The 57,671-nt window shown below is 71.5% G+C and carries 45 protein-coding genes, 3 tRNA genes and 1 pseudogene (2 of these 49 cut by a window edge); 23 read left to right on the top strand and 26 right to left on the bottom strand.

All coding sequences use genetic code 11. The features are described 5' to 3' along the window. Together ACWIGU_RS27260 and ACWIGU_RS27255 are read right to left on the bottom strand one after the other, a co-directional pair. A protein-coding gene (locus ACWIGU_RS27260; protein ID WP_454404307.1) for an amylo-alpha-1,6-glucosidase crosses the window boundary here: on the bottom strand, positions 1 to 785 show its beginning. It extends 1,177 nt beyond the left edge of the window; the window shows 785 of its 1,962 coding nt (coding positions 1-785); the start codon lies at positions 783 to 785; the stop codon falls past the left edge of the window. Next, positions 782 to 2,254: an MGH1-like glycoside hydrolase domain-containing protein gene (locus ACWIGU_RS27255; RefSeq protein WP_454404306.1), complete on the bottom strand. Its 1,473-nt coding sequence runs from the start codon at positions 2,252 to 2,254 to the stop codon at positions 782 to 784. Before ACWIGU_RS27255 ends, ACWIGU_RS27260 begins: the two co-directional genes overlap by 4 nt. Before the next feature lie 125 nt (positions 2,255 to 2,379). On the opposite strand from ACWIGU_RS27255, the gene ACWIGU_RS27250 reads away from it, so the two are divergent. Next, complete coding sequence (locus ACWIGU_RS27250; RefSeq protein ID WP_454404305.1) at positions 2,380 to 3,642, top strand: ROK family protein; 1,263 nt, start codon at positions 2,380 to 2,382, stop codon at positions 3,640 to 3,642. A 394-nt stretch (positions 3,643 to 4,036) separates the two neighbouring features. Next, the gene (gene ppdK, locus ACWIGU_RS27245) at positions 4,037 to 6,754 is read left to right on the top strand and encodes a pyruvate, phosphate dikinase (protein ID WP_454404304.1); all 2,718 of its coding nucleotides are present in this window, start codon (positions 4,037 to 4,039) and stop codon (positions 6,752 to 6,754) included. 240 nt (positions 6,755 to 6,994) lie between these two features. Here ppdK and ACWIGU_RS27240 read toward each other — a convergent pair whose 3' ends face one another. After that, positions 6,995 to 7,186: an Arc family DNA-binding protein gene (locus tag ACWIGU_RS27240; RefSeq protein WP_454404303.1), complete on the bottom strand. Its 192-nt coding sequence runs from the start codon at positions 7,184 to 7,186 to the stop codon at positions 6,995 to 6,997. A 28-nt stretch (positions 7,187 to 7,214) separates the two neighbouring features. Here ACWIGU_RS27240 and ACWIGU_RS27235 point away from each other — a divergent pair, with 28 nt between their 5' ends. After that, a complete protein-coding gene (locus ACWIGU_RS27235) occupies positions 7,215 to 8,078 on the top strand; it encodes an RNA-guided endonuclease InsQ/TnpB family protein (protein WP_454404302.1) in 864 nt (287 codons plus the stop codon). A 10-nt stretch (positions 8,079 to 8,088) separates the two neighbouring features. On the opposite strand, the pseudogene ACWIGU_RS27230 reads toward ACWIGU_RS27235, so the two are convergent. After that, positions 8,089 to 8,364, bottom strand: a pseudogene (locus tag ACWIGU_RS27230) (discoidin domain-containing protein); the annotation flags it as partial. 171 nt (positions 8,365 to 8,535) lie between these two features. Here ACWIGU_RS27230 and ACWIGU_RS27225 point away from each other — a divergent pair. Beyond that, a complete protein-coding gene (locus ACWIGU_RS27225) occupies positions 8,536 to 9,450 on the top strand; it encodes an oxidoreductase (protein WP_454404301.1) in 915 nt (304 codons plus the stop codon). Positions 9,451 to 9,483: 33 nt separating this feature from the next. On the opposite strand, the gene ACWIGU_RS27220 is transcribed toward ACWIGU_RS27225, so the two are convergent. After that, a complete protein-coding gene (locus ACWIGU_RS27220; RefSeq protein ID WP_454404300.1) occupies positions 9,484 to 10,041 on the bottom strand; it encodes a hypothetical protein in 558 nt (185 codons plus the stop codon). Positions 10,042 to 10,261: 220 nt separating this feature from the next. Here ACWIGU_RS27220 and ACWIGU_RS27215 point away from each other — a divergent pair, with 220 nt between their 5' ends. The 3 genes from ACWIGU_RS27215 to ACWIGU_RS27205 all read left to right on the top strand — a co-directional run bounded on the left by ACWIGU_RS27215 (position 10,262) and on the right by ACWIGU_RS27205 (position 13,325). Further along, the gene (locus tag ACWIGU_RS27215; RefSeq protein ID WP_454404299.1) at positions 10,262 to 11,509 is read left to right on the top strand and encodes an ABC transporter substrate-binding protein; all 1,248 of its coding nucleotides are present in this window, start codon (positions 10,262 to 10,264) and stop codon (positions 11,507 to 11,509) included. A 110-nt stretch (positions 11,510 to 11,619) separates the two neighbouring features. After that, positions 11,620 to 12,489, top strand: coding sequence for a carbohydrate ABC transporter permease (locus ACWIGU_RS27210; RefSeq protein ID WP_454404337.1), 870 nt, complete (start codon positions 11,620 to 11,622; stop codon positions 12,487 to 12,489). Continuing rightward, positions 12,486 to 13,325, top strand: a complete 840-nt coding sequence (locus tag ACWIGU_RS27205) for a carbohydrate ABC transporter permease (protein WP_454404298.1) — start codon at positions 12,486 to 12,488, stop codon at positions 13,323 to 13,325. The genes ACWIGU_RS27210 and ACWIGU_RS27205 overlap by 4 nt, the downstream gene beginning before the upstream one ends. Before the next feature lie 28 nt (positions 13,326 to 13,353). Here ACWIGU_RS27205 and nirD read toward each other — a convergent pair whose 3' ends face one another. From nirD to ACWIGU_RS27180, 5 genes are all read right to left on the bottom strand, one after another. Further along, positions 13,354 to 13,716 (bottom strand): nitrite reductase small subunit NirD, encoded by a 363-nt coding sequence (nirD, locus tag ACWIGU_RS27200; RefSeq protein ID WP_454404297.1) that lies wholly within the window; start codon positions 13,714 to 13,716, stop codon positions 13,354 to 13,356. Continuing rightward, positions 13,713 to 16,259, bottom strand: coding sequence for a nitrite reductase large subunit NirB (gene nirB, locus ACWIGU_RS27195; protein ID WP_454404296.1), 2,547 nt, complete (start codon positions 16,257 to 16,259; stop codon positions 13,713 to 13,715). The genes nirD and nirB overlap by 4 nt, the downstream gene beginning before the upstream one ends. A 1-nt stretch (position 16,260) precedes the next feature. Beyond that, complete coding sequence (locus tag ACWIGU_RS27190; protein ID WP_454404295.1) at positions 16,261 to 17,484, bottom strand: NAD(P)/FAD-dependent oxidoreductase; 1,224 nt, start codon at positions 17,482 to 17,484, stop codon at positions 16,261 to 16,263. A gap of 98 nt (positions 17,485 to 17,582) precedes the next feature. Continuing rightward, positions 17,583 to 18,227 carry a class F sortase gene (locus ACWIGU_RS27185; RefSeq protein WP_454404294.1) on the bottom strand — a complete coding sequence of 215 codons (645 nt, stop codon included), beginning with the start codon at positions 18,225 to 18,227 and terminating at the stop codon, positions 17,583 to 17,585. 133 nt (positions 18,228 to 18,360) lie between these two features. Next, positions 18,361 to 18,882, bottom strand: a complete 522-nt coding sequence (locus ACWIGU_RS27180; RefSeq protein ID WP_454404293.1) for a hypothetical protein — start codon at positions 18,880 to 18,882, stop codon at positions 18,361 to 18,363. Positions 18,883 to 19,172: 290 nt separating this feature from the next. On the opposite strand from ACWIGU_RS27180, the gene ACWIGU_RS27175 reads away from it, so the two are divergent. After that, positions 19,173 to 19,811 carry an NADPH-dependent FMN reductase gene (locus ACWIGU_RS27175; RefSeq protein WP_454404292.1) on the top strand — a complete coding sequence of 213 codons (639 nt, stop codon included), beginning with the start codon at positions 19,173 to 19,175 and terminating at the stop codon, positions 19,809 to 19,811. A 64-nt stretch (positions 19,812 to 19,875) separates the two neighbouring features. On the opposite strand, the gene ACWIGU_RS27170 is transcribed toward ACWIGU_RS27175, so the two are convergent. Continuing rightward, complete coding sequence (locus ACWIGU_RS27170; protein ID WP_454404291.1) at positions 19,876 to 21,516, bottom strand: M4 family metallopeptidase; 1,641 nt, start codon at positions 21,514 to 21,516, stop codon at positions 19,876 to 19,878. Between the two features lie 166 nt (positions 21,517 to 21,682). Here ACWIGU_RS27170 and cutA point away from each other — a divergent pair, with 166 nt between their 5' ends. After that, positions 21,683 to 22,012 (top strand): divalent-cation tolerance protein CutA, encoded by a 330-nt coding sequence (cutA, locus tag ACWIGU_RS27165; RefSeq protein ID WP_454404290.1) that lies wholly within the window; start codon positions 21,683 to 21,685, stop codon positions 22,010 to 22,012. Positions 22,013 to 22,195: 183 nt separating this feature from the next. Here the strand turns inward: cutA and ACWIGU_RS27160 are convergent, their stop codons facing one another. From ACWIGU_RS27160 to ACWIGU_RS27150, 3 genes are all read right to left on the bottom strand, one after another. Continuing rightward, positions 22,196 to 22,747, bottom strand: coding sequence for a DoxX family protein (locus ACWIGU_RS27160; RefSeq protein WP_454404289.1), 552 nt, complete (start codon positions 22,745 to 22,747; stop codon positions 22,196 to 22,198). A gap of 81 nt (positions 22,748 to 22,828) precedes the next feature. Next, positions 22,829 to 24,943, bottom strand: a complete 2,115-nt coding sequence (locus ACWIGU_RS27155; protein ID WP_454404288.1) for a molybdopterin oxidoreductase family protein — start codon at positions 24,941 to 24,943, stop codon at positions 22,829 to 22,831. Positions 24,944 to 25,293: 350 nt separating this feature from the next. Further along, positions 25,294 to 26,004 carry a SanA/YdcF family protein gene (locus tag ACWIGU_RS27150; RefSeq protein ID WP_454404287.1) on the bottom strand — a complete coding sequence of 237 codons (711 nt, stop codon included), beginning with the start codon at positions 26,002 to 26,004 and terminating at the stop codon, positions 25,294 to 25,296. Positions 26,005 to 26,153: 149 nt separating this feature from the next. Between ACWIGU_RS27150 and ACWIGU_RS27145 the strand changes: the two genes are divergently transcribed. The 5 genes from ACWIGU_RS27145 to ACWIGU_RS27125 all read left to right on the top strand — a co-directional run bounded on the left by ACWIGU_RS27145 (position 26,154) and on the right by ACWIGU_RS27125 (position 33,422). Further along, positions 26,154 to 27,068, top strand: coding sequence for a sirohydrochlorin chelatase (locus tag ACWIGU_RS27145; RefSeq protein WP_454404286.1), 915 nt, complete (start codon positions 26,154 to 26,156; stop codon positions 27,066 to 27,068). Positions 27,069 to 27,101: 33 nt separating this feature from the next. After that, positions 27,102 to 28,463: a deoxyguanosinetriphosphate triphosphohydrolase gene (locus ACWIGU_RS27140; RefSeq protein WP_454404285.1), complete on the top strand. Its 1,362-nt coding sequence runs from the start codon at positions 27,102 to 27,104 to the stop codon at positions 28,461 to 28,463. 162 nt (positions 28,464 to 28,625) lie between these two features. Further along, positions 28,626 to 29,900 carry an NAD(P)/FAD-dependent oxidoreductase gene (locus ACWIGU_RS27135; protein ID WP_454404284.1) on the top strand — a complete coding sequence of 425 codons (1,275 nt, stop codon included), beginning with the start codon at positions 28,626 to 28,628 and terminating at the stop codon, positions 29,898 to 29,900. Between the two features lie 34 nt (positions 29,901 to 29,934). Beyond that, positions 29,935 to 31,833 carry a DNA primase gene (dnaG, locus tag ACWIGU_RS27130; protein ID WP_356272632.1) on the top strand — a complete coding sequence of 633 codons (1,899 nt, stop codon included), beginning with the start codon at positions 29,935 to 29,937 and terminating at the stop codon, positions 31,831 to 31,833. Positions 31,834 to 32,018: 185 nt separating this feature from the next. Next, positions 32,019 to 33,422: an RNA polymerase sigma factor gene (locus ACWIGU_RS27125; protein ID WP_454404283.1), complete on the top strand. Its 1,404-nt coding sequence runs from the start codon at positions 32,019 to 32,021 to the stop codon at positions 33,420 to 33,422. Between the two features lie 145 nt (positions 33,423 to 33,567). Here the strand turns inward: ACWIGU_RS27125 and ACWIGU_RS27120 are convergent, their stop codons facing one another. The 4 genes from ACWIGU_RS27120 to ACWIGU_RS27105 all read right to left on the bottom strand — a co-directional run bounded on the left by ACWIGU_RS27120 (position 33,568) and on the right by ACWIGU_RS27105 (position 39,200). After that, a complete protein-coding gene (locus ACWIGU_RS27120) occupies positions 33,568 to 35,496 on the bottom strand; it encodes an ABC transporter ATP-binding protein (protein ID WP_454404282.1) in 1,929 nt (642 codons plus the stop codon). Beyond that, positions 35,496 to 37,229, bottom strand: a complete 1,734-nt coding sequence (locus ACWIGU_RS27115; protein ID WP_454404281.1) for an ABC transporter ATP-binding protein — start codon at positions 37,227 to 37,229, stop codon at positions 35,496 to 35,498. The genes ACWIGU_RS27120 and ACWIGU_RS27115 overlap by 1 nt, the downstream gene beginning before the upstream one ends. 137 nt (positions 37,230 to 37,366) lie before the next feature. Further along, positions 37,367 to 38,806: an FGGY family carbohydrate kinase gene (locus tag ACWIGU_RS27110; protein WP_454404280.1), complete on the bottom strand. Its 1,440-nt coding sequence runs from the start codon at positions 38,804 to 38,806 to the stop codon at positions 37,367 to 37,369. Between the two features lie 85 nt (positions 38,807 to 38,891). Then, positions 38,892 to 39,200, bottom strand: a complete 309-nt coding sequence (locus tag ACWIGU_RS27105) for a YtxH domain-containing protein (protein ID WP_454404279.1) — start codon at positions 39,198 to 39,200, stop codon at positions 38,892 to 38,894. A gap of 137 nt (positions 39,201 to 39,337) precedes the next feature. On the opposite strand from ACWIGU_RS27105, the gene ACWIGU_RS27100 reads away from it, so the two are divergent. From ACWIGU_RS27100 to ACWIGU_RS27080, 5 genes are all read left to right on the top strand, one after another. Beyond that, positions 39,338 to 39,410: transfer RNA gene (locus ACWIGU_RS27100), tRNA-Asn, on the top strand. Between the two features lie 5 nt (positions 39,411 to 39,415). Further along, a tRNA-Asn gene (locus ACWIGU_RS27095) sits at positions 39,416 to 39,488 on the top strand. 187 nt (positions 39,489 to 39,675) lie between these two features. Beyond that, positions 39,676 to 39,752: transfer RNA gene (locus tag ACWIGU_RS27090), tRNA-Ile, on the top strand. Positions 39,753 to 40,609: 857 nt separating this feature from the next. Beyond that, positions 40,610 to 41,164, top strand: coding sequence for a hypothetical protein (locus ACWIGU_RS27085; protein ID WP_454404278.1), 555 nt, complete (start codon positions 40,610 to 40,612; stop codon positions 41,162 to 41,164). Positions 41,165 to 41,598: 434 nt separating this feature from the next. Beyond that, complete coding sequence (locus tag ACWIGU_RS27080; RefSeq protein ID WP_454404277.1) at positions 41,599 to 42,519, top strand: hypothetical protein; 921 nt, start codon at positions 41,599 to 41,601, stop codon at positions 42,517 to 42,519. A gap of 890 nt (positions 42,520 to 43,409) precedes the next feature. Here the strand turns inward: ACWIGU_RS27080 and mreB are convergent. Beyond that, positions 43,410 to 44,447 (bottom strand): rod shape-determining protein MreB, encoded by a 1,038-nt coding sequence (gene mreB / locus ACWIGU_RS27075; protein WP_454404276.1) that lies wholly within the window; start codon positions 44,445 to 44,447, stop codon positions 43,410 to 43,412. A 224-nt stretch (positions 44,448 to 44,671) separates the two neighbouring features. Between mreB and ACWIGU_RS27070 the strand changes: the two genes are divergently transcribed. Further along, positions 44,672 to 45,931 carry an MFS transporter gene (locus ACWIGU_RS27070; protein ID WP_454404336.1) on the top strand — a complete coding sequence of 420 codons (1,260 nt, stop codon included), beginning with the start codon at positions 44,672 to 44,674 and terminating at the stop codon, positions 45,929 to 45,931. Between the two features lie 121 nt (positions 45,932 to 46,052). On the opposite strand, the gene ACWIGU_RS27065 is transcribed toward ACWIGU_RS27070, so the two are convergent. Further along, on the bottom strand, positions 46,053 to 46,391 hold the full coding sequence (locus tag ACWIGU_RS27065; protein ID WP_454404275.1) for a CU044_2847 family protein: 339 nt from the start codon (positions 46,389 to 46,391) through the stop codon (positions 46,053 to 46,055). A 268-nt stretch (positions 46,392 to 46,659) separates the two neighbouring features. Between ACWIGU_RS27065 and ACWIGU_RS27060 the strand changes: the two genes are divergently transcribed. Further along, on the top strand, positions 46,660 to 50,334 hold the full coding sequence (locus ACWIGU_RS27060; protein ID WP_454404274.1) for a S8 family serine peptidase: 3,675 nt from the start codon (positions 46,660 to 46,662) through the stop codon (positions 50,332 to 50,334). Positions 50,335 to 50,789: 455 nt separating this feature from the next. Next, positions 50,790 to 51,662 carry an LLM class flavin-dependent oxidoreductase gene (locus ACWIGU_RS27055; RefSeq protein WP_454404273.1) on the top strand — a complete coding sequence of 291 codons (873 nt, stop codon included), beginning with the start codon at positions 50,790 to 50,792 and terminating at the stop codon, positions 51,660 to 51,662. A 401-nt stretch (positions 51,663 to 52,063) separates the two neighbouring features. On the opposite strand, the gene ACWIGU_RS27050 is transcribed toward ACWIGU_RS27055, so the two are convergent. Continuing rightward, positions 52,064 to 53,416, bottom strand: coding sequence for a carboxyl transferase domain-containing protein (locus ACWIGU_RS27050; RefSeq protein ID WP_454404272.1), 1,353 nt, complete (start codon positions 53,414 to 53,416; stop codon positions 52,064 to 52,066). Further along, a complete protein-coding gene (locus ACWIGU_RS27045) occupies positions 53,409 to 54,857 on the bottom strand; it encodes an acyl-CoA synthetase (protein WP_454404271.1) in 1,449 nt (482 codons plus the stop codon). Before ACWIGU_RS27045 ends, ACWIGU_RS27050 begins: the two co-directional genes overlap by 8 nt. A 168-nt stretch (positions 54,858 to 55,025) precedes the next feature. Between ACWIGU_RS27045 and ACWIGU_RS27040 the strand changes: the two genes are divergently transcribed. Further along, a complete protein-coding gene (locus ACWIGU_RS27040) occupies positions 55,026 to 55,736 on the top strand; it encodes a FadR/GntR family transcriptional regulator (protein WP_454404270.1) in 711 nt (236 codons plus the stop codon). 74 nt (positions 55,737 to 55,810) lie between these two features. On the opposite strand, the gene ACWIGU_RS27035 is transcribed toward ACWIGU_RS27040, so the two are convergent. The 4 genes in view from ACWIGU_RS27035 to ACWIGU_RS27020 are tightly spaced (at most 32 nt apart) and all read right to left on the bottom strand, a layout consistent with a single transcriptional unit that may run on beyond the window. Beyond that, positions 55,811 to 56,410, bottom strand: a complete 600-nt coding sequence (locus ACWIGU_RS27035; protein WP_454404269.1) for a hypothetical protein — start codon at positions 56,408 to 56,410, stop codon at positions 55,811 to 55,813. 32 nt (positions 56,411 to 56,442) lie between these two features. After that, positions 56,443 to 56,673, bottom strand: coding sequence for a Trm112 family protein (locus ACWIGU_RS27030; protein WP_454404268.1), 231 nt, complete (start codon positions 56,671 to 56,673; stop codon positions 56,443 to 56,445). Then, positions 56,660 to 57,589: a hypothetical protein gene (locus ACWIGU_RS27025; RefSeq protein ID WP_454404335.1), complete on the bottom strand. Its 930-nt coding sequence runs from the start codon at positions 57,587 to 57,589 to the stop codon at positions 56,660 to 56,662. The genes ACWIGU_RS27030 and ACWIGU_RS27025 overlap by 14 nt, the downstream gene beginning before the upstream one ends. Positions 57,590 to 57,603: 14 nt before the next feature. Beyond that, positions 57,604 to 57,671 carry the 3' portion of a class I SAM-dependent methyltransferase gene (locus ACWIGU_RS27020; protein WP_454404267.1) on the bottom strand. The gene runs 664 nt beyond the window's last position, so 68 of the gene's 732 nt are visible here — the last part of the coding sequence; its start codon lies off the right edge, out of view — the gene reads right to left on this strand; the stop codon is at positions 57,604 to 57,606.

Genomic DNA, 57,671 nt, shown 5'->3' with positions numbered 1-57,671 from the left:
GTGCACGCCGCCGCGAGTCCGGGCCAGGCGGCGGGCAGGGTGACGTCCCGGGTGAACTCCTCGGTGCGCGCGGCGAGTTCGGCCGCCGCGTCGGCGGGGGACGCGGGCACCGGGGTGCGGGGGGTGCCGTGCGGGCGGGCCGCGACGCGCAGGTTCAGGTCGGCCGTGCCGTGCCCGGCCAGTTCGAGGGACCAGACGAGGCGGCGGGCGCCGGTGCCGGTCTCCTCGACGGCGTCGGGCGCGGGCTCCGCGGTCACCGTGGTCGACGAGCGCCACTCGCCCCGCCGGTAGCCGAACCGGACGCCGTCCTCCAGGACCGACCGGGAGCGGACCGCGCCGGTCTTCGTGTACGTGCGGTGGTCGGCGCGCAGCTCGAACTGGTCGGTGAAGTCGGCGTCGACGGTCAACGCGAGCCGTACCGTCGTCGGCGCCGCGCGGTTGGAGACGACCCGCAAGGTCTCGACGAACGCGCTGTCCGCCACGGCCTGTTCGCGGAAGAGCGTGTACGCGGGCGGCTCCAGGCGGCCGCCGCGCGGCACCAGCACACAGCGCGCCACACCCTCGCCGGACCGCCCGCCCGCGTCCCCGCCAGGCTGTCCGGCGGGCGTGAGCACCTCGGGTGCGGCGCCGTCCGCCGTGAGCTGCCAGCGGCTGAGGTGCCGGCCGTCGCGCACGAACATGCCGTCGGGCGAGCCGGATCCGCGTACGCCGCTGATGTCGCCGCCGGGGCCGATCGCCGCGAACGTGGCGCCCCGCACGAGCAGTTGATGCTGTCGGTCCGTCATCCCCAGGTCCCTCCCTCGTGCCGCTCCCGCGGCTCCTGCAGCAGATCCAGGGCGAGCGCGGCGCTCCAGGCGAAGCCGCGCGCGCCGCAGCCGCGTCCCGTGTACGGATCCACGTACTCGGCGAAGGCCGTGTCGAGCGCCGTGCCGAGCAGCGCGGTGCGCAGGCGTTCGGCCTCCGCGTGCTCGCCGTGGAGGCGCAGGCCGCACTCGATCAGCCAGTTCGTGTTGAACCAGGCCGGTCCGCGCCAGTAGCGGTGCGGGTCGAAGGCCGGTCCCGTCAGGTCGTAACTCGGCACGAGCCGCACCGCGGTGCCGAGGCCGAAGCGGGGGCCGCGGGCGGTGCGCAGCAGTCCGGCACTCACGTGCCGGGGGAGCGTCGGCAGGATGAGCGGGATCAGGCCCGAGACGCCGTACTCGGGGATCAGGGCGGGGGGTGAGGACCGGCCGGCGGTCCGGGGTGTGTCGTGTCCCGGTGCGCGGGGCGCGTGGTGGCCGCCGGTCGCGCCGCCGCGCAGGTCGCGGCAGAAGAACATGCCCGTCGCCGGGTCCCACAGGCGCTCGACCAGCGCTGCCGTGAGGCGTTCGGCGCGGGCGTGGCGGGCCGTGCCCGCGGCGCCGAGTTCGCAGGCGATGCGGGCGAGGGCGTGTTCGGAGGCGATCAGGAGGGCGTTGAAGGAGGGATCCTCTACGGCGAACTCGCCCTGCCCGTCGGCGTATTGGCCGTTCCGGTAGTCCGTGGCCAGGCGCACGTACCGGCCGTAGTCGAGGTCGGTGGGGCGGTCGTCGGGCGCGCCGTGCTCCAGGTCGGCGCGGCGGAACGCGCGCGCGGGCGCCGGGGCGATCCGGCTCAGCGGGGCGTCCCAGCACGGGCTGTTGTCCATGCCCTGCTCCCAGGGATGGATCACGCTGGCGAGGCCGCCGCCGCCCAGGTCCCTGCGGTGCAGGAGGTAGCGGTGCCAGGCCGCGAGCTTCGGATAGACGCGGGCCAGGAACGAGCGGGACCGGGACAGGCCCGGGTCGGCCCGGTGCACGAGCCAGGCCGCCAGCGCGTGCACCGGCGGCTGCACGATGCCGGAGGTCTGCACGGAGCGCGGCGCTCCGGCCGCCCGGCCCGACGTGGAGGAGCGCCAGAAGTCGGGGCTGGGAAAGTAGGCGTCGAGAGGGACGGAGGGGTTGAACACGATGTGCGGCACCCGGCCGTCGCCCCACTGCGCGTCGAGCAGCGTCTCCAGCTCCAACTGGGCGCGCAGCGGCGACACATGACGTGACCCGATGGCGACGAACGCGGAGTCCCATGACCACTGGTGCGGATAGAGGGTGCGGGAGGGGACCGTGGACGTGCCCGTCCAGTTCGTCTCCAGGACCCGTGCCGCCCGCTCGCGCAGCGCGGCCCGCTCGAGCGAGGGCGCGGCGACGGCATCGGAGGCGCGGCGCACAGCCGCACCGGTCCGCCGGGTTGTGCGGTCCACACGAACTCCCACGGTCTGTCAGTTACGCCGTATCCAGCATAGAGTTACGTCTACTTAACCAGCAAAACCCAATATGTAACGCGCAGTTGATGAACGCAAGAGATGGATGAACGCAAGGAGTGCGGATGGCCGGGGACCGGACGAGAGAGCGGCCGCGGAGCCAGGCGAGCGCCGGGGATCTGCTGCACCTCGTGCGCAGCGGCCGGGCGACCACGCGCGGCGCGCTCCAGGAGGCCACCGGGCTCTCCAGGGCCACCGTCGGCCAGCGCCTCGACCGGCTCTTCCGGGCGGGCTGGCTGCGTGAGGGCGCGGGAGGTCCGGCCGGGTCGCCCACGGGCGGGCGGCCCTCCCTGCGCCTGGAGTTCGACGACGCCCACGCGGTCGTGCTCGCCGTCTCCCTCGACACCCGGCACGCGCGCGCCGCCGTCCTCACCCTCACCGGCGAGCTGCTCGCCGAGCGCTCCGGCGCCCTGTCCGTCGACGAGGGGCCGGAGCGGGTGCTCGGCGCGCTCGGCGGCTGGTTCGCCGGGCTGCTGATGGAGGCGGGGCGGAGCGCGGACGCGGTGTGCGGCATCGGGCTCGGGGTCCCGGGTCCCGTGGACAGCGCCACGGGCCGCGTCGTACAGCCGCCGATCATGCCGGGCTGGGACGGCTACGACATCAGGGGCCGCCTGGGCCGCGCCTTCGCCGAGGAGACGGGCGGCGGGGGCGATGTACGTGATGCGGGTGACGCAGACGGCGCAGGCGGCGTCCCCGTTCTCGTGGACAACGACGCCAACCTGATGGCCTACGGCGAGCAGCGCACCGGACACCCGGACTGCGCGGCCTTCGCCCTCGTCAAGGTGTCCACCGGCATCGGCGCCGGCGTCGTCGTCGGCGGCCGGATCTACCGGGGCGTCGACGGGGGAGCGGGCGACATAGGGCATATCCGGGTGCCCGAGGGCGCGGGCGCCCTGTGCCGGTGCGGCTCGTACGGGTGCCTGGCCGCGGTGGCCAGCGGGCGCGCCCTTGCGCGGCGGCTCACGGAGGCCGGGGTGCCGGCGGAGTCGGGATCGGATGTGCGGGAGCTGCTCGCCGAGGGGCACCCCGAAGCGGTGCGCCTGGCACGGGAGGCCGGGCGCAGCGTGGGAGAGGTCCTGGCGACGGTGGTGACCCTGCTCAACCCGGGGGTCCTGATGATCGCGGGGGATCTGGCCGGAACCCCCTTCCTCACGGGCGTACGCGAACTGCTCTACCAGCGGGCCCTGCCGCGCTCCACCGCTCATCTGGACGTGGTCACCGCGCGGCTCGGCGAGCGGTCTGCCCTGGTGGGGGCGGGTGCGCTGGTCGTGGAGCACCTCTACGCGCCGGACCGGGCGGAGGAACGGCTCGCGGCGCTCGGCCTGTGAACGCCCGCTTTGCGTCCGGATGCTGACATCGTGGGGCCCCGAAACGGCGTGATTCTCGCCACCCCTGATAGGGGTGACGCTCAGATGAGCAACTTGAAGGCGGCTGTACGTTTCTAAGGCATGGCACTGAGTGCCACCGTTCGATCATTTACAACTTGAACTCATATGAGTGCTTAGTGCGCTCACATGAGCGATATTCGGGATCTACGGGGGTTGTGTCTTCAGGAAGTGAAGGCAAGGTCGGAAGTGTCGCCCCCCGTTAGTTACTTTCGATCTAGCGGCGGACGGGTGGTTACGGCCGTATGACGCGCAAGTGGACGTACCCAGATGCCTTCGATCTGGGTATGTTCCTCGCCGTCAGGGCAGCCACCGAGTCATCGAGGAGTCGAGACCCGTGTCGGAAAACAAAGATCCCCACGTAGCGAAGTTCGTTTACGACTTCACCGAGGGAAACAAGGACCTCAAGGACCTCCTCGGCGGGAAGGGGGCGAACCTCGCGGAGATGACCAACCTCGGTCTGCCGGTTCCTCCCGGCTTCGTCATCACCACTGAGGCCTGCAAGGTCTACCTCGACAGTGGCGATGAGCCGGTGGCACTGCGTGACGAGGTGAGTGCGCACCTCGACGCCCTTGAGCAGAAGATGGGCAAGAAGCTCGGCCAGGCCGACAACCCCCTTCTGGTGTCGGTCCGTTCGGGCGCGAAGTTCTCCATGCCCGGCATGATGGACACCGTCCTCAACATCGGACTCTCCGACAAGTCCGTCCTCGGCCTGGTCAAGCAGTCCGGCGACGAGCGGTTCGCGTGGGACTCCTACCGCCGCCTGATCCAGATGTTCGGCAAGACCGTCCTGGACGTCGACGGAGAGCTCTTCGAGGACGCCCTCGACAAGGCCAAGGCCGCCAAGAAGGTCACGGTCGACACCGACCTCGACGCCTCCGACCTCAAGAAGCTGGTCACCCGCTTCAAGAAGATCGTGAAGACCGAGGCCGGCCGGGACTTCCCGCAGGACCCGCGCGAGCAGATGGACCTCGCCATCCACGCGGTCTTCGACTCCTGGAACACCGACCGCGCCAAGCTCTACCGCCGCCAGGAGCGCATCCCCGGCAACCTCGGCACCGCGGTCAACATCTGTTCCATGGTCTTCGGCAACCTCGGCCCCGACTCGGGCACCGGCGTCGCCTTCACCCGCGACCCCGCCTCCGGTCACCAGGGTGTGTACGGCGACTACCTCCAGAACGCGCAGGGCGAGGACGTCGTCGCGGGTATCCGCAACACCGTGCCGCTCGCCGAGCTCGAGTCGATCGACAAGAAGTCGTACGACCAGCTCATGCAGATCATGGAGACGCTCGAGACCCACTACAGGGATCTCTGCGACATCGAGTTCACGATCGAGCGCGGCCAGCTGTGGATGCTGCAGACCCGCGTCGGCAAGCGCACCGCCGGTGCCGCCTTCCGCATCGCGACGCAGCTCGTCGACCAGGGCCTCATCGACGAGGCCGAGGCGCTCCAGCGCGTCACGGGCGCCCAGCTCGCGCAGCTGATGTTCCCGCGCTTCGACGAGAACGCGAAGGTGGAGAGGATCGGCCGCGGTATCGCCGCCTCGCCGGGTGCCGCCGTCGGCAAGGCCGTCTTCGACTCGTACACCGCCGTCAAGTGGTCGCGTTCGGGCGAGAAGGTCATCCTGATCCGCCGCGAGACCAACCCCGACGACCTCGACGGCATGATCGCCGCCGAAGGCATCCTCACCTCGCGCGGCGGCAAGACGTCGCACGCCGCCGTCGTCGCCCGCGGCATGGGCAAGACCTGTGTCTGCGGCGCCGAGGACCTCGAGGTCGACACCAAGCGCCGCCGGATGACGGTCGGCGGGCAGGTCATCGAGGAGGGCGACGTCGTCTCCATCGACGGCTCCACCGGCAAGGTCTACCTCGGTGAGGTGCCGGTCGTCCCGTCCCCGGTCGTCGAGTACTTCGAGGGCCGCATGCACGCCGGCGCCGACGACGCCGACGAGCTCGTCGGCGCCGTGCACCGGATCATGGCGTACGCGGACCGTGTCCGCCGGCTGCGGGTGCGCGCCAACGCGGACAACGCCGAGGACGCGCTGCGCGCCCGCCGCTTCGGCGCGCAGGGCATCGGCCTGTGCCGCACCGAGCACATGTTCCTCGGTGAGCGCCGCGAGATGGTCGAGCACCTGATCCTCGCCGACACGGACGCGGAGCGCGAGGAGGCCCTCAAGGAGCTCCTGCCGCTCCAGAAGAAGGACTTCGTCGAGCTGTTCGAGGCGATGGACGGGCTCCCGGTGACGGTGCGCCTGCTCGACCCGCCGCTGCACGAGTTCCTGCCCGACATCACCGAGCTGTCGGTGCGCGTCGCCCTCGCCGAGTCCCGCCAGGACGCCAACGAGAACGACCTGCGGCTGCTGCAGGCCGTGCACCGCCTGCACGAGCAGAACCCGATGCTGGGCCTGCGCGGTGTCCGTCTCGGCCTCGTGATCCCGGGCCTGTTCGCCATGCAGGTACGGGCCATCGCCGAGGCCGCCGCGGAGCGCAAGAACGCCAAGGGCGACCCGCGCGCCGAGATCATGATTCCGCTCGTGGGCACGGTCCAGGAGCTGGAGATCGTCCGCGAGGAGGCCGAGCAGGTCATCGCCGAGGTGCAGGAGCAGACCGGCGTCGAGCTGAAGCTGGCGCTCGGCACCATGATCGAGCTGCCGCGCGCCGCGCTGACGGCCGGGCAGATCGCCGAGGCCGCGGAGTTCTTCTCCTTCGGCACGAACGACCTGACGCAGACCGTCTGGGGCTTCTCCCGCGACGACGTGGAGGCCTCGTTCTTCACGGCGTACCTGGAGAAGGGCATCTTCGGGGTCTCGCCGTTCGAGACCATCGACAAGGACGGCGTCGGCAGCCTCGTACGCAACGCCGTGGAGGCCGGCCGCGCCACGCGGCCCGACCTCAAGCTCGGCGTCTGCGGCGAGCACGGCGGTGACCCGGAGTCGGTCCACTTCTTCCACGAGGTCGGCCTGGACTACGTCTCCTGCTCGCCGTTCCGTATCCCGGTCGCCCGCCTCGAGGCCGGCCGTGCCGCGTCGACGTCGACGGGCAGCGACCACCGGTAGGAACCGGTCCGCAAAACTCCGGAGCCGTTGTCTGGGTGCCCGACCCTCACGAAAGGCAGCGGCTCCGGTGCACCGAAGGAGAGGGCGGTACCCCTTGTGCGGGGGGTGCCGCCCTTTCGTGCGGGCGGGGACGGGCGCTCTTGGGGGTTCTGTGATGTCCGTTCCCTTGTGGGGCCCGGAAGGCAAGTGGTGTAGTCCACCTTGCTTTCGGGCAGGGTGCCCGGCCCTTCAGGGCCGGGATCAATGCCCGCTCCCGCGTAGCGGGGCAGGGGTAGCCGAATCGCCGCCAGGGCGATCCGGCGTATCACCCGGCTCGACCGCACGGCGCACGAGGGACACCAGCCAGGAGTTCAGGGAGCGGTCGTCTGCGACGGCAGCGTCCTTCGCGGCGTCGTAGAGGTCTTCGGGGAGGCGGAGATTGAACTTGATCACCCATCAAGTGTGGCCCTACAGTGGGGCCATGTCCAGATTCCGTACGCACCCGACGCGCGAGCAGGAAGAGCAGATGCTCTTGCACTGCGCGCACGCCCGGTATGTCTGGAACCTCGCCGTCGAGCAGCATTCGCACTACCAGAGGTACAAGGCTCGCTACCGCCCGGACGGGAAGACGAACGGTGCCCCCGGCTTCGCCGAGCAATGCCGCCAGCTCACCGATGCCCGGCGCGAGCATGAGTGGCTTGGGGCCGGGAACGCTGACGTGCAGCAGCAGGCGTTGAAGGACTTCGCCAAGGCCAAGAGCGCGTTCTTCACATCCGGGTTCGGTGAACCGACCTGGCGCAGGAAGTTCACGCACGAGGGCTTCCGGGTGATCGGCACCGATCGGGTCCCAGAGTTCGAGGCGGACGGCTCACCGAAGCTGAACACCAAGACCGGCAAGCAGGTCATGGGCCGCTCCGTCGTCGTGCAGAAGCTCAACCGCCGGTGGGCACAGGTGAAGGTACCCGGCTGTGGCTGGGTGCGGTTCCGGCTCAGCGTCAAGGGCAAGGGCACGCAGCTCCCGAAGGCGAAGACGTTCCGGATCACCTTCCGCAACGGCCAGTGGCACATCGCTTTCGCGGTCATCCCCGACCCGATCGACGCACCCGGCAGAGGTGAGGTCATCGGAATCGACCGGGGAGTGAAGATCACCGCCGCCCTCTCGGACGGCCGGAAACTGAACTGCCCGCAGCTCACCGTCAAGGAGCGCGCCCAGATCCGCAAGCACCAGCGTCGCGCCGCCGCGGATCGTCCTCGACTGGGAGACGGCCGCGGGACGGGACTACGACCTCCAGGTCTCCGCCGACGCCACCGGCTCGTCCTGGCGCACCGTCGCCGCACGCCGTGACGGAGACCTCGACGGCGTACGCGGTGCCGTGGTCCTGCCCCCATTCGACACGCACGCGCTGTACGGGCCGGCTCCGGCCGAGGTCGACGGCCAGCCAGGGAGCGCGCTCGCGGCCGCTGGTCCACCGGGTGACCGGGCTGCCGTCGGTGGCGGCCTTGGGGCCTGGGTTGGAATCCCCCTCTTTTAAGAGGGGGAGGATGTCAAAGCTGGAGCAACGGCTGGTACGGGTAGGTTCGAACCGGTAGAGCGAGTACCCGTACGCCGTCTGCCGCTTCACCCCGAGCATCCGCACCCGCCGCGCCTGCACGGCGTCGAGGTCGACCGTGTCCACCCCGGCCGTGGTGCGCGTGCGGGGCTGAGCACTCCGGGAGGGGAAACGGGGGTGCGGCCTTCCGCATCTACTGGCCGGTAAGTACAGTCGGGCACCCCCGTATCCCCTCGTCCAGGGAGCACAGCCATGACCGGCTGGAACGCGAGCGACATCCCCGACCAGAGCGGCCGCACGGCCGTGGTGACCGGCGCCAACAGCGGCATCGGCTACATCACGGCACGCGAGCTGGCCCGCAAGGGCGCCCACGTCGTCCTCGCCTGCCGCAGCGAGGCGCGGGGTACGGCAGCCGTCGGCCGGCTGCGCTCCGAAGTGCCGGGCGCGCAGGCCGAGTTCGAGCAGCTCGACCTGGGTGACCTGTCGTCCGTGCGGAAGTTCGCCGCAGCGCACGGCAGCGGGGAGCGGCTCGACCTGCTGGTCAACAACGCGGGCGTGATGGCGCTGCCCCTCGGGCGGACCGCCGACGGCTTCGAGACGCAGTTCGGCGTCAACCACCTCGGCCACTTCGCGCTGACCGGGCTGCTCCTGCCCCGGCTGCTCGACACACCCGGCGCGCGCGTCGTCAGCGTCTCCAGCGGCATGCACGCCCTCGCGGACATCGACATCGCGGACCTCAACAGCGAGCGCCGCTACCGGCGCTGGATCGCGTACGGCCGTTCCAAGACGGCGAACCTGCTGTTCATCCACGAGCTGGCGCGCAAGCTGGCGGCGCGCGGGTCCGACGTCGTCGCGGCGTGTGCGCACCCGGGGTACGCGTCCACGAACCTTCAGACGCGCGGCGTGCGCATGGAGGGCCGCAAGGCCGTCGAGCGGGTCGTCGAGCTGGGCAACCGGGTCATCGCCCAGCCGGCCGAGGCAGGCGCGCTGCCCACGCTGTACGCGGCGACGGCACCCGGTGTGCGCCCGGACTCGTTCACCGGGCCGTCCCTGATGATGTGGCGCGGGGCGCCCGCGAAGTCGTGGCGGGCCCGCCGGACCCTCGACGACGTGGCGGGGGAGCGGCTGTGGGCGGCGTCGGAACAGCTGACGGGCGTGACGTTCTAGGGCGAACCACCAGGCCTTCGCGCCGGACAGGCCCTAGTCCAGCTCCGACGCCTCGAACACCGCGCGGGCCGCGTCGCCGTCGATGCGGGCCGCGAGGCGGTCGACGACCGGGGTGCCGCAGCGGAGCAGCCCGCTCGCGCGGGCCCGGCGCGCGCCCGTCTCCAGGCGGTGCCAGACGACGGGGTTGTCGGTGAGCACCTTCGGGTCCAGTTCGACACGTCCGCCGAGCGCGTCCCGCAGCACGAGCCGCGGCGTCACCCCTTCGCTGTGGCGCACCGACGTGAGCAGATCCGTGCAGACCCGCCGTGTGCCCCAGACGCCGCGCACGGCGAGCCAGCCGGGACCCGCGCTGACCAGCGGCGGATGCAGCACGGCGTGCAGCAGCGCCGACAGTCCCGCCCACAGCCCGGCCCGCGCCGCGCTGAGCGTGCCGTTGGCCATGTCGATCACCAGGATCAGGCAGAACAGCGTGAGGGCGCAGAACACCGCCGCCCGCAGATCGGCGGCCCACCGCCGGTCCCGCACCACCGTGTCGCGCGAAGCCGGCGCCGCCGCCCGCCCGCGGGATCCCGCCCTCGGCTCTCGTCCCATGCAGCGCACCGTAAGCCCGTGCGGTGCCCCAGGTCAGCACTCTTGACGTGCCGCTGATCCGGCGGCCGCGCACGTTGACGCCGTGCTGACGGAAGGGCCGACATACGGCTGTAGTCCCTCTGTCGTAATCCCGGCGCATGGTTGATCGTTGGGCCGTCGGAATCCGTGGACGCCGAAAGAAGCCGGCGTTCAAGAGCAGCGACAAGCAGGGGGACGATCAATGACCATCAGCCGCAGGGGACTGTTCGGGACCGGCGCCGCGCTGGGGCTGCTCACCGCGTGCGGCTCCCATACGGGCCGGGACGACGGAGGGTCGGGCGGCGAGCCGGAGCTGGCGCAGTGGTACCACCAGTACGGCGAGCAGGGTACCGAGCAGGCCGTGAAGAAGTACGCCGCCGCGTACGGGAAGGCGCACGTCACCGTCCAGTGGCGGCCCGGCAACTACGACGAGCAGACCGCCGCCGCGCTCCTCACCGGCTCGGGCCCCGACGTCTTCGAGGTCAACGGGCCCAGCCTCGACCAGATCCAGGGCCGGCAGATCGCCGACCTCACCGGCCTGTTCGAGGGGGTCCGGGACGACTTCAACCCGGCGGTCCTCGCTCCGAAGACGTACGACGGCAGGATCTGGGCGATCCCGCAGGTCATCGACATGCAGATGCTCTACTACCGCAAGAGCCTGCTCGCCGACGCGGGCGTCGAGCCGCCCAGGACGCTCGACGCGCTCGTGGACGCCGCGAGGAAACTCACCTCGAAGAAGACGAAGGGCCTCTTCCTCGGCAACGACGGCGGCGCGGGCGTCCTCGGCGGTACGCCTCTGTACGCGGCCGGCCTCGAACTCGTCACCGAGGACGGCAAGGTCGGCTTCGACGACCCGGCCGCCGCGCGAGCCCTCGGCAAGATCCACCAGCTGTACGCCGACAAGTCGCTGCTCCTGGGCGCGCCGTCCGACTGGTCCGACCCGTCGGCGTTCGTCCAGGGCCTGACCGCCATGCAGTGGTCGGGCCTGTGGGCCCTGCCCACCGTGCAGAAGGAACTCGGCGACGACTTCGGCGTGCTGCCCTTCCCGAAGGACGGCGCGGGCGGGCCGTCGGTGCCGGTCGGCGCGTACGGCGCTGCGGTCTCCACCCGTGGCAAGCACCAGCAGGCCGCGAAGGACTACCTCAGGTGGCTGTGGATCGACCGCACCGAGTACCAGGAGGACTTCGCCCTCTCGTACGGCTTCCACATCCCGGCCCGCATCTCGCTGGCGAAGAAGGCCGCGAAGCTGCGGAAGGGCGCGGCGGCCGACGCCGTCCGCTTCACGACCGACCACGGCTACGCCCAGCCCCTGAGGTGGACACCCGCAAGCCAGACCGCGTACCAGGACGCCCTGAGCCGCATCATCAAGGACGGCGCGAGCCCGGACAGCGAGCTCAGGAGAGTCGTGCGGAAGGTGTCGGCCGAGCTCGACCGCGTGAAGAAGAAGTGAGCCTGCGCCAGGAGGGCCGCCGCCAGGCGATCCCTCGGCAGAGAGGCCGCGGGCAGGGCGGCACGGCACGGAAGTGGGCCGGCGTCCAGAACCGCACTCTCTGGTTCTGGATCTTCGTCGGTCCCTTCCTCCTCGGCCTCGGCGTCTTCACATACATCCCGCTCGGCTGGAGCGTCTACCTGAGCTTCTTCGACGCGCACAACACCGTCACCCCGAGCGACTTCGTCGGCCTCGGCAACTACACGGCGATGCTGAAGAACGAGGCCTTCACCGACAGCCTGTGGACCTTCCTCGTCTTCTCGCTCTTCATCGTGCCCGCGACCTACGCGCTCTCGCTCGCCCTCGCCCTGATGGTGAACCGGCAGCGCCGCGCCCAGGCGTTCTTCCGCTCGGTCTTCTTCCTGCCCGCCGCCTGCTCCTACGTGGTGGCGGCCCTGATCTGGAAGATGTCTCTCTTCAACGGGGTGCGGTTCGGGCTCGCCAACACCGTCCTCGGCTGGTTCGGCGCCGACCAGATCGCCTGGCTGTCGACGACCGACCCGCCCTGGTACTGGGCCGTCATCGTCACCGTACGGCTCTGGCTCCAGGCCGGCTTCTACATGGTGCTGTTCCTCGCGGGGCTCCAGCGCATCAGCCCCAGCCTCTACGAGGCGGCGGCCGTCGACGGGGCGCGGCCCGGCTGGCAGGTCTTCCGGCACATCACGTTCCCGCAGCTGCGGGCCACCTCCGTGGCGGTCGTCCTGCTCCTCGTCATCAACGCCTTCCAGGCCTTCGACGAGTTCTACAACCTGCTCTCGGACGCCCGCGGCTATCCGCCGTACGCCAGGCCCCCGCTCGTCTACCTCTACTACACGGCGCTCGGCCAGGGGCAGAACCTCGGGCTCGGCAGTGCGGGCGCGGTGCTGCTCGCCCTGATCATCGCGGTGGTGACGGTGGGTCAGGCCAAGTGGTTCGGCCTCGGCCGCAAGGAGGCACAGTGAGGGACACATCCCGGGTCAGGGCGGGCCGCGCCCTGCGCCTCGCCCTGCTGATCGCGCTGGCGCTCCTTTTCCTGATCCCGTTCTACCTCCTGGTACGCAACGGGCTCGCGGCAGAGAGCGACATCACCTCGCCCGAGTGGACGTTCTTCCCGTCCTCGCTGCGCTGGGGAAACGTGCGGGAACTCTTCGCCGACCCGTCCGTCCCCTACGCCCGCTCCCTGCTCAACTCCGCACTCATCGCGGTGGCGACGACGCTCGGCACCCTGCTCCTCGCCTCGCTCGCCGGCTACGGCCTGGCCCGCATCCCCTACCGGCATGCGAACAAGGTCTTCTACGCGGTCCTCGGCACCCTGATGGTCCCGGCCGCGGTCACCTTCGTACCGAGCTTCGTGCTGGTCTCGTCACTGGGCTGGATCTCGACGCTGCGCGGCCTGATCGTCCCGACCCTGTTCTCCGCGTTCGCGTGCTTCGTCTTCCGCCAGTACTTCCTCGGTTTTCCGGGGGAGCTGGAGGACGCGGCGCGCGTCGACGGGCTCGGCTACTGGCGTACGTACTGGCGGGTGGTCGTGCCCAACTCCCGGCCCGTCTTCGCGGCCGTCGGCACCATCGTCTTCATCGGCGCGTGGAACTCGTTCCTGTGGCCGCTGGTCATCGGCCAGGACCGCAACGCGTGGACCGTCCAGGTGGCACTGTCGTCCTTCACCACGGCCCAAGTGGTGCGGCTCCACGAGCTGTTCATCGCGGCGGCCGTGTCGATCGTGCCGCTGCTCGTGGTGTTCCTGTTCTTCCAGCGGTGGATCGTGGCGGGGGTGGAACGCTCGGGCATCGACGACTGACCGTCCGAGCGTCACCCCCAAGACGTGGTCAGGCGCTCCGGGGCGTTGCCTGTACGCGGAACGTGTCCACCGCGTGGTCCTCGTCGTCGAGGCACGTGCCGCTCTCCAGGTCGAAGCGCTGCTTGAGCAGCGGTGACGCGACGAACGGGCGGCCCTGCGACGAGCCGATCAGGCCGCGCGAGAGGACCGCGGCGCCCGTGAACGGGTCACGGTTGCCGACTGCGTACAGGCGGCCCGAGCGGTCCAGGAACACGGCCGCCTGCCGGCCGTCGGGGAGCAGCGCCGCGACCCCGCGGCCCGGGGTCAGCCGGGCCAGCTCGCATACCGTGAACCAGGCGTCGCCCAGGTGGAGTTGCACCATCACGGCGGTCTTCTCGGGAGCGACGGTCATGACGTCACCGATCCTTCCAGGGGGCGGGAGCCGATGGAGAGCAGGGGCAGGTCGGGCTTGATCTGGTCGCGCTCCGGGACGAACCGCACCAGCGGGTCCGGGGCGTCGGGCGCGTTCACGAAGGACACGAAGCGCTCCAGGCGCTCCGGGTCGTTGATGGTGTCGGCCCACTCGTCGCGGTAGTGCGCGACATGGTCGGCCATCAGGGCCTCCAGCTCGTCGCAGAGGCCGAGGGAGTCGTGCACGACGACGTCCCGTACGTGGTCGAGGCCGCCCTCGATCCGCTCCAGCCAGCCCGCCGTGCGCTCCAGGCGGTCGGCCGTGCGGATGTAGAACATCAGGAACCGGTCGATCAGCCGGATCAGCTCGGCGTCGGACAGGTCCTGCGCGAGGAGGTCGGCGTGGCGCGGGGTCGCGCCCCCGTTGCCGCCCACGTACAGGTTCCAGCCGTTGGCCGTGGCGATCACCCCGAAGTCCTTCGACTGGGCCTCCGCGCACTCGCGCCCGCAGCCCGACACGGCCGACTTCAGCTTGTGCGGCGCCCGCAGACCCCGGTAGCGCAGCTCCAGGTCGATCGCCATGCGCACGGAGTCCTGGACGCCGTAACGGCACCACGTCTGCCCCACGCACGACTTCACCGTCCGCAGCGCCTTGCCGTACGCGTGGCCCGACTCGAAACCGGCGTCCACCAACCGCGTCCAGATCAGGGGCAGTTGCTCGACCCGCGCGCCGAACAGGTCGATCCGCTGGCCTCCGGTGATCTTTGTGTAGAGGCCGAAGTCGCGCGCCACCTCGCCGATCACGATGAGCTTCTCCGGGGTGACCTCGCCGCCGGGGATGCGGGGCACGACCGAATAGGAGCCGTTCTTCTGGAGGTTGGCGAGGAAGTGGTCGTTCGTGTCCTGGAGGGCCGCCTGCTCGCCGTCGAGGACATGGCCGTCGGCGCCGATCGTCGGGGCGAGCGAGGCGATGATCGAGCCGACCGCCGGCTTGCACACCTCGCACCCCTCGCCGCCGCGCGCGCCGTCACGCCCGTGCGTGTCGAGCAGCTCCGCGTACGACGCGATCCGCTTGACCCGGACGATCTCGTACAGCTCGGCGCGCGTGTGCGGGAAGCAGCCGCACAGGCCCTTGTCGCCGCTCTGGGGCAGCAGCCGGCCGATGAGCTTCACGCAGCTGCCGCAGCCCGTACCGGCCCTGGTGCACTTCTTCACCTCGGGCAGCGTGGCGTGCGCCTGGATCGCTTCCTTGGTGACGTTGTGGCACGAGCAGATCACCGCGTCGCCGGGCAGCGCCTCCGGGCCGAGCGCCACCGGCGCCCCCGCCCCCGCGGGCAGCACCAGCTGCTCGGGAGCCACGGGCGGCACCGAACCGGTCAGCGCGCGCAGCGTCCCGTACGCCTCCGCGTCCCCGACCAGGATCCCGCCCAGCAGCTCCCCCTGCGGACCCACGACCAGCTTCTTGTACGTGCCCGAGCGCGAGTCCGAGTAGACGACGTCGAGGCAGCCGTCGGCCGCGCCGTGCGCGTCGCCGAACGACGCCACGTCCACGCCGAGCAGCTTCAGCTTCGTCGACAGGTCGGCACCGGTGAACTGCCCGTCCTCCGACGCGATCGAGGCGGCCACCGTCTGCGCCATCTCGTAGCCCGGCGCGACCAGGCCGTACACGCGGCCGTCCACGGCCTGCGCGCACTCGCCGATCGCGTACACCGCCGGGTCGCTGGTGCGGCAGCGCTCGTCGACGGTGATGCCGCCGCGTTCGCCGACGGTGAGCCCCATGTCGCGGGCGAGCTGGTCGCGCGGCCGTACGCCCGCCGAGAACACCACCAGGTCGGTCGCCAGTTCCGAACCGTCCGACAGCTTCATGGCGCGCACCGCGCCGTCCTCGCCGCCGGTCAGGATCTCCTGCGTGCCGACGCCCGTGTGGACGCTCAGGCCCATGCCGGTGATGGTGCGCAGGAGGGCCGCGCCGCCGCCCTCGTCGACCTGCACCGGCATGAGGCGCGGCGCGAACTCCACGACGTGCGTGTCGAGGCCGAGGCCGCGCAGGGCGCCCGCCGCCTCCAGGCCGAGCAGCCCGCCGCCCACCACGGCCCCGGTCGTGGCGTGCTTCTTCGCGTACTCCTCGATCGCGAGCAGGTCCTCGATCGTGCGGTACACGAAACAGCCCGTCGCGTCCTTGCCGGGCACGGGCGGCACGAACGGGTAGGAGCCGGTCGCGAGGACGAGGGTGTCGTACGTGATCTGGAGACCGGAGCGCGCCGTGACCGTCCGCGTATCGCGGTCGATGTGCTCGGCGGGGTCCTTGAGGTGCAGCTCGATGCCGTGCCGGGCGATGAACTCCGCGTCCGTGAGCGAGAGTTCGTCCGGTGTGCGGCCCGAGAAGTACGAGGTGAGCTGGACCCGGTCGTAGGCGGGGCGCGGCTCCTCGCACAGCACGACGACGCGGTGCGTGTCCGTGAGCCCGCGCTCGGCCAGGGCCTCGAGGAAGCGCTGGCCGACCATGCCGTGGCCGACGAGGACGAGTGTGGGCATGGTGGGCATCTCAGAGGCCTCCGTCGTGAGTGAGCAGGTGGAGCAGGGGTGCGCCGTCGTCGGGCAGCGGGTCGTCGGCCTCCCAGGCCCGGGCGAGCGCCCCGACCGTGCCGAGCTCGCCGACCAGCACCCCGCCGACGAGCCGGTCACCGCGGACGACGACCTTGCGGTACGTGCCGCGGGTCGCGTCCGCGAGCTGCACGACGTCGTCACCGGGCAGCGCCTCGGGCTCCCCGAACGCCGCGAGGTCGAGCGGCCCGGCCTCGTGCGGCAGGGTCAGCCGGGTGAGAGTGCGGGTGCCCGCGTAGGGGTGCCGACGCCCGCAGAGCAGGTTCTCGGCGAGCGCGTCGGCCTGTTCGACGGCGGGGGTGGCGAGCCCGTAGACGCGGCCCGCGTGCTGGGCGCAGTCCCCGACCGCGCGGACGCGGGGGTCCGAGGTGCGCAGATCGTCGTCGACGACGATCCCTTCGCGCACGTCGAGCCCCGCCGCCAGCGCGAGCCCCGTACGGGGACGCACCCCGCACGCGAGGACCGTCAGATCCGTGCCGAGAACATAGCCGTCGGCGAGCTCGATGCTGCGGACCGCCCCGTCGACGACGCGCACGCCCCGTACGCGGCACTGCGTGTGCACCTCGACGCCGAGCGCGGTGAGGTGCTCGTGCACGAGACGCGAGGACCGCGGGTCGAGCTGGCGCTCCATCAGGCGCTCGGACTGCTGCGTGAGCACGACCTGGGCGCCGCGCCGGGCGAGCGCACGGGCCGCGGACACCCCGAGGAGCCCGCCGCCGACGACGACCGCGCGCACCCCGGGGACCACCGCCCGCGACAGCGCCAGGCAGTCGTCCATGGTGCGGAAGGCGTGCACCCCGCCCGGCAGCTCAGCCGCACCGGGCGCGAACAGGCCGCGCAGAGGAGGCAGGACCGGGTTCGACCCGGTGGCGAGCACGAGGGTGTCGTACGGGACGTCGGAGCCGTCCTCGCAGCGCACCACTTGCTCGTCGCGGTCGATACGGACGGCGCGGGTCCGCAGGTGGGTCCCGGTGTGGCGGGGCAGCGCGATGACGTCGGCGCCGTAACTGCCCGCGAGGACCTCGGCGAGCAGCACCCTGTTGTACGGGGCGTGCGCCTCCTCGCCGATGAGTACGGCGGCAGCGCCCAGGCGCCGGGCGAGCCGGGTGCCGGCGAGGCCGGTACCGATCACCACCACGCGCCCGGGGTCCGTCGAATAGGTCATGCACGGCAGCCTGCGGGGCCGGTGTTACCCGGCCGGATCCCTGCCGTTTCCCACGGGGAACGCTGCGCTCAGCACACACGAGGAGGGAGTGTGAGGGCTCAGCGGCTGCCCGTCAGATGCGCGAACACCACGACGTTCCCCCGGTAGCCGGTCTGCTGCGAGTAGCCTCCCCCGCAGGTGATGACGCGCAGCTCGGGCCGGTCGGCCGCGCCGTACACCCTCTCGTCGGGGAAGGCGCTGGCGTCGTAGGCCTCGACGGCGTCGACGCTGAACACGGCGACGGAGCCGTCGCGGCGGTCGACCTCGATGGTGCGGCCCCTGGTCAGCGCGCCCAGGTCGTAGAAGACGGCGGGTCCCTCGGCGTTGTCGACGTGGCCGGCCACGATCGCTGTGCCGCGGACGCCGGGCGCGGTCCCGGCCTCGTACCAGCCGGCCAGGTTCTTCCGCTGTGGCGGCGGGACGCCCAGGCTGCCCTGCGGGGTCAGGGCGAGCCCCATGAGCGGCGCGTCGACCCGGATCGAGGGGATGCGGATGCGCTCGGGGGGCGAGGAGGAGAGAGGGGCCGCGCCGGGCGGCTCGTGGCCGGTGCCGGGGAGCGCCGACCCGGCCTGCGCCGTGGACGGCTGCGGCGGTCCGTGTATCTCGGTGCCCTGGAGCAGCAGCCAGGCGCCCAGACACAGGGCGAGAGCGGTGACCGCGGCTATGAGCCCGCTGCTGAATATGCGACGGCGCGCCTGAGGCATCGGCTTCTCCAGGTCGAAATAGGTGGGGTCGCCTTCCTCTCCCGGCCGCTCGAGGGGGTGCGGCCGGGAGAGGAGAGGACAAGCGGTACCAGGGGGCCGGAGGGACAGCGGAGGTCGTCCGTCCGGCCCCCTGTCAGATCCCTTCGCCTCTCGCCCGGCGATGCAGGAGCCAGGTACCGCCCGCGGCGGCGACGGCAAGCGCTGCCACTCCCGCCGCGGTCTTCACGGGGTCGGTGCCGAGCGCGCCGCCGACCCCTGTCTTCACATGGCCCTTCGGATGGACCTGGTCCGGCGAGGAGGCGAGCGCGACCATCAGATCGCCCGTCACCTGCCCGCCGCCGGAGCACTTCGCGACGATCTCGTAGGTCCCGGGCTGCGCCGACGGAGGTACCTGGAACCGCCCCACGGCGTCCTTCGCCCCGGAGCCCGGGGCGAGCGTGAAGGTGCCCGCGCCGACCGCGCTCGCGTCCCCGGCGGCGGCGCGGCTCGCACCGCACGCGGTGGTGTTGACGGTGACCGTGGCGCCCGCGGCGGCGTTCGCCGGGTAGACCTCGAGACCGCCCGAGCCGCTGTTGCCGGCGTACGAGGGCGCAGCGGTCAGTGCCGCGGCGGCCGCGGCGAGCGCGGCGGCGGTCAGCAGGCGGGATGTGCGCATCGTGTCGTGCTCCTCCGAGGGGGCACGGCCCGCGGCACCCCCAAGTGCCGCTGCGTCGGTCACGCCCCTGCCCTACCGAGGTAAGTGGCACTCGCCCCTGAACGCCTCCTGATGCACCATCAGAAAACCGGTGAAAGGGCGTCATCTGACACCCCGGCAGGACATTCCAGCAGGTCACCGGCGTGTCGAAGAAAAGAAGCCGAAGGGGGAGCGGACGCCGGTGAACGGGTGACCGTACCCGCGCGGCGCCCGCTTGACCTCAACCAAACTTCAGGTACAAGGCTTGCCCCATGAACACCACAGCGGTGCAGACCGCAGCCCCCGTCACCGTCCCCGTTTCCGCCCCCACCGAGACCCCCGTACGGGTCGCAGTCGTCATCGGCAGCAACCGCGAGGGCCGCTTCGGCCCGGTCGTCGCCGACTGGCTCGTGTCCCTGCTCGGGGAGCGCCCCGACCTCACCGTCGACGTGATCGACGTAGCCGCCACCGACCTGCCCACCGCGCTCTCCTACGACCCGTCCGCCGAGGTGCGGGCCGAGCTGGCCAAGGTCACCCCGAAGCTGGCCGCGGCCGACGCCTTCATCGTCCTCACCCCCGAGTACAACCACTCCTACCCGGCGTCCCTCAAGAACGTCATCGACTGGCACCACGCCGAATGGCAGGCCAAGCCGGTCGGCTTCGTCTCCTACGGCGGCATCTCCGGCGGCCTGCGCGCGGTCGAGCACCTGCGCACCGTCTTCGCCGAGCTGCACGCCGTCACGGTCAGGGACACCGTCTCCTTCACCCATGCGGGCAGCCACTTCGACGAATCCGGCGCCCACCGCGACCCCGAGGCGCCGGCCGCCGCGGTGAAGGCGATGCTCGACCAGCTGGCGTGGTGGGCGAAGGCGCTGCGGGAGGCGAAGGAGGTACGCCCGTACGGCAGTTGAGATCGGGCAGCCGAAGGCCCCCGCAGCCGATGGCTGCGGGGGCCTCCCTCACCCATGCGCGATGTCAGCCCACGGACACGGCGGACCAGGTCGCGGCCACGGCGGCGTACTCCGCGCTGCCGGCGCCGTACAGGTCCTTCGCCGCACTGAGGGTCGCCGTGCGGGCGCCCGCGTAGTTCGTCGAGGACGTCATGTAGACGGTCAGGGCCCGGTACCAGATCTTGCCGAGCTTGTCCTTGCCGATGCCGGTCAGCGTCGAGCCGTTGCACGTCGGGCTGTTGTGCTGGACGCCGCCGATGACCTTCGGCCCGCTGCCCTCGGCGAGCAGGTACGCGAAGTGGTTGGCGACCCCGGACGAGTAGTGCACGTCGAGGTTGCCGACCGACGAGCTCCAGCAGTCGGCGGAGTTGCCGTCCTTGCTGGGCTTGTCCATGAAGCGCAGCGCCGGCTGGCCGAAGCCGGGCTTCACGATCTTCTCGCCGATGAGCCAGTCACCGGGGTCGGACGCGTTGTTGGCGTAGAACTCGACGAGCGTGCCGAAGATGTCGGACGTCGCCTCGTTGAGACCACCGGACTCGCCCGAGTACGTGAGCCCCGCGGTCTTCGACGTGACGCCGTGCGACATCTCGTGCCCGGCGACGTCGAGCGCGACGAGCGGCCCGAACGTCGACCCGTCACCGTCGCCGTACGTCATGCAGAAGCAGGTGTCGTCCCAGAAGGCGTTGTTGTAGTTGCTGCCGTAATGGACGCGGTTGTACGAGCCCTTGCCGTCGCCGCCGATGCCGTTACGGCCGTGGACGTTCTTGTAGTAGTCCCAGGTCGTGTCGGTCCCGTACTGGGCGTCCACGGCGGCCGACGACCGGTCGGAGTTCGCGCCCGTGCCCCAGTGGTTGTCGGCGTCGGTGAACACCACCGCGGGAGCGCGGCTCCAGCAGATGGTCAGGATGCAGCCGTCGGTCTTGTTCTGCGCGTCACCCGAGTAGGTGCCGCCCCGCGTCGCATCCTTGAGCTGGTACGTCGACCCGGACTGCGTCGTCTCCAGCGGGACCGTGCCCGAGTAGAGGGACTTCCCGTCGCCGGTCGCGGTCTCGATGCTGTCCCAGGCGTCGATCTGCTTGCCGGTGGTGGCGTCGGTGAGGACGACGCGGGCGACCGGGTTGCCGAGCGAGTCCTTGCCCGCCGTGTCCGTGCGCCACGCCAGCTTCGGCGCGCCGTGCAGCGCGTCCACGACGAGCGCGGGCCTGGCGACGACCTTGTGCAGGAGCTCGCCCGGATTGGCGGCGCGCAGCGCGGCGGTGGCGATGTCGGCGGCCTTCGGGGCGGGGAGCCCCGGCGTCACGCTCGGCACGGAGAGGTCGCCGAGGACCGCGCGGTTCGCGGAGCGGTAGCCGCCGTCGCGGTTCAGATGGACGACGAAGTCACCGCCGAGAACGGGCAATTGACGGTAGGTGCGGTTGTAGCGCACGTGCTGGGTACCGTCGGGGTCGACGACGACGTCCCGCACGGAGGTGCCCTGAGCCGAGGTGAGCCCGAGGCCGGCGCCCACCGCGCGCAGCGCGGCCGTGGCGTTCCGGACGGCGTCGGCCCGGGTGGGCGGGGCGGTGTCGGCGCCAGCGGTGGGGGCGAGGGCGGCGGCCAGCAGGGTGGCGGCCGCCGTGGCTATGCCGGCGGTGGTGAGTCGCGATGTGGTCCGGGCAGGTCTCATCGGGCTCCTAGTGACGGCGCGCGGGCGCGCTGAGGGAGGTCACACTGATGACGTCTCAGATTTAAGGGTCCATGACATGTCATGTCCATAGCGCCCCCGTGGTGGAGCTGTGAATAGGTGTTCACGTGCAGAATCGAGGAGCGCACGGCCTGTGAAAGGAACGGACATGAACGCACTGGCCCTGACGGTCCTCACCACGACCGACGACGAGGCCAAGGCCCGCGCCCTGGCCGCGGGAGCGGTCGAAGCACGCCTGGCGGCCTGCGCCCAGATCGCGGGCCCGGTCACCTCGGTCTACCGCTGGCAGGGCAACACGGAGACCGCCCAGGAATGGCAGGTGCTCCTCAAGACCAGGGCCGACGGCTACGAGGCCCTGGAGTCATGGCTGGTGGAGGCGCACGACTACGACACCCCGGAGATCATCGCGACACCGGTGGTACGGGGGAGCGCCGCGTACCTCGCGTGGATCGAGGCAGAGACGGGCGGAACGGCATGAGCCGGAAAGCCCGACGGCCCGAGCGCGTCAGCACCCGGGCCGCCATGACTCACCGGCTCACAGCCAACCGGCTCACCAGCCAGCAGGCTCACAATCAACCGTCCAACGGCCAACGGCCGACCGGCTCACCGATTCACACCCGCACTTCACCGATCAGCGGCCGCACTTCACCGATTCACGGCCTCACTTACGCAACAGCAGTGTGATCCCCGCCACCACCACGCCGAGCGCCACGGCGCCGATGCCGTATCCGAGGCGGTGGGACCGAAGCCCCGGCAGAAAGCGGTCGAAGGCGATGCGGCCGGGGCCGGTGAGGGCGAGCGCCACCGCGCCGAGGGCGATCAGGAGCTCGTACTCGATGCCCTGCGGCGCGAAGAATCCGCCGCCCCACTTCACGGCGATGGCGTTGACCAGGGTGCCGGCCACGGCCGCGGCGGCCAGCGGGGTGAGCAGGCCGAGCACGAGGCCGAGCCCGCCGAGGGTCTCGCTGAGCCCGGCGACGACGGCGAACGCTTTCGGCGACGGGTAGCCGGACGCGGCGAAGAACTGCCCGGTGCCGTCTATCCCGCCCCCGCCGAACCAGCCGAAGAGCTTCTGTGCGCCATGCGCGGCGATGGTCAGGCCGAGGGCGAGGCGCAGTACGAGAAGACCGAGGTCATAGGCGTGGGCGGGCGCGGCAGGGGTGGGGGTGCCGGGCGCGCGGAGCGGGCCGAGCTGGTTCGCGAGAGAGGTCACGTGGGGGTCTCCTGACTCGGAAAGGGAAACATGCTTGAACTTTCAAGCTACGATCCAAGCTAACCGCCCGCCCGCGATGTTTCAAATGTGAACGACAGCGTCCGAGCGGTCACCGGAGACGGAGGAGTCGGTACCGGCCGCCTCGACCCGTACCGCGCACACCTTGAACTCCGGCATCCGGGACGTCGGATCGAGCGCGGGGTTGGTCAGGCTATTGGCGCGCCCGGCCCCTGGCCAGTGGAACGGCATGAACACCGTGTCGGGCCGGATGCCCGCGGTGATCCGGGCGGGCGCCTCGGCCCGCCCGCGCCGGGAGACGACGGCGACCGGCTCGCCCTCCGCCACCCCGATCCGCGCGGCGAGCCGCGGATGCAGCTCCACGAAGGGGCCGGGCGCGGCGGCGTTCAGCTCGGCCACGCGCCGGGTCTGCGCACCCGACTGGTACTGCGACACGACGCGCCCCGTCGTCAGATGGACCGGGAACTCGGCGTCCGGCTCCTCGGCAGCCGCGCGATGCGAGACGGCGACGAACCGGGCCCGCCCGTCCTCGGTGGCGAACCGTTCCAGAAAGAGCCGGGGCGTCCCGGGATGTTCCTCTTCAGGACAGGGCCAGAACACCCCGTCCTCCTCGACGAGCCGCCGATAGGAGATCCCCGCGTAATCAGCGGCTCCCCCCTCCGAAGCCAGCCTCAACTCCTCGAAAACCTCCTCAGGATCGGCCGGAAACCCCTTCTCCACTCCCAGCCGCCCGGCCAGCTCACGCAGCACCTCCAGATCGCTCCTCACGCCTTCCGGAGGCGAGAGCGCCCGACGCCGCAGCAGCACACGCCCCTCCAGACTGGTCACGGTCCCCGTCTCCTCGGCCCACTGGGTCACGGGAAGCACCACATCGGCAAGAGCGGCGGTCTCGGAAAGCACCACATCGGCCACGGCCAGAAAGTCGAGCGACCGCAACCGCTCCTCCACGTGCGCGGCGCGCGGCGCGGACACCACCGGATTCGACCCCATGACCAGCAGAGCCCGTATGTCACGCCCCAGCGCGTCGAGCAGTTCGTACGCGGAACGGCCGGGGCCGGGAAGGGAGTCGGGGTCCACGCCCCACACGCCGGCCACGTGCGCACGCGCCGCAGGGTCGGTCAGCTTGCGGTACCCGGGCAGCTGGTCGGCCTTCTGCCCGTGCTCGCGCCCGCCCTGCCCGTTGCCCTGCCCGGTCAGGCACCCGTACCCGGAAAGGGGGCGCCCGGCGCGCCCGGTCGCGAGACACAGGTTGATCCAGGCGCCCACGGTGTCAGTGCCCTTGGACTGCTGCTCGGGCCCGCGCGCGGTGAGGACCATGGCGGCCTCGGGCTCGCAGAACATCCGTACGGCCTCGCGCAGTTGAGGCACGGCGACCCCGGTCACGCGCTCCACGTACTCGGGCCAGTGCGCCATCACGGCGGCCCGTGCGTCCTCCCAGCCGCGTGTCCGCGTACGCACGAACTCCTCGTCGACCCGCCCCTCGGTCACCACGAGATGCAGCATGCCGAGGGCCAGGGCGAGATCGGTCCCGGGCCGGGGCGCGAGATGGAGGTCGGCGAGCTCGGCGGTGCGCGTGCGGCGGGGGTCGATGACGACCAGCGTGCCGCCGTTCTCCCGCAGTTCGTTCAGATAGCGGACAGCAGGGGGCATGGTCTCGGCCATGTTCGACCCGACCAGGACCACACATCCCGTACGCGGAATGTCCTCCAGGGGGAACGGCAGCCCGCGGTCGAGCCCGAACGCGGCGAGCTGCCCCGCCGCGGCGGACGACATGCAGAACCGCCCGTTGTAGTCGATCTGCGAGGTCCCGAGCACGACCCGGGCGAACTTCCCGAGCCCGTACGCCTTCTCGTTGGTGAGCCCGCCCCCGCCGAAGACCCCGCACGCGTCCGGGCCATGAGCCGAACGCGTACGGGAGAGCCCGTCGGCGACACGGTCAAGCGCCTCACCCCAAGACGCGGCCTCGAGCACGCCGCCTTTGCGAACGAGCGGCCCACTCAACCGCGCCCCCGGCTCCAGCACGGCGGCGGCGGTACGCCCCTTCCCGCACAGGGCACCACGGTTGACGGGAAACCCGGCACGCTCCTGGACCTCGACAGCACCGGAGGCAGTCGGGACGAGATCCATCCCGCACTGAAGGGAGCAGTAGGGGCAGTGGGTGGGCGTAACAGTGAGCATGGGACCAGCCTGCGCGCACGCTGTTACGCGACAGCCCCCGCCCGATTACACACAAGGCACGACGCCCTCATAGCGCCACCGGCGGCCCGGTGAGAACAACGGCGGATCAGCCGCAAAAACCGTCGGGAGGGACGTGGGGGTGTGTCCGCCCGCAGCACGGAGGTGCGGGCGCCGGTCAAGGGACAAGTGGCGGAGGCGCCGCGATGGCGAGGACGGACACGGCCCCGCGGCCCCGCCCCACGTCACACGAGGCGCACCAGCGACGAGCCTTCCGAACCCAGGGCTCCCGGATCCCGCACCAGCGACGAGCCTTCCGAACCCGACGAGCCTTCCGGAACCCAAGGTTCCCGTCAGCGACGCCCCACCTCAAGAGCCTCCTGAACCCCAGGCTCCTGTTGGCCGAGAAACCGGGGATCGGGCCGGAACACGGAGTCGATGAGGGCCTTCCCCGCGGCGAACACCTCACGGGCCCCGCCGTAATACCAGGTCACGTCGTGCCGGTCGTCGACGCCGACGCCGTACGACGAGACGCCCGCCGCCTCGCACAGGGCGACCGCGCGCCGAATGTGGAACCCCTGGCTGATCAGCACGGCCCGGTCGACCCCGAAGATCTTCTTGGCCCGCACACACGAGTCCCACGTGTCGAACCCGGCGTAGTCGCTGACGACAGCCCTGCCGGGCACCCCGTGCCGGGTCAGATAGGCGCGCATGGCGTCGGGTTCGTCGTAGTCCTCGCGGCTGTTGTCGCCGGTCACCAGAACGACCCGGATCCGCCCGTCACGGTAGAGCCGCGCCGCGGCGTCGAGCCGGTGAGCGAGATACGGCGAAGGCTCGCCCTCCCAGAGCCCGGCCCCGAACACCACAGCGACATCCGTGCGCGGCACATCGTGAACCGTATGCAGCCGGTCCCCGGTCGCCACAAACATCCACGTGGCCGGCAACAGCGCCAGCACACACACGGCCACGGCACCCTGTACGAACAGCCGCCACCCCCGTCGCGTACGCGGCAACCGGATCCGCACCACTGCCCCCACCCCCACCCTCCGAAAACGTCGTCGCACGACTGGACGCACGTTTTTGCCGGCCGGTTCACGCGGCAAGCGGAGACCCCGACCACCTCACATCCGCCCGAACACCCGGTGAGCCCAGGGGAAGCGACCCGTCACCGCCCCGCAACGACGCCGCAACCTCCCGCGTCCAGGATCAATTCATGACGGCGTCGAATCATCAGCGCGACGAGCCCACCGGCACGGCCCACCTCGACAGTACGGCGCAACTCATGACCAGGATCACCAGTCAGCTCGGCACCCAGCTGAGCCACGTCCGGCTCGACGGCAGCCGCCGCACACCGCCGCAGACCCCGCCCACCCCTCCGGCCCCGCCGGCTCTGGTAGTCGTGGCGCACGGCAGCCGCGACCCGAGGGCGCTCGCCACGGTCCACGCCCTGCTGGACAAGGTGCGCGAGGAACGCCCGGGACTCCCCGTCCACCTCGGCCACATCGAGCTGAACGAACCGCTCCTGACCGACACCCTCGCGGGCCTCGCCCCCGGCCGCGCCGTCCTGGCCCCGCTGCTCCTGTCCCGCGGCTACCACGTGAAGCAGGACATCCCGGCAGCCCTGGCCACGGCCCCGCACCTGACGGCCCGCGTCGCCCCGCCGCTGGGCCCCCACCCGCTCCTCGTGGAAACGCTGTACGCCCGCCTGGCAGAGGCCGGCTGGGACCCGCGCCCCGACGCCCGTACGCGCAGGACCAGCGGTGTGGTCCTCGCGGCGGCGGGCTCCCGTGACCCCGAGTCGGCCGTCGACACGGCCCGCACGGCCGCGCTCCTGGCCGACCGGCTGGGCGTCCCGGTCGTGCCCGCCTACGCGAGTGCCGCCGCCCCCACCGTCCCGGCCGCGCTGCGCGCGCTGGCCGCGAGAGGCAGGCACCGAGCCGCCGTCGCCGCGTACTTCACGGCGCCGGGCCGCTTCGCCACGCAGTGCGCGCAGGCCGCCCCCTGGATAGCCACCGCCCCGCTGGGCGCGCACACGGCGATGGCGCGCCTCCTGCTCCACCGCTACGACACGACGCTCGCCTCCCCGGCGCGACCCGCTCCCGTACAGCGGCAGCTCACGTCGGCCTGACCGTTTGTCACCTCGTGCCTTTACTGTCAGTGCATGGAAGGCACGCACGAGACACCCGCAGCGAATGCGGACCCATCCGTCCCGACCGCCCCAACCACCCCGTCCCACCCCGTCGACCGGTCCGGCTACGACGCAGCGGCGGCGGAGCGCTGGGCCCCCGAGCCCGACAAACGCCCCGGCCGCACCGCCTTCCAGCGCGACCGCGCCCGCGTCCTGCACTCCTCGGCGCTGCGCCGCCTCGCGGGCAAGACCCAGGTGGTCACCCCCGGCACGATGAACCGGGCCTGGGACGCCAGCCCTCGCACCCGTCTGACGCACTCCCTGGAATGCGCGCAGGTGGGCCGTGAGCTCGGCGCGGCGCTCGGCTGCGACCCGGACCTCGTGGAGACGGCCTGCCTCTCGCACGACATGGGCCACCCGCCCTTCGGCCACAACGGCGAACAGGCGCTGAACGAGGTGGCGCAGGACTGCGGCGGCTTCGAGGGGAACGCGCAGTCGCTGCGCCTGCTGACCCGTATCGAACCCAAGCGCTTCGTCCGCAGCGCCGACACGGACGAGCTGGTCAGCGTAGGCCTGAACCTCACGCGCGCCGCGCTGGACGCCGCGACGAAGTACCCGTGGCCCCGCGGCGGCCACCCCACCGACCCGGCCTCGCCCAAGTTCGGCGTGTACGAGGACGACCGCCCGGTCTTCGACTGGATCCGCAAGGAGTCACCCGAGCGGCGCACCTGCTTCGAGGCGCAGGTCATGGACTGGTCGGACGACGTCGCGTACTCGGTGCACGACCTGGAGGACGGCCTGCACGCCGGCCACCTGGACCCGAACATGCTGCACGCCGAGCCGGAGCGCCGTGACATCTACGCGGTCGCGATCGGCCGTTACGTACCGGCGGACACGGACCCCGAAGAGCTCGCGGCGGCACTCGACCGGCTCCTCGACCAGGAGTGGTGGCCGCACGGCTACGACGGCACGGCGGTCGCGCAGGCTCGCCTCAAGGACGCGACGAGCCAGCTCATCGGCCGCTTCTGTCTCGCGGCGGAGGGCGCCACCCGCGCCCGGTACGGCTCGGGCCGCCTCACGCGCTACGGGGCCGAGCTGGTGGTGCCGCGCGAGGCACGGTACGAGTGCGCGGTCCTCAAGGCGGTCGCCGACCGGTACGTGATGCAGCGCCCGCAGCAGGAGCGGCTCCGCGCCGACCAGCGCATCGTCGTGGCGGAGCTCGCCGAGGCGCTCACCCGGCGCGCCCCCGACGGCCTCGACCCGCAGTTCCGCGCCCTGTTCGACACGGCGGGCGACGACCGCGCCCGCAAGCGCGTGATCGTCGACCAGATCGCCTCCCTCACCGACGCCTCGGCCCGCGAGCTGCACGCGCGGCTCACAGGGCCCCGTCCATGAGGGCGTGTTCATGAGGGCGCACGGTCGTCGCCCTCGTCGCGAAACCGGCCATCGACCACTGGGCGTGACGAAAAGATGCCCTGTTCGGACCATGCCCCCTTCCCGCATCACGCTCCGTGCGGGACGCTCGCATATGGCGCCATGGCAAAGAGGAGGCATCACGTGGTCGACGCGGATCAGACGTTCGTCATTGTCGGAGGCGGGCTCGCCGGAGCGAAAGCGGCCGAGACGCTGCGCTCCGAGGGCTTCAACGGCAGAGTGATCCTCATCGGGGACGAGAGGGATCATCCGTACGAACGCCCACCCCTGTCCAAGGGCTATCTCCAGGGCAAGGAGGAACGGGACAGCGTCTTCGTCCACGAACCGGCCTGGTACGCGCAGAACGACATCGAGCTGCACCTCGGCCAGACCGTCGTAGCGGTCGACCCGGCCGTGAAGAACGTCCGGCTCGGCGACGGCACGGTCGTCCACTACGACAAGCTGCTCCTGGTCACCGGCGCCGAGCCGCGCCGCATGGACATCCCGGGCACCGAGCTGGCCGGCGTGCACCACCTGCGCCGCCTCGCCCACGCGGAGCGCCTGAAGGGCGTCCTCGCCTCCCTCGGCCGTGACAACGGTCACATCGTGATCGCGGGCGCGGGCTGGATCGGCCTGGAGGTCGCCGCGGCGGCCCGCGAGTACGGCGCCGAGGTCACCGTCGTCGAGCCCGAGGCAACCCCGCTGCACGCGGTCCTCGGCCCCGAGATCGGCCAGATCTTCGCCGACCTGCACGCCGAGCACGGCGTCCGCTTCCACTTCGGCACCCGCCTCACCGCCATCACCGGCCAGGACGGCATGGTCCTCGCCGCCCTCACCGACGACGGCGAGGAGCACCTGGCCCATGACGTGCTGGCCGCGATCGGCGCCGCCCCGCGCGTCTCGCTCGCCGAGTCCGCCGGGATCGAACTCGCCGACCGTTCGCACGGCGGCGGCATCGCCGTCGACGCCTCGCTGCGCACCTCCGACCCCGACATCTACGCGGCCGGTGACGCGGCGGCCGTGCAGCACCCCCTCTTCGGGACCCGGCTGCGCGTCGAGCACTGGGCCAACGCGCTCAACGGCGGCCCGGCCGCCGCCCGCGCCATGCTGGGCCAGGAGGTGACGTACGACCGCGTGCCGTACTTCTTCTCCGACCAGTACGACGTCGGCCTCGAGTACTCGGGCTGGGCGCCCCCGGGCAGTTACGACCAGGTGGTCATCCGGGGGGACGCGGCCAAGCGGCAGTTCATCGCGTTCTGGCTCAAGGACGGGCGGGTGCTCGCCGGGATGAACGTGAACGTGTGGGACGTCACGGAGACCATCCAGGCCCTCATCCGCTCCGGTGTCAGGCCCGGGACGGAACGCCTGGCGGATCCGGCCGTCGCGCTCACGGCGCTGCTCGAGGGGGAGGACGGGTGACGTGAGTGTCGGCGGGTCACCGTAGAATTCTTGCGTGGCAGGCAGGATCAATGACGAGGATGTGAAGGCGGTCCGGGACGCGGTCCCGATCGACGCCGTGGTGTCCGAGTACCTGCAACTGCGCAACGCGGGCGGCGGCAACCTCAAGGGCCTGTGCCCCTTCCACGACGAGAAGTCGCCGTCCTTCCAGGTCAGTCCGAGCAAGGGCTTCTTCCACTGCTTCGGCTGCCAGGAGGGCGGCGACACCATCACGTTCGTGATGAAGGTCGACCACCTCTCCTTCTCCGAGGCCGTGGAGCGCCTCGCCGGCCAGGCGGGCATCACCCTGCGGTACGAGGAGGGCGGCTACAACCCCTCGCACCAGCGCGGTGAGCGCATCCGCCTGGTCGAGGCGCACAAGGCGGCCGCCCAGTTCTACATGGACCAGCTGGAGAGCGCCGAGGCGGAGATCGGCCGCAAGTTCCTCGCCGAGCGCGGCTTCGACCAGGCCGCCGCCGCGCACTTCGGCGTCGGCTACAGCCCGGCCGGCTGGGACCACCTCACGCGCTTCCTGCGCGGCAAGGGGTTCACCGACAAGGAGCTCATCACCTCCGGGATCGCCCAGGAGGGCCGCCGCGGCCCCATCGACCGCTTCCGTGGCCGCCTCATGTGGCCCATCCGCGACATCGGCGGCGAGGTCGTCGGCTTCGGCGCCCGCCGCCTGCGCGACGACGACAACGGTCCGAAGTACCTGAACACGCCCGAGACGCCGATCTACAAGAAGTCCCAGGTGCTCTACGGCATCGACCTCGCGAAGAAGGACATCGCCAAGTCGAGCCGCGCGGTCGTCGTCGAGGGATACACGGACGTGATGGCCTGCCATCTCGCCGGCATCACCACCGCCATCGCGACCTGCGGCACCGCCTTCGGCGGCGATCACATCAAGATCCTGCGCCGCCTCCTCATGGACAACGGAAGCGCCCGTGTGATCTTCACCTTCGACGGCGACTCGGCGGGCCAGAAGGCCGCCCTGCGCGCCTTCGAGGACGACCAGAAGTTCGCCGCCGAGACGTACATCGCGGTGGCCCCCGACGGCATGGACCCCTGCGACCTGCGCCTGGCCAAGGGCGACGAGGCGGTCGCCGACCTCGTCGAACCCCGCACCCCGCTCTTCGAGTTCGCCCTGCGCCACATCGTCTCCCGGTACGACCTGGAGACCCCCGCCGGCCGCGCCTCCGCGCTGGACGAGGCCGCCCCCGTCGTCGCCCGCATCAAGAACAGCGGCGCGCAGCACGAGGTAGCCGTCCAGCTCGCCGGCATGCTCGGCATCCTCGACACCCAGTTCGTCGTCAAGCGCGTCTCGCAGCTCGCCCGCTGGGCCCGCGACCGTGGCGGCCGCGGCCCCGCCCCGGCCCGCCCGCAGCAGTCCTACGAGGCCGCGGCGACGCGCGCCTCCGCCGCCGGCCCTGCCCTCACCCTGCGCAACCCCGTGTACGCCACCGAGCGCGAGCTGCTCAAACTCGCCCTCCAGCGGCCCGAGTTGGTCTCCCCGGCCTTCGACGCGTACGGCGTGGACGAGTTCACCGCCGCCCCGTACGCCGCGGTGCGCGAGGCGATCATCGAGGCGGGCGGCGCCGACCTCGGCACGCAGGACCCGCAGGCGTATCTCGTACGCGTGCGTGAGGCGGCGCCCGACGACGCGGTGCGCGCCATGGTCACCGAGCTCGCCGTCGAGGCGATCCTGCGCAGATCCGTCGACGAGGTGTACGCGGGCCAGCAGCTCGTCGCCGTGCGCCGCCGCGCCGTCGACCGGCGCATCCGCGACGTACAGGGCTCCCTGACCCGTCTGGGCACGCACGGCGACCCGGCGCGGCTGTCCGCCGTCCAGGAGGAGCTGATGGTCCTCCAGCGCTACGACAGGGCACTACAGGACCTGGGCGCGCAGGCGCTCTGACCGTTCGGGCCTGCCGTCGGACCCCCGCCCGCCCGGCGGGCCCGTGACGAGGTCCGCCCGGCCGGTTTCCGCCCGCCCGGCAGGGGCAGACGTCGTGCACGGTAACCGGGCGGTCACGCACCGGACTCAAAAAGTCGCCGCACGCCCCTCGTGGCGGCGTTGTGTCGTACAGCACACTGGGTCCGGTGCCTGAGTCCTCGGAGCGCGGCCGGAACCCCGACAACGGGTCCGACACCCCCGCGGTTCCGCCTATCGCGTACGGGACGGACAGCGGTGTGGCCGCCGTCGCCGATCCCGGTGTACCCCTGCCGCACGCCTCAGCAGCGATCACCTTGGAGGTCGCCCCCGTGCAGACCCAGACCCTCAGCCAGACCGGTGCCGCGCGTCAGAGCGCCCAGGGCGCCCCCGCGCCGGACACGGACGGGGAGGCACTTCCGGCCGTCCCCCAGCAGAGGGGGCCGGAGAACCATCCGGACTCCGACCCGCCCGACGATCCCGCCGACGCCCCTCAGGCGTCCGGCACCCCCGAACTGCCGGAGCCGGAGCCGGAGTCGGAACCAGGGCCCGAGACGGAGTCGCGGGAGGCCGGGCCCCGCCCGCCCGTCGCCCTCCTCCTCGACACCGTGGACACCGAGACTCCCGAGCCCCCGGCCTCCCGCAGCCGCACCGACACCGGCGGCCCGTCCTCGGACCTGTTCCGCCAGTACCTGCGCGAGATCGGACGGATCCCGCTGCTCACGGCCGCGGAGGAGGTCGACCTGGCCCGCAGGGTCGAGGCCGGACTCTTCGCCGAGGAGAAGCTGACGGGCACCCCCGACCCCGACTCCCAGCTCGCCATCGACCTCGACAGACTCGTCGTCATGGGCCGGATGGCCAAGCGCCGCCTCATCGAGGCCAACCTCCGCCTGGTCGTCTCGGTCGCCAAGCGCTACGTGGGCCGCGGCCTGACCATGTTGGACCTGGTCCAGGAGGGAAACCTCGGCCTGATCAGGGCGGTCGAGAAGTTCGACTACGCCCGCGGCTACAAGTTCTCGACGTACGCGACCTGGTGGATCCGGCAGGCCATGTCGCGGGCTCTCGCCGACCAGGCCCGCACGATCCGCGTCCCGGTGCACGTCGTCGAGCTGATCAACCGGGTCGTCCGCGTCCAGCGCCGCATGCTCCAGGAACGCGGCTACGAACCCACCCCCGAAGAGGTCGCCGCCCACCTCGAACTCGCGCCCGAGCGGGTCAGCGAAGTCCTGCGCCTGGCCCAGGAACCGGTGTCGCTGCACGCGCCGGTGGGCGAGGAGGACGACGTCGCGCTGGGCGACCTGATCGAGGACGGCGACGCGACGTCCCCCGTCGAATCGGCCGCGTTCCTCCTCCTGCGCGAACACCTGGAGGCGGTCCTCTCGACCCTCGGCGAACGCGAACGCAAGGTGGTCCAGCTCCGCTACGGCCTCGCGGACGGCCGCCCCCGCACGCTGGAGGAGATCGGCCGCATCTTCGGGGTGACGCGCGAGCGCATCCGCCAGATCGAATCCAAAACCCTCAACAAACTGAGGGACCACGCGTTCGCGGACCAACTGAGGGGCTACTTGGACTGAGGGGGCGCCCCGCGCCCCTTGAGGGGCGCGGGGAACTGTGCGACCAGCCCCCACCGGCCCGCAGAGAGAACCATCAGGGGCGCGGGGAACTGCGCAGACAAGCCACAGACGACCCGCACACAGAACCCCGCCCCGTATGACGCGCCTAGTCCACCTCGGCGACAGCCTGCGCGAACTGCGCGTTGTACAGCCGCTCATACGCCCCACCGGCAGCGCGCAGCGCCGCGTGCGTGCCCTGCTCCACGATGTCCCCGTTCTCCATCACCAGGATGGTGTCGGCATCGCGGATCGTGGACAGCCGGTGGGCGATGACAAAGCTGGTCCGCCCGTGCGCGAGCCGCGCCATCGCCTTCTGGATGAGCACCTCGGTACGGGTGTCGACCGAGCTCGTCGCCTCGTCGAGGACGAGTATCACCGGGTCCGACAGGAACGCGCGCGCGATGGTGATGAGCTGCTTCTCACCGGCGCTGACCCCCGCCCCCTCGTCGTCGATCACGGTGTCGTAGCCCTCGGGCAGCGTCCGGATGAACCGGTCCGCGTGGGCGGCCCGTGCCGCCTCCTCTATCTGCTCCCGCGTGACGTCCTTCGTGGCGCCGTACGCGATGTTGTCCGCGATCGTGCCGCCGAACAGCCACGTGTCCTGGAGCACCATGCCGATCCCGGAACGGAGTTCGTCGCGCGACATCTTCGCCACGTCGACCCCGTCGAGGGTGATGCGCCCGCCGGTCACCTCGTAGAACCGCAGCAGCAGGTTGACCAGCGTCGTCTTGCCGGCGCCGGTCGGGCCCACGATGGCGACGGTGTGACCCGGCTCCACGGCGAGCGACAGGTCCTCGATGAGCGGCTTGTCCTGCTCGTAGCGGAACGACACGTTCTCGAACTCGACGAGCCCGCGCAGCAGATCGGGCTTCTCGCCCGGCACCGGGTCGGCCTCCTGCTCGTCCGCGTCGAGCAGTTCGAAGATCCGCTCGGCCGACGCGACGCCCGACTGCACCAGGTTCGCCATCGAGGCGACCTGGGTCAGCGGCATGGAGAACTGCCGCGAGTACTGGATGAACGCCTGGACGTCACCGATCGACAGCGAACCCGAGGCCACCCGCAGGCCACCCACCACGGCGACGAGCACGTAGTTCAGGTTCGACACGAAGAACATCAGCGGCTGCATCATCCCGCTGTTGAACTGCGCCTTGAACCCGGCCTCGTAGAGCGCGTCGTTCTGCTCGGCGAACGCCTTCGCCGACTCCTCCTGACGCCCGAACACCTTCACCAGGGTGTGGCCGGTGTACATCTCCTCGATGTGCGCGTTCAGCTTGCCGGTGGTCTTCCACTGCTGCACGAACTGCGGCTGCGACCGCTTGCCGACCCGCGTCGCGATCAGGAACGACAGCGGCACCGTCACCAGCGCGACCAGTGCGAGCAGCGGCGAGATCCAGAACATCATCACCAGCACGCCGATGATGGTGAGCAGCGAGTTGATGAGCTGGGCCATCGTCTGCTGGAGCGTCTGGCCGATGTTGTCGATGTCGTTCGTGGCGCGGCTGAGGACCTCACCGCGCTGCCGCTTGTCGAAGTACGACAGCGGAAGGCGCGACAGCTTCGCCTGGATGTCCTCGCGCATGCGGAAGACGGTCTTGTTGAGCGCCCGGTTCGACAGCCGCGTCGCCACGGCCATCAGGAGACCGGCCCCCAGGAACGTACAGAGGGCGAGTCCCAGCACGGAGCCCACGGCGTCGAAGTCGATGCCCTGGCCGGGCGTGAAGTCGATCCCGGAGAGCATGTCGGCGACCCCGGAGTCACCCTTGGCCCGCATCCCCGCGATGACCTGCGCCTTGCTGCTCCCGGACGGCATCTCACGCCCGATGATGCCCGCGAAGACCAGGTCGGTCGCCCGGCCCAGGATCTTCGGGCCCAGCACCGACAGGCCCACGCTCAGGACGGCGCACGCGACCATCGCGTACATCGTCGTCTTCTCGGGCTTGAACTGCCTGATGAGCCGCTTGCCCGAGCCCTTGAAGTCCATCGAACGCTGGTCGGGGCCGCCCCCGGCCATCATCCGCCCGCCTGGCCCCGCCATCAGGCCGCCTCCGCTTCCGTCAGCTGGGAGAGAACGATCTCCCGGTACGTCTCATTGCCGTCCATCAGCTCGTGATGGGTGCCCGTGCCCACGACATGGCCCTCGTCGAGGACCACGATGCGGTCCGCGTCGCGGATGGTGGAGACCCGCTGGGCCACGATCACCACGGTCGCCTCGGCGGTCTCGTGCCCCAGCGCGGCCCGCAGCGCGGCGTCCGTCGCGTAGTCGAGCGCGGAGAACGAGTCGTCGAAGAGATAGATCTCGGGCCGCTGCACCAGCGTCCGCGCGATCGCCAGCCGCTGGCGCTGACCGCCGGACACATTGGTGCCGCCCTGCGCGATCGGGGAGTCGAGTCCGTTCTCCAGCTTCTCCACGAAGTCCTTGGCCTGCGCGACCTCCAGGGCGTGCCACAGCTCTTCGTCACTCGCGTCCGGATTGCCGTATCGCAGATTCGTCGCGACGGTCCCCGCGAAGAGGTACGGCTTCTGCGGCACGAGCCCGACGGTCCTGGCCAGCAGCGCCGGCTCGATGGTGCGCACGTCGACGCCGTCCACCAGGACCTCGCCGTCGGTCGCGTCGAACAGCCGCGGCACCAGGCCGAGGAGGGTGGACTTGCCGCTGCCGGTCGAGCCGATGACGGCGGTCGTCTCACCGGGGCGCGCGGTGACCTGGATGGCCTTGAGCACGGGCTCCTCGGCACCCGGGTAGCGGAAGCCCGCGTCCCGGATCTCCAGATGACCGTGGCTGCGCAGCTCCCGCACCGGCGCGGACGGCGGCACGACGCTGGACTCGGTGGAGAGGACCTCCTGGATGCGCTCGGCGCAGACCTCGGCGCGCGGCACCATCATGAACATGAAGGTGGCCATCATGACGCTCATCACGATCTGCATCAGATAGGCGAGGAACGCGGTGAGCGCGCCGATCTGCATGCCGCCGCTGTCGATGCGGTGAGCGCCGAACCAGACGACGGCGATCGACGAGATGTTCACCACCGTCATGACGATCGGGAACATCAGCGCGAGGAGCTTGCCGGTGCCGAGGGAGACCGCGGTCAGATCGGCGTTGGCCTCGCGGAAGCGCTCCTTCTCGTAGCCGTCGCGTACGAAGGCGCGGATGACGCGGTTGCCGGTGATCTGCTCGCGCAGCACCCGGTTCACCGTGTCGAGCCGCACCTGCATGGTGCGGAACAGCGGGCGCAGCCGGCGCACGATCAGGCTGACGCTGATCCCGAGGACCGGGACCACGGCGAGCAGCACGCCCGACAGGGGCACGTCCTGGCCCAGCGCCATGACGATGCCGCCGACGCACATGATCGGCGCCGACACCATCAGCGTGAACGTCATGAGCGTGAGCATCTGGATCTGCTGCACGTCGTTCGTCGTGCGGGTGATCAGGGACGGCGCCCCGAACTGGCCCATCTCGCGCGCGGAGAAGGACTGCACGCGGTCGAACACGGAGGCCCGGACGTCCCGTCCGAGCGCGGACGCGGTGCGCGCGCCGTAGTACACGGCGCCGATGTTGCAGACCATCTGGACCACGGTGATCGCGATCATGATGGCGCCGAAGGCCAGGATGTAGCCCGTGTCCCCCTTCACGACACCGTTGTCAATGATGTCCGCGTTGAGGGTGGGCAGATACAGCGAGGCGCAGGTCTGCAGGAACTGCAGCAGCACCAGCACGCCGATGGGTTTCTTGTATGGACCGAGATAGGTCCGCAGGAGTCGTATGAGCACGCTCGGTCTCTCGAAGTCGGCCGACATGATGGGGGTCAGTGATGCACGACCCCCATCGTCCGACACTCCACCCGCGTTACCTCAACCGATTTAGCCAAGAGCCCGCCAAGAAACCCACGTGGAGCGGGACGAAACGCTCATGCCCCCACGGAATCGAAGGCTCCGGGGTGCGTCTGCTCCCGTACGGCGGTGAACTGCTGGCGCACCGCCTGCCCGACGGGCAGTTCCTCGCCCGGCTCCAGAATCTGCGCGGCCGCGCCCTGCCACTGCGGCAGCTGACCGCTCAGCGCCCACGCCGCCTGCCGCGCCGCACCGAGCGCCGCGTAGTCCGCGGGCTGCGGCACCACGACCTGCGTCCCGAACAGCATCGGCGCCGCGGCCTGCACCGCCGGCAGCTCGGCCGCCGCCCCGAGCAGGAACACCCGCCGCACCTCGACCCCACGCGCCCGCAGTACGTCCATGGCGTCCCCGAGCCCGCACAGCATGCCCTCGAAGGCGGCCCGCGCGAGATGCTCCGGCTTCATCGACTCCCGCCGCAGCCCGCTCAGGGTGCCTGCGGTGTGCGGCAGATTCGGCGTCTTCTCGCCCTCCAGATACGGCAGCATGACCAGCCCGTGCGAACCGGGGGTCGACTTCATCGCCAGGTCGGACAGCTCCTCGATCCCGGAGAGCCCGAGCATGTCGGCCGTACCGCGCAGGGTCCGCACCGCGTTGAGCGTATGGACGACGGGCAGATGCATGCCGGTCGCGTCGGCGAGCGAGGTGATCGTCCCGGACGGATCGACGAGCGCCTCGTGGTGCACCGCCATGACCGACCCGGAGGCGCCCAGTGACACCACGGCGTCGCCCTGCCGCACCCCGAGCCCGAACGCCGCGGCCATCGTCTCGCCCGTACCGGCGGAGATGATCAGACCCTCCGGAGTGGTGCCCGCCGCGTCCCCGGGGCCGAGCACCTCCGGCAGCATCGCCTGGTGCCCGAGCGCCAGCTCGACCAGGTCGGGCCGGTACGAGCCGCTCGCCGCCGACCAGTAGCCGGTGCCCGAGGCGCCGCCCCGGTCGGTGGTCCGCCGCGAGGGCCGGCCGAGGAGCTGCCACACCAGCCAGTCGTGGGCCTGGAGCACGAGCGCGATCCGCTGCGCGGCCTCCGGCTCGTGCTTCGCCAGCCACCGCAGCTTCGTCACCGGATGCGCGGCCTGCGGCACACACCCGACGGCCTGCGCCCACGCCTCGCGCCCACCGAGCCGGTCGATGAGATCCGCGGCCGAGGCCTGTGCCCGCTTGTCGCCCCCTGGCATCGCGGGGCGCACGGTGTTGCCCTGCGCGTCCAGCGGCACCAGCGCGTTCTGCTGCGTCGAGACCCCGATGGCCTGCACGCCTTCGAGCAGCCCGCCGCCCGCGGCCTCGCCGAGTGAGAGGAGCCATGCCTGTGGATCGACATCGGCGGGACGGCTGCCGCCCTCGGCGGATTCGAGCGGGTGCGGGGCATAGCCCTGCTTGAGCACGGCACCGGAGTCCGCGTCACAGACCACGATCCGAGTGAAATCGGGCGAACTGTCCAGCCCGGCGACTATCCCCATGACTGAATTCTGCCGCACTCCGCGGCGGCCCCGTCCCGCGGGCCGGGGCCGGGCCGAAGACCCGCTCGCGGCGGGGCCGCAGGGCTCAGGTGTTGCTGGTGCCCCAGTCGTCCTCGAAGCCGTCGCCGCCCCGGCCGCGCTCCCGCAGTGAGCGCACCCGGCCGGCCACCGAGTCGGGGACCCGGCTCTCGACCTTCTCGCTCACCGAGTGCAGCGCCCTGCCCGCGAACTGACGCGTCTGCTGGGCCGCCGACTCCGCCGTGTTCCGCACGGCGGGGTTCTGCGCGAACTCGCGGGCGGACTTCTTCAGCTGCTCGTACCGCTCGCGTCCGGCCCGGGTCCCGAGCACGTATCCCAGGGCCAGACCGGCGACGAATGTGAGCCGGTAGCGCATGGCTGCCACCCTTCCCTTGTGATCACCGGGGGAACCGATTGGCGGAGCACCCCCCTGCTTGCGCTAATGTATGTGTCGCAGCGAGCGCACGCCCCCTGGCGAGTGCCCAGGTAGATGCGTTCGATGCAACGAGACATTCCCCTGTAGCTCAATTGGCAGAGCAGCCGGCTGTTAACCGGCAGGTTACTGGTTCGAGTCCAGTCGGGGGAGCTCGATCTCCTGTAGCTCAATTGGCAGAGCAGCCGGCTGTTAACCGGCAGGTTACTGGTTCGAGTCCAGTCGGGAGAGCTGACGGACAAGACCCCCGGGGAACCCCCGGGGGTCTTTTCGTGTCGTCTCCTCCACCAGGTGGAACCGTCTGCGGGCGCGGCGAAGTCCTCTACGTCGAGCAAGGCCGGGCATCCGGAGCAGGAGATCGTATGAGCGGCTATGCTGCGGCAGACGGCGCGCACACATGTACGCGCCACGCCGTAACGGGGCGGTAGCTCAGCCGGTTAGAGCAGCGGACTCATAATCCGTCGGCCGTGGGTTCGAGTCCCACCCGCCCCACCAAGGGTTTCCGATGCAGGAACGTTTTAACCTGCGACACACCGGAGCGTCCGTCGTTCGGCGGACGTGATTACCCGTCAGGTACACCGTCGGCCGCCCGCGGCGGCGCCCGAAGCGCTGACGACCAAGCCGTTGGGCGCAACCTCCGTCATCCGGCTCGGGGGAAGCGCGAGCCGGCCGAGCGGGCCATCGATGGCGATGTCTGCCCCTGGCGTCTCAGGGGCCGGGCAGGTGCGTGCCCGGCGATCTGATTGATCTGCCCCTTCGGCCCTTCAGCCCCCTCGGCCCTCGGTTCGCCGCCGACGCGCCGCATCTGCCTGGACGGGGCGTCGCGCGCGGTAGGGGAGTGTCCGTAAGAACGGCGGATCGGGCGGGACGGCGCTCTCCATCATCTGCGGAGGGGGACACCGTCGACTTCGGGATCGCGGACGGTCGCCTCGCGAACCGGCCCGGTCCGCATGGCGTCGGCCGTGACCGCCGAAGGCACCCGGGACGCCCGGGGCATCACGAGGCCGCCGCCCTCAAGCGCGGTCTGCATGGCGCCGACGAGCCTCGCGCCGACCGGCAAGGGTCGCGAGCGACTGCGCGCCACGCGGAAATCCGCGACACGCCGTCGGAAGTTCGAGAAGTCGTCAGCAAGTCACCTGATAGGGCTAACGAGCTGTCAACTGACCTGTAAATCACGCTAGTTGAGAGTAGGCGCGGGGGTCGCAGTCGACGGGCGCCTCCGCGCGCATACGGCCACTCGGATTATTTCTCGCATTTTCAGCACGTCTTATAAGTGACGAATCGGGCGATTTCTGTATCTTCTTTCACAGAGCGGCTGTCCGGCCGATCTCTCCGAGAAGGAAGAAACTGACATGAGCAAGCGCTCCATTGCTGTCACCGCCGCTATTACCGGCGCTGCAGCCCTCGCCGCCACCGGCATCAACTACGCCGCTGCTGCCGGCACGGAGGCCGCCCCGGCTGCTCCGGCTGTTCGTCAGGCGGCTGCTCCCGCGGCGGCGCCCCTCGGTGGCGACTCCGGCCAGGGCAAGGAGAAGGAAGACAACAACTACGGCGGGGGCCGCCACTACGAGGGTCGGATCCAGTTCAACGAGCGGTCCTACTCGGCCCTCGGGGATGGCTGCATCACTGTGGTCAGCGGTCTGGGCTCGCGCAGCTTCAACGTCCGCAACGACAGCTGGAAGACTGTTGAGGTCTTCCGTGGTGCGACCTGCGACAACGGGTCTCCCATTGCCACGGTCGGACCGTGGAGCACCAGCAACAGCATCGTCCCCGCCCACCACATCCGCGGCGGCGTGTTCGTCAAGAACGGCGTTGTGGGCAGCTTCCGTGTGGTCCACGACCACCGCGGCGGCGGCCACGGCGGCGGCTACGGCGGCGGCTACGGCGGTGACAAGGGCGGCTGGTAGTACCTGCCTGCCGCTCGAATAGTTGAGGCCCCGGCCCGCCGGAATCGGGCCGGGGCAATCAACAAAAGATTAACCCAGCCGGGCACGCCGCGCCCGAGATGGCTGAATGCTCGTACGGATCACCTCACGTCCGTGCCTGCATCGCGGTGATCTCGGGCGCACCCATGGGCATGTCGCGCTTCGTCGAAGGCGTGCCGAGGTATGTCCGGTTCCTCGGGCTCGATCGAGCCCTTCCAAGTCACGTCGGCTGCCGTCGGCCATGTTGCACATTTCGCATACGGACGGGGGTATACGAAACGGCGTCATGGCCGACCAGCCGAGAATCGCCATGGGTGGGATGCCGACCGTGCACGGGCTGAGCGTTCACCAGCCGCGGACCGCCTTGCTCCGTCGATCCGTGATGCCGAATTCGCCCCTTCGGACTTGAGGGATGCATGAAGATGCCGCACAGATCGCTCACAGAAACGAAGACACCGGCCGCCGCAGCCATCTCGCAAAGACTTGAAGAGACCATCGAAAGCTCCGAGTACTGGGCAAGAAGGATGCCGCGCGAAGCCGTCCGCCTGGTGCGCAAGGAGCGCCTCTACGGCGTCGCCGCAGGAGGAGTCAGCCTCCTCACCGGTCTTCTGGCCTGGCCCGTGGTCGCCGAGTCCTCCGTGCTCACGGCGCAGGTTCTCATCTCCGGGCTGTCGGGCCTGGCGGCGCTGGCCGTTGCCGCCCCCTTCGTGAGCGGCCTGAGTGATCGCGGCGAGGACTCCGTCAAGCTGGGCAGCGCGTACGGGGAGATGCATCGCGAACTTCTGCGCGGCAGGGAGCAGATCGCCGCGGGATCCGTCGACGCTACGTCTCAACTGTCCGGGTTCTACCAACAGTTCGACTACATCGAGGAGCGCAGGGACTCCCTCGGAATTCGGCCCATTCCCTCACGGGTCAGCGCGTCCGGTATTCCGCTGGCCGGCGAGGTCGGGCGGCAGGATCGGGCCGTTCCGATCGCACCGAGAAAGTGCTCGAAGAGTTCGGCACCCGAGGCGCCGGTGGGCAGCGGTCGTACAGTGGTCGTGGATCAGGATGCGGTCGCCACGCTCATTTATCTCGTGGCGCATCAGTTGGTGCCGCAGAATCAGGCTTCGACAGCGGAGTTCGCTCGTCGCCCGTCTTCGGTTCAGCCCGATATCTGCGGTCAGAGTTCGACGGGGCGTCTCGAACAGCATTGGCAGCCCGCCTTGCCCTTCGACTCCTCACGAAGTCCGGACCCGGGAAGGCGTGACGAAAACCGCCTCACGGCAACGTCTCAAGCGCTTCTCTCGAAGCTGTCCGGTCCGGCGGGGCCACTGCGACGATTCAGCCGTTCATGACGGTGTGTCCGGGCACGAGCGACGGGTGGTGCGGGGCCCGCGTGCTGCCGGCCCCGGAGGGCCCGTCGCCGGATCAGGCCCCGGAGACGTCAGCCGATCAGCTGAGCGGAAGTGCCCGGCGAACTCTTGCATCCGTCACACACAGGGGCTCGGCCCGGCTGCACCGAGCGGCGCGAGCGGCCTGGTGAGCCACCCGGTGACGGGGCGGCCCCGGGAGCTGTGTTCATAGGCGAACCCGCGTGGTGCGCAACATACTTGGCGGCGTGCGGCCGGGACGGCCGGACGCCGCCGCATGCCGCCAGGCCCCCGGAGGGGCCGCTCCCGACTCCGGTCGCGGAGCGGCCTCGCGTCACGGTTGATGTGTCCGGCCACGCGAACGGCGCAACGTCCCCACCGGAGCTCGTGTGCGGGACCGGCCGGCCTGTAGCACCGTTCGCCGTATGGACTCCACTCCGATAGTCGTGCACCCGCCCACCCCCACCGGGGGCCGACGGGTAGCAATCCAGGGGCAAGTCGCCGGGATCGCCCGGAGTGATGCCGACCTCGTCGAACTCCTCTGTCGGGCCGGCGTGACGGTTCACCGCGCGCTCCTCGATGACGAGACATGGGTGAAGTGGCGGGGAGGGCGAGCCCACCACTACGCGTCACGGTGAACATCGTGGATGCGCCGAGGGCAGGCGAGTCTCCCCGGCCTCCTCAGTCATGGCTTTCCGCGTGTGCGGACGTGAGCCGCCCCATGCCGAGCAGAGGACGGGTGTGGTGGCACTGGTCCTGTGCGTGGGCAACTGCCCGAGCCCGCCCGCCTGCGCACCGAGCCCCAGGGCCGGTGCGCAGGCGGGCGGGCTCGCCCTCAGGGCGTCCCCGCGCCGGGTCGAACCCGGGCGCCGGAATCAGCCGGCCACCGGGGTGAGGGTGAGGGGCTGGACCTTGCCCTCCAGCATCGCGCCGAGGCCGAGGACCGCGCAGACGTCCGGGCGTTCGGCGATATGGACCGGTACGCCCGTGGCGTCGCGCAGCATCTGGTCGAAACCGGGCAGCAGCGCGCTGCCGCCGACCATCATGATGCCGCGGTCGGCGAGGTCGGCCACCAGGTCGGGCGGGCAGTCCCGCAGGACCTTGCCGATGCCGTCGAGGACGGCGGTCAGCGGGGTGTGGATCGCGTGGCGCACGGCCGCCGTGTCGACCAGCACCGAGCGGGCCAGGCCCGTCGCCACGTCCCGGCCGTGGATCTCCGTCGACTCCGGGCCGTACGGGGTGAGGCCATTGCCGCTGAGGGCGATCTGCAGGGGACGTACGGACTGGGACGGGAGCATCAGTTCGTGGTGCTGGCGCAGGTGCTGGACCACCGCGTGGTCGATGGCGTCGCCGCCGACCGGGATGCGCTCGGCGGTCACGATCGAGCCCAGGGACAGGACGGCGATCTGCGTCGTGGCCGCGCCGCACACGATGATCATCGTGCCTTCGGGGCGCTCCACGGGCAGGTCGCAGCCGACGGCGGCGGCGATGAGGGTGTCGACGAGTTCGACGCGGCGCGCCCCGAGCCCGACCATGGTCTCGACGGCGGCGCGCTGCGCCAGCGGGTCTGCGTCGTGCGGGGTGCAGGCGGCGGCGCGCAGCCGGGGCTTGCGGCGCAGCGCGCGGCGCAGCTTCTCGCCGATGAGGTGGCGCAGCATGCGCTGGGCCATGTCGATGTCGACGACCGTGCCGCCGGAGACGGGGCGCATGACGCGGATGTAGTCGGGGGTGCGGCCCGTCATCTTCTCGGCAAGCTCACCGACCGCGATCAGGGCGCCGGTGCGGGTGTTGACGGCGGCGGCGCTCGGCTCGTCGACGACGAGGCCCGCGCCCTTCACGTACACCCGGGTCCGCGCGGCCCCCAGGTCGACGGCGAGATGGCAGCGGCGCAACTGCTCCAGACTGACGGTCATGGCAGATCCTCCCGAGAGCGCAGACCGTGACGGGTCGTCAAATAACGGCCCTCCTGAAATCCTGCGGCGGGGTGGCGCCGGGCGCGCGCTGGAATGAGCCGGGCGGGGTTCGGCCGGACGGGTGGTCTTGCCGGGCGTTGTTAGCATCCCGTGTGACCAGCACCCCGTCCTCGCCGGACCAGGCAGACGCCTCCGAGACCCCTGCGATATCCGCTCCCGCACCGGTGAAGGGACCCGCGTCGGGTGGTCGCCGCCGGATTCTCGCCGATCTCACCCCGCTGCGTATCTCCGTCGACTACCGGCGCCTGTGGGTCGGCAACACGGTGTCCTGGACGGGCCAGGCGATGACCGCGCTCGCGGTGTCCCTCCAGGTGTACGACATCACGCACTCCAGCTTCTCCGTGGGCCTGGTCGGCCTGTTCTCGCTGGTCCCGCTGGTCGTCTTCGGCCTTTACGGGGGTGCCATCGCGGACACGACGGACCGGCGCAAGCTGGGCCTGTACAGCGCGACCGGCTCGTGCGCGCTGTCCGTGGCGCTGGCCGTCGCGGCGCTCGCCGGCTACCACCGCGTCTGGCTGCTCTACGCGGTCGTGGCCCTCCAGGCGATGTGCGGGGCGCTCAACTCCCCGGCGCGCACCTCGATGATCCCGCGCCTCCTGCCGCCCGAGCACCTGCCGGCGGCGAACGCGCTCGGCTCCATGACGACCACGGCCGGCAGCCTCGTCGGCCCCATGCTGGGCGGCGTCGTGGTCGGCCTGTGGGGCTACCAGACGGCGTATCTGATCGACGCGGTCGCCTTCTCGGCGGCGCTGTACGCGATGTGGCGGCTGCCGGCGATGCTGCCGGACGTGCCGGAGGGGGAGCGGCGCAAGCGGGCGTCCGTGGTGGACGGTCTGCGGTTCCTGGCCGGGCGGCCCAACCTCCGGATGACCTTCTTCACGGACATGTGCGCGATGGTCCTCGCGTATCCGCGGGCGCTGTACCCGGCCGTCGCGCTGCTCTGGTACGGCGGCGACGCGCGGACGACCGGCCTGCTCGTCGCCGCTCCCGCGGTGGGCGCGCTGCTGGGCGGGGTCTTCTCCGGCTGGCTGGGCCGCGTGCACCGCCACGGCCTGGCGATCGTCCTCGCCGTGTCCGCGTGGGGCCTCGCGATCGCCGTCTTCGGCCTCACCAGAGACCTCTGGCTCGGCCTCTTCTTCCTCGCGCTCGCCGGCTGCGCGGACACGGTCTCGATGGTGTTCCGCGGCACGATGCTCCAGGTCGCGGCCCCCGACGAGATGCGGGGCCGCCTCCAGGGCGTCTTCATCGTGGTCGTGGCGGGCGGCCCCCGCCTCGGCGACTTCGTCGCAGGCTCGACAGCCGACCTCGCGTCCCCCGCGGTGGCGATCACGGGCGGCGGCACGGCGTGCGTGGTGGCGGTGCTGCTGCTGGCACTGAGGTGGCGGAAATTCTTGCGGTACGACGCCAGGAAGCCGACGGCGTGAGGGCGGCCGGGCGGCACGGGCGGGCCGTGCGGGCCCGCAGCGTCGACCTGTTGGCCGGTCACCGGAAAGCCCGCCCCGATCTGGCGCCCGCACTCGATCCTGGCGTGCCGGCGCGCGCTGTTCACGCGTCGTCCGTGGCCGTGCGGTCCTTCGCCGACCAGGTGAGCTTCACCACCAGATGACCCTCGGCCGTGCCCTTGGCGATCACCGCGCCCGCCTCGGCGGACATCTTCACGCCGAACTCGATCTCCACGCCGTCCGGCTTGAGCGGCCCCTCGCGAAAGACCCGCAGCGCCGATTCGGCAGCCGAGCGCGCCCCGTCGAGCGCGGACTCGAACGTGCCGACCGCCTGCGCCGTTGGCAGGCCCCCGCGCGAGACGAGCCGCACCCCCGTCTCGTCGGACGCCTCGAAGACCACGGTCGTGTGGTCGCCGGTCTCGTACTCCACCAAACCGTCCATGCCGCCCCCGTGAAACCGGTCGAAACGTGTGGCACATGCCTGACGCCATTGTGGCCGAGGGGTGTTGGGGCTGTCAGCCGCACGCGGACGCCGGCATCGGGAAGGCATCGGGACGGCGGCCGGAGCGCGTCCGGATCGCCCCCTGGCGGGAAGGTGCCAGGGCAGCTTCCCGCCAGGTCCCGTCAATGTCGCCGTAACAGTGGGCACTTCACACTCTTCGCAGTGCTCGGGTAACACCCCGGCCCGAGGCTTACGAAGAGAGGCAACGATGACCAGAGGACCAGCGAGACGGGGCGCGGCACTGCTGTCGGCCGGGCTCGCGCTAGCGCTGCTTCCGGGCGGGCAGGCCGTCGCCGGTGACACCACCGCCCCGGCGGCCCGCGCCACCACGCCCGCCGCCCGCGCCGCCCACACAGTGACCCTGGTGACCGGCGACAAGGTGACCGTCACCGACCTCGGCGGCGAGAAGAAGGCCGTCACCGTCGACCGCGCGAAGGGCGCGACCGGAGCCGTCAGGACCCAGGTGAACGACGGGAAGATCAGCGTCGTACCGGACGAGGCGCGCCCCTACCTCGCGGCCGGAACGCTGGACGCGCGGCTCTTCGACGTGAGTGAGCTGATACGTCAGGGGCTTGCCGACAGCAAGGCCGACGCGACGCCGCTCATCGTGTCGTACGCGGGCAGGAGCGCCCGTTCCGCGGCGCGCACCCCGAAGGGCGCCGACCGGACCCGCGCTCTCGCCAGCATCGGCGGCGCCGCCCTGGACGCCGGCAAGGGCCGCACGTTCTGGAAGGCCGTGACCGCCCCCGAGGGCAAGGACTTCGCCGACGGCATCGGCAAGATCTGGCTCGACGGCCGTGTCAAGGCCGACATGGCCGAGAGCAACGAGCAGATCGGCACCCCGAAGGCCTGGGAGGCCGGGCTCACCGGCAAGGGCGTCAAGGTCGCCGTCCTCGACACCGGCTACGACGCCACGCACCCCGACCTCGCGTCCCGCGTCACCGAGTCCAAGTCCTTCATCGAGGGCCAGGAGGTCGCGGACGGCAACGGCCACGGCACCCACGTCACCTCGACCGTGGGCGGCAGCGGCGCCGCCTCCGACGGCAAGGAGAAGGGCGTCGCCCCCGACGCGACCCTCGCTGTCGGCAAGGTCCTCAGCAACGAGGGCTCGGGCAGCGAGTCGCAGATCATCGCCGGTATGGAGTGGGCCGCCAAGGACATCCACGCCAAGGTCGTCTCGATGAGCCTCGGCTCCCAGGAGGCGAGCGACGGCACCGACCCGATGGCCGCCGCCGTGAACTCGCTGTCCAAGGAGACCGGCGCTCTCTTCGTCATCGCCGCGGGCAACTCCGGCGCCCCCGGCTCCATCGGCTCGCCCGGCGCCGCCGACTCCGCCCTCACCATCGGCGCCGTCGACGCCTCCGACCAGGCCGCCTACTTCACCAGCAAGGGCCCCCGCTTCGGGGACAACGGGCTCAAGCCCGACCTGTCCGCGCCCGGCGTCGGCATCCTCGCCGCCCGCTCCTCGCTGGTCTCCGGCAGCGGCCCGTACACCACCATGAGCGGTACGTCGATGGCGACGCCGCACGTCGCCGGTGTCGCCGCCCTGCTCGCCGAGAAGCACTCCGACTGGACGGGCGCGCAGCTCAAGGACGGGCTGATGTCGACGTCCAAGGAGCTCGCCGACTCCGCCTACGACCTGGGCTCGGGACGCGTCAGCGTGCCCGACGCCGTGACCGCGGACGTCACCGCGACCGGCAGCGCCGACCTCGGCTACTACAAGTGGCCGTACGACAGCAACAAGCCGGTCACGAAGACGGTCACCTACAGCAACTCCTCCGGCAGCGCGGTGGAGCTGACGCTGGCCGCACAGGGCGCGCCCGACGGCGTCGTCTCGCTCGCCGACAGCAAGCTGACCGTGCCCGCGCACGGCACCGCCTCCACGACCGTGACCGGCGACGGCGCCAAGGCTGCAGTCGGCAACACCAGCGGCCGGATCGTCGCGTCCGTGGCCGGGAAGCCCGTCGCGCACACGGCGTTCGGAATGGTCAAGGAGGAGGAGCGGTACACGCTCACCGTCCATGTGAAGGACCGGGACGGCGCCCCGACAGCCGCGTATCTCGGCGTGCAGCAGCTCGTCGGCAACACCGACCCGTTCCCCGCCACGGTCGGTGACTCCGGCACGCTCCAGCTGCGTCTGAAGCCCGGCTCGTACTACGTCGAGTCCTACCTCGACGTGCACGGCAGCCACGGCAAGGACTCCCTCGGACTCGGCTACCTCGCCGACCCGACGGTCAAGCTCGACCGGGACCGCGAAATCACGCTGGACGGGCGGCAGTTGAAGGAGATCAAGGCCGACGTCGGCCGGACCACCGAGACCCGCCACCTTCTCATGGAGGCCGACCGGACGGCGGGCGGCGCCGACTACATGAGCGCGGTCCAGGTGCCCGTGAAGTACGACAGCATCTTCGCGGCCCCCACCCGCAAGGTCACCGACGGCTCCTTCGAGTACCGCACCGTGTGGCGCCTCGGTAAGCCCAGCCTCCAGGTGGACGGCCTCCGTGAGGCCGTCGTCCAGCCCGGCGGCACCCTGACCGAGGGCCGCAGCCGGCTCGCGGTCGTGGACGCCGGGGCAGGCGCGCCCGCCGACTACGCGGGCAGGAACGTGCGCGGCAAGGCCGTCCTCGTACGGCGCACCGACGCGCTCTCCCCGGCCGAGCTCGCCCGGGCCGCGCAGGACGCGGGCGCCAAGGCGCTGTTCGTCACCGACGATGCGGCAGGCAGGCTCAACGCCTGGTTCGGCACGGACGACGGCGCTGACCAGGCGCTCCAGATCGCCACGGTCGACGCCGCGGACGGCGCGAAGCTCGCCGCGGACGCGAAGGCGGGCCGCAGCGTCACGATGACCGGCACCCGCAACACGCCCTGGGTGTACGACGTCACCGACGAGCACAAGGGAGCCGTCCCGAGCGGCGACCTGACCTACCGGCCCGGCACGTCCGAACTGGCCGTCCTGGACGCGAAGTTCCACGCGGTGAAGCCCCAGGAAGGCGGCGAGTTCCGCTACTCGATCACCGACACCTTCCCCATCGGCATCGGCTTCCTGCAGAAGATCGACTACCCGGCCGAGCGCACCGACTACGTCTCCACCGGCACCGGCCAGAAGTGGCACGAGTCCGTCCAGACGGGCCCGACCGACCTGGAGCAGCGCAGCGGCCTCGTCACCTACAAGGGCGGCCAGCACTCCGAGCTCGACTGGTTCAAGCCGGTCTGGCACCCGTGGCTCGGCACCGGTCTCGGCTGGGGCCAGCAGCGCTCCGGTGACACCCTCCAGTTCAACGTGCCCGGCTGGGGCGACTCCGGTCCCGACCACACCGGCTTCGGCGACGTGTGGAGCGACGACTCCATGACGCAGAACTCCGAGGTGTACGTCGACGGGGTGCTCGCGGACCGCAAGAAGAGCTCAGGCGTGTACGTGTGGGACGCCGACCCGGCCGAGCACACCTACAAGGTCGTCACCGACACGACGCTCGATGCCGCGCGCTGGAAGCTGTCCACGAAGGGTCACTCCGAGTGGACGTTCAAGTCCGCCGCGACCTCGTCCGACCGGTGGACGTTCCTGCCGCTGCTCAACCTCGGCTTCGACGTCGACACCGACCTCGCGGGCAATGTCGACGGCGGACACCGGGTCCCCGTCGGGATCAGCTCCGAGTACGTCAAGGGCGCCCCGGACACCGGGAAGATCGGCGGCGGCACCCTCGAGGTCTCGTACGACGACGGCAAGACCTGGACGAAGGTCACGCTCGACGGGCGCGGCGCGTCCTGGACGGGCACGCTGAAGGTCCCGGGCGACGCGCAGTACGTGTCCCTGCGCGCCTCGGCGAGCGACGACCGGGGCGGCAAGGTCACCCAGGAGATCATCCGGGCAGTAGGGGTCAAGTAGCCCTGTCTGTACGGGGGTTCTGACCTGTAGGGATGTACTGACCTGTAGGGATGTACTGACCTGTAGGGATGTACTGACCTGTAGGGATGTACTGACCGAGGGCCCGGTGCGGCAGCCTGCCGCACCGGGCCCTCGCGTGCGTCTCTGGGTCCAGACGTCCACCCTGTGATACGTCTTGTCCGCCATGCGGGAACGCTCTTGTGGGCGCGCGGTGCCCGCGGGCAGGATGCGTGCATGGCTCCGGTACTCGTCTCGCGCGTGCTCGTCTCACGCCGCCACGTGGATCTTCTGCGTGTGTCGACGATGCTCTGTCCGGCCACGCCCGGCGCCGACGCCCTTTCCTGAGGCCGCGCCGGGGAGGCGTTCCCTCGCCCGGCCCGCCCCCGTCCCGTGTCCTGAAGGCCGGTTCGTTCCCGCAGTAGTCCACGCCCCCGCGCGATTCCCGAGGTGTCGTCATGCCCGAGAACCACCCTCTGCTGCACTGGTACCTGCCGGCCCGCCGGCCGGCCGACATCGACTCGCTGGCCCCCACGGCCCTGGCCGCGGAGCGCGCCGGGTTCGACTCGCTCTCGATCCCGGCCGGCGGCCCCGACCCGTGGGCGCTCGCGTCCGGGCTCTGTCGCCACACCGAGCGGATCGGCTTCCTCGTCGCCCTGCCCGCCGGGAGCGCGGGCCCCACGGTCATAGCCCAGCAGGCCGACGCCTTCCGCCGGTTCGCGGGCGGCCGCCTGAGGCTCGACGTCGGCGCGCACGGCGCCGGGCTGACCCACGACCAGCGCTACGGGCGCACCGACGAGGTGATGGCCGTCGTGCGCGACCTGCTCGACGGCCGGCGCATCGACTTCCAGGGGGAGCATGTGCAGGTCGAGGGCGCCCAGTTGAGCGACCCGGCCGTCGAGCATCCGGTGCCGCTCTACTTCGGGGGCGAGTCCCCGGACGCCGACGGCATCGCGGCCCGGCGGGCCGATGTGCGGCTGGTGAGGACCGCGCCGCCCGCTGTCGTCGCGGAGCGCGTCGCCAGGTCGCGGGACAGGAATCCGCGGCTGCGGTACGGGCTCCGCCTGCGCCTGGTGGGCCGAAGTGAGGCGTCCGAGGCGCGGGACGCGGCGGACCGGATCCTGGACGACGGCCGGAGCGGGCCGGCGCAGGACGCGGTCATCGGCACGTACGACGAGGTGGCGTGTCGGCTGTTCGCCTACCGGCAGCTCGGCATCGACGAGTTCGTCCTCTACGGCTGTCCGTCTCCCGGCGAGCCGGCCCGCGTCGCCGGCGAGATCCTTCCGCGGCTGCGTGCCCTCACGGACGCGGCCGCGGTCTGCGGAGCGTGACGCGCGGCGGCGCCGCCTCCCCGTGGGACCGGGGGAGACGGCGCCGCCGCGTTGACTCCGCGTGACCTTCGCGGGTCGGCGTCAGACGAGCCAGCCGACGAAGTGGACGAGGCCGGCGAGGATGTCGGTGATCAGGTTCATGGTGGTGCGTGCTCCTAGCGGTGTTGCCTGTGTGGGACCAACTCCCCGGCCACGCATGGGACATGGACCGGGTTCGCAATTACGGTCTGCAGCCCGTTGCTTGCGCACCGTAAGCATCGTTGGTCACCGACGCCTCATGCAATTCCTGGCGGCACGATCACCTGTTCAAGGGAACAACTGCTCCCCTGTTCGTATTTTCGAGGCCCCGTGAGGCCCCGTGAGGCCGCGCGGGTCGCTCAAGGGGTCGCTCGACGGGCCGCTCACGACGCCGGCCCCGCGATCCCGCGCACCACGCCGAGATCCACCAAGTCCTGTGGCCTGAGGTGGAGTTGGTCGGCCGTCGCGTCCGCCTCGCCCGGGCCGCGCTTGAGGATCGCGGCGGCGAGTTCGGGCGCGATCACGGAGAAGTAGCTGTCCGGCGTCGCCCAGGTGTTCTCCGGTGCGGCCAGGGCGAGCGCTCCGCCCGAGCCGCCCTCGCCCACGACCAGCGTGGTGACCGGGACCGGCGACGCGGCGAGCGCCGTGAACAGGTCCGCGATGGCGGCGCCCGCCCCCGACCGCTCCGCCTCCGCGTCGTTGGCCGCACCCGGCGTGTCCACCAGCGTCAGTACGGGCATCCCGAGCCGCCCGGCCAGCCGCACCAGTCGCGCCGCCGTCCGGTAGCCGGCCGGCCGTGTCGCCGTACCGAGCTGTGCGGCGTACGCGACCGTCCTGCCGTCCCGCGCGCTCTCCCCGAACCCGCACAGCACACCGTCGTCGGTGCCGCCGCAGCGGTCGCCGCCGACCGTGACCCGGGACGTGAAGTACGCGTCCAAGTACGCGTCGGCACGCGGCCGTTCGGGAGCACGGGCGCGGCGCACCGCATCGCGGCCCGTGGCGGGCAGGTCGCGGCGGCCGAGGGCGTACGGGACCGGGGCGGGGTCGTCGGACGGGCGCGTGAGCAGGCGCAGCCACCCGGCGAGGGTCCCCGCCAGGTCGCCGGGGCGGACCACCGCGTCGACCGCGCCTGCGGCGAACTGGCCGCGTGCCGAGTACGCCGCCGGGTCCGCGTCCGCCGGTCTGACCCGCGAGCCCGCGAAGCCCACCTGCGCCGGGTCGAGCGCCAGGATCACATCGGCGCCCGCGCCGAGCGTCGCCCAGCCGCCGCCCGTCGTCGGGTCGCGCAGGACCGCCACCTGCGCAAGCCCGGCCTCCCGCGTGAGCGCCGACTGCCGTGCCACGCGCTGGAGTTGGGTCAGCGCCCGCATGCCCTCCTGCATCCGGCTGCCGCCCGTCGCGACCAGCGGCACGACGGGGAGCCGGTGCGCGCGGGCGAAGGCGTACGCGGCCTCTATGCGGTCGCCGGTGCGCTCGCCGAGCGAGCCCCCGAGGAAGCCGAACTCGAAGGAGACCAGTACGGCCCTGGTCCCGCCGACCGACGCCGTCCCGCACACCACGGACTCGGCCTCGCCGGTGCGGGCGGTGGCCCGGGCCCGCGCCGCGTCGTAGCCCTCCCAGGAGAGCGGCCCGTCGGGCGCGTACGTGCCGTCGGGGGCGGGCAGTTCGGTGAAGGTGCCGGGGTCGGTGACGGCGGCGAGCGCCTCGCGGGCGGAGAGCCGCACGGCGTCAGCCACGGGGGAGCGCCCGCTTCATGATCTTGCCCATGTCGTTGCGGGGCAGCGCCTCCAGGTAGCGCACCACGCGCGGGCGCTTGTGCGGGGCGAGCCGGTCGGCGACATGGGAGGCCAGCTCGTCGGCGGCCGGGGGCTGTCCGGCGTCGGCCGGGACGATCCAGGCCACGATGCGCTCGCCGAGGTCGTCGTCGGGCTCGCCGGTGACGGCGGCCTCGCTCACCCCGGGGTGCTCGAGCAGCGCGTTCTCGATCTCGCCCGCGCCGATCTTGTAGCCGCCGCTCTTGATGAGGTCGGTGGCCTTGCGGCCCACGATGCGGACATAGCCGTCCGGGTCGCGGACCGCCATGTCGCCGGTGCGGAACCAGCCGCCCTCGGCGAACGCGCCGGCCGTCGCGTCGGGCCGGTTCAGGTACTCCGTGAAGAGGTTGGGACCCCTGACCTGGATCTCGCCGACCGCCTCCGGGTCGCCCGCCGGGATCTCCGTGACGCCGTCGTCCTCCACGAGCCGCACCGAGACGCCCGGCAGCGGCACGCCGACCGTGCCCGCCCGCGCCTCGCCGTCCGCGCGCACGCTCGTGTTCATCAGGGTCTCCGTCATCCCGTACCGCTCGATGACGCGGCGGCCCGTCGCGGCGGCGATCCGCTCGTGGTCGTGCACGGGCAGCGCCGCGGAACCGGACACCAGGAGCCGCGCCCCCGAAAGGGCCTTCGCCAGCTCCGGCTCGGCGGGCAGTGCCTCGGCGATGCGGTGGTACATCGTCGGCACCCCGAACAGCATGGTCGCCCCGCTGCCGAGTTCGCGTGCCACGCCCTCCGTGCTGAACCGGCCCAGGTGGCGAACCGATCCGCCGCGGCGCAGCGGGCCGAGGATGCCCAGGATGAGGCCGTGCACATGGAACAGCGGCAGGCCGTGCACGAGGACGTCGTCGCCGGTCCACTCCCAGGCGTCCTGGAGCGCGTCCAGGGTCGAGGTGACCGCGCGGCGCGGCAGGACCGCGCCCTTGGGCGGGCCCGTGGTGCCGGAGGTGTAGACGACGAACGCGGGCGCCGAGGCGTCCGGCTCGGGCCGTTCGCGGGCCGGACCCGACGCGTCCGCATCGACGCCGATGAACCTCAAGTCGCCCAGCGCGTGCGGGAGTTCGGTGCCCGGTGCGGCGAGCACGACGTCCGGGGCGCTGTCGGCCACGATGTGCGCCAGCTCGCCGCCGCCCGACTTCGGGTTGAGCGGTACGGCGGGCACGCCCGCGAGCAGCGCCGCGACAACGCCGACGGCGGTCTCCAGGGTGGGCGTCGCCCACACGGCGGCCCGGCTCGCGCCGTCGAGGCGCGCGGCCAGGGCTCCGGCCGCCGAGGCCAGCTCCCCGTAGGTGAGGGAGCGGTCGCCGAAGCGCAGGGCGGGGCGGTCGGGGTCGTGGGCCAGGGCGGGGAAGAGCAGGGACACGGGTGGCGCTCCTAGCGGCGGTCGACAGTGACGGCAGTGGACAAGTGGCTGAACCAATGTGGGGTCGGCGTCGCCCGTACGTCAAGGATGCGCCGGAAGATTGGTTCAGCCACTGGGCCATTTGTCGGGCCCGCTGTTACGCTGCGGAACCCCAGGGAGGAGGGCCCCATGACCGACGCACTGCGGCCGATGACGGCCAGGCCGCGCCTGTACGAGCAGGTCATCGACCGGCTGCGCGCCTACGTCGCCGAGGGCGGCCTGCGCGCCGGTGACCGCCTCCCGCCCGAGCGCGACCTGGCCGCCCGCCTCGGCGTGAGCCGCGCCTCCGTGAAGCAGGCCATCACCGTCCTGGAGGTCCAGGGCCTGGTGGAGGCCCGGCACGGCGGCGGCACGTACCTCATGCGCGACAGCCTCGACGCGGAGCCCGTCGAACGGATGGTGGAGCGCCGACGCCGGCTGCCCGACGTCCTGGAGGCGCGCGAGGCGCTGGAGACCAAGCTCGCCGAGCTGGCCGCCGAACGCCGCACCGACGAGGACCTCGCCGCCCTGCACTCGGCGCTCGACCGCATGGCGGCCGACATCGAGGACGGCGGGCACGGCGTCGAGGGTGACCGGCTCTTCCACGCGGCCGTCACCGCGGCCGCCCACAGCGCGCTCCTCGCCGAGTTCATGCGGTCCATCGCCGACCAGGTCGCCGAGTCACGCACCGAGTCCCTGCGTCAGCCGCGCCGCCCCGCCCGCTCCCTCGCGCAGCACCGGGCCATCCTCGAAGCGATCGAGACGGGCCGCCCGGCACAGGCCGCGGCGGCGATGCGCCGCCACGTACGGACAGTGGCGAAGGTACGGCTCCTGGGCTGGGACCCGGACGCGAGCGAGTAGCCGGCCCCCGCAAGGACCCCCGCAGAGTCCCCCCAACAAAGTCGCCCGCAATGGGGTTGCCGACCCAGCCGCCGTCAGCCGGTGAGTGTCCAGCGCTGGAGCAGTCCGTAGGTGAACTCCGCTCTGACCTCACGAGGCGTCCCCTCCGTGTCCGGCGCCGTGAAGGCGAGACCCCAGCGCGTGGGCGCCGAGCCCTCCAGCGGGCGGGCCGGCGCGAACGCCTCGGACACCTCGTCCACGGTGCAGGACCAGGGCACGAGGTCGTCGAGGGTGCGGAGCGCGGGCGCCGGTGCGCCGGGGGCCCGCACCAGCCACTCGTTCCACACCGCGCCGTTCGGGCCTGCCAGCGCCTCGAAGAGCAGGCCGGGCCAGAGCGGCACGCTCCATCGCAGGGCCTCGCACGTCAGGTCGCCGATGTGCCGGGTGACGGTGTGCTCGGGGGCGCCGAGGAGCGAGCGGTACAGGGACCGTGTGGTGAGCGGGCCCCTCGCATGGCGCCTGGCCTGGTAGCGGCGGTTCGCCTCCCGCATCTGCGCCACCGTCGCGCCCAGTTCCCGGCGCGCGTCCTCCACAAGGTCCGGGTTGTGGTCCGCCATGCGGCGCAGCAGGACCAGCTGGAAGTCGGTGACCGTGAAGGGCTCGCCGGTGGGGGCGGGCCCGCGTCGCGCTGACATACGGTCCATGGTCGCGCACGGCGGCCGCGCCGTCAGGGCGACATCCGGTCGAGCAGCCGCTCGTGCTCGTCCTCCGGGACCTGCTCGCCCGACGAGGGCAGGAGCTGGGGGATGCCGTCGACGATCGGGTAGCGGCGCCGCAACCGGGGGTTGTAGAGCGCCTCGCCCGGCAGGAGGGCGTTCTCCTCGGGCGGCAGGAGGTGCAGCGGGCCCTTGTCGAGCGGGCAGGCCAGGATCCTCAGCAGCGGGTCATCGGGCTTCACGGTGGGCCAACTCCTTGACGGGCGAGGGTGTTCGGGGCGGCGGGTCGTCGTGCTTCGGCATGAGGAGCAGTACGGACACGGCGAGAAGCGTGCCGGTCAGGCGCAGCGCGAGCGCCACCGGTTCGCGCGGCAGTGACTCGCCGAACGCGAGCGTGCCGAGCACGGCCGTGAACAGGCACGTCACCGTCGAGCACACCGGCACGATCAGCGAGGCGCGGCACCGCTGGAGCGCCGCCTGCGACATGACGAGCCCGAACCCGCCCGTGCACAGCAGGAGATAGGGGTAGGGCGAGGTCAGCAGGTGCAGCGCGGCAGCGCCGAGCCGGTCCGTGGTCAGATACCCGGCGACCCCCTTGATGGCCAGCGAGCTCACGCCGTAGAGCAGGCCCACCGCGACCCCGTAGGCGACGCCGCTCGTCGGGAGGCGGTGCCGGCGGCGCGTCCTGCGCTCGGCGAGGCCGTACAGGAGCAGCCCCGCCGCGAGCGTCGGCACGCACACCCCGAGGATCAGCGCGGCGGGCGCGCCCTTGCCGACCGTGTCGCTGCCCTGGCGCAGGGACAGTACGACCATGAGGAGCGCGGCGAGGATCGCCCCGATCGCGTACCGCTCCCGGCCCGTCGTCCGCTCCCCGAGGAGCGCCGAGGACAGGAGCAGCAGGAGGACGAGGCCGGAGACGAAGACGGCCTGCGCGGCGGCGATGGGAAGCGTTCTGTAGACGGCGAGCTGTGCCCCGAACCCGGCGGCCAGGGCCAGGAAGCCGCCGAGCCAGAGGGGACTGCCGGCGACGAGGCGCACCAGGCGGGCCGGGCGGCGCACGCTGATCTGCGGCAGCGCGGCGAGCGCCCGCTTCTCCAGGACGAATCCGGTGCTGTAGAGGACGTTCGCGAGGAGCGCCGCGCCGACGCCCCACCCCATGGCGGTCATCCCGCTCACGTCTTCCTGGCGTGCAGCAGGAGGATCGACGAGAGGGAAGGGGCCGCGCAGACGAGCCGGTCCA

Source organism: Streptomyces sp. NPDC055400 (assembly GCF_053644375.1).
The sequence above is the reverse complement of the archived record's forward strand: the minus strand, read 5'-3'. Positions and strand labels throughout refer to the sequence as shown.

Coding starts and splice junctions, on each gene's coding strand:
- ACWIGU_RS27250 (WP_454404305.1), top strand. CDS start 2,380: ATGGCCGGGGACCGGACGAGAGAGCGGCCGCGGAGCCAGGCGAGCGCC.
- ACWIGU_RS27235 (WP_454404302.1), top strand. CDS start 7,215: ATGTCCAGATTCCGTACGCACCCGACGCGCGAGCAGGAAGAGCAGATG.
- ACWIGU_RS27225 (WP_454404301.1), top strand. CDS start 8,536: ATGACCGGCTGGAACGCGAGCGACATCCCCGACCAGAGCGGCCGCACG.
- ACWIGU_RS27220 (WP_454404300.1), bottom strand. CDS start 10,041: ATGGGACGAGAGCCGAGGGCGGGATCCCGCGGGCGGGCGGCGGCGCCG.
- ACWIGU_RS27215 (WP_454404299.1), top strand. CDS start 10,262: ATGACCATCAGCCGCAGGGGACTGTTCGGGACCGGCGCCGCGCTGGGG.
- nirD (WP_454404297.1), bottom strand. CDS start 13,716: ATGACCGTCGCTCCCGAGAAGACCGCCGTGATGGTGCAACTCCACCTG.
- nirB (WP_454404296.1), bottom strand. CDS start 16,259: ATGCCCACCATGCCCACACTCGTCCTCGTCGGCCACGGCATGGTCGGC.
- ACWIGU_RS27190 (WP_454404295.1), bottom strand. CDS start 17,484: ATGACCTATTCGACGGACCCCGGGCGCGTGGTGGTGATCGGTACCGGC.
- ACWIGU_RS27185 (WP_454404294.1), bottom strand. CDS start 18,227: ATGCCTCAGGCGCGCCGTCGCATATTCAGCAGCGGGCTCATAGCCGCG.
- ACWIGU_RS27180 (WP_454404293.1), bottom strand. CDS start 18,882: ATGCGCACATCCCGCCTGCTGACCGCCGCCGCGCTCGCCGCGGCCGCC.
- ACWIGU_RS27175 (WP_454404292.1), top strand. CDS start 19,173: ATGAACACCACAGCGGTGCAGACCGCAGCCCCCGTCACCGTCCCCGTT.
- ACWIGU_RS27170 (WP_454404291.1), bottom strand. CDS start 21,516: ATGAGACCTGCCCGGACCACATCGCGACTCACCACCGCCGGCATAGCC.
- cutA (WP_454404290.1), top strand. CDS start 21,683: ATGAACGCACTGGCCCTGACGGTCCTCACCACGACCGACGACGAGGCC.
- ACWIGU_RS27155 (WP_454404288.1), bottom strand. CDS start 24,943: ATGCTCACTGTTACGCCCACCCACTGCCCCTACTGCTCCCTTCAGTGC.
- ACWIGU_RS27145 (WP_454404286.1), top strand. CDS start 26,154: ATGACGGCGTCGAATCATCAGCGCGACGAGCCCACCGGCACGGCCCAC.
- ACWIGU_RS27140 (WP_454404285.1), top strand. CDS start 27,102: ATGGAAGGCACGCACGAGACACCCGCAGCGAATGCGGACCCATCCGTC.
- ACWIGU_RS27120 (WP_454404282.1), bottom strand. CDS start 35,496: ATGGCGGGGCCAGGCGGGCGGATGATGGCCGGGGGCGGCCCCGACCAG.
- ACWIGU_RS27110 (WP_454404280.1), bottom strand. CDS start 38,806: ATGGGGATAGTCGCCGGGCTGGACAGTTCGCCCGATTTCACTCGGATC.
- ACWIGU_RS27105 (WP_454404279.1), bottom strand. CDS start 39,200: ATGCGCTACCGGCTCACATTCGTCGCCGGTCTGGCCCTGGGATACGTG.
- ACWIGU_RS27085 (WP_454404278.1), top strand. CDS start 40,610: ATGAGCAAGCGCTCCATTGCTGTCACCGCCGCTATTACCGGCGCTGCA.
- ACWIGU_RS27080 (WP_454404277.1), top strand. CDS start 41,599: ATGAAGATGCCGCACAGATCGCTCACAGAAACGAAGACACCGGCCGCC.
- mreB (WP_454404276.1), bottom strand. CDS start 44,447: ATGACCGTCAGTCTGGAGCAGTTGCGCCGCTGCCATCTCGCCGTCGAC.
- ACWIGU_RS27065 (WP_454404275.1), bottom strand. CDS start 46,391: ATGGACGGTTTGGTGGAGTACGAGACCGGCGACCACACGACCGTGGTC.
- ACWIGU_RS27060 (WP_454404274.1), top strand. CDS start 46,660: ATGACCAGAGGACCAGCGAGACGGGGCGCGGCACTGCTGTCGGCCGGG.
- ACWIGU_RS27055 (WP_454404273.1), top strand. CDS start 50,790: ATGCCCGAGAACCACCCTCTGCTGCACTGGTACCTGCCGGCCCGCCGG.
- ACWIGU_RS27040 (WP_454404270.1), top strand. CDS start 55,026: ATGACCGACGCACTGCGGCCGATGACGGCCAGGCCGCGCCTGTACGAG.
- ACWIGU_RS27035 (WP_454404269.1), bottom strand. CDS start 56,410: ATGTCAGCGCGACGCGGGCCCGCCCCCACCGGCGAGCCCTTCACGGTC.
- ACWIGU_RS27025 (WP_454404335.1), bottom strand. CDS start 57,589: ATGGGGTGGGGCGTCGGCGCGGCGCTCCTCGCGAACGTCCTCTACAGC.